43 protein-coding genes (1 of these 43 only partly in view) are annotated in these 50556 nt (G+C 60.7%); 14 read left to right on the top strand and 29 right to left on the bottom strand.

Annotated elements, in window-relative coordinates:
- From B2246_RS20430 to B2246_RS20465, 8 genes are all read right to left on the bottom strand, one after another.
- Window positions 1–771 carry the beginning of an efflux RND transporter permease subunit gene (locus B2246_RS20430; protein WP_286880657.1) on the bottom strand. 2421 nt of this gene lie to the left of the window's left edge, so only the first 771 of its 3192 coding nucleotides appear in the window; its start codon is at window positions 769–771; the stop codon falls past the left edge of the window.
- Window positions 768–2006 carry an efflux RND transporter periplasmic adaptor subunit gene (locus B2246_RS20435; RefSeq protein ID WP_286880658.1) on the bottom strand — a complete coding sequence of 413 codons (1239 nt, stop codon included), beginning with the start codon at window positions 2004–2006 and terminating at the stop codon, window positions 768–770. Before B2246_RS20435 ends, B2246_RS20430 begins: the two co-directional genes overlap by 4 nt.
- Before the next feature lie 79 nt (window positions 2007–2085).
- On the bottom strand, window positions 2086–2340 hold the full coding sequence (locus tag B2246_RS20440) for an RNA-binding protein (protein ID WP_035882188.1): 255 nt from the start codon (window positions 2338–2340) through the stop codon (window positions 2086–2088).
- Between the two features lie 129 nt (window positions 2341–2469).
- Entirely contained in the window at window positions 2470–2844 is a 375-nt protein-coding gene (locus B2246_RS20445) for a response regulator transcription factor (RefSeq protein ID WP_035882186.1), read from the bottom strand.
- Window positions 2845–2966: 122 nt separating this feature from the next.
- Window positions 2967–3590, bottom strand: a complete 624-nt coding sequence (locus B2246_RS20450) for a response regulator transcription factor (RefSeq protein ID WP_017513303.1) — start codon at window positions 3588–3590, stop codon at window positions 2967–2969.
- Window positions 3553–4506 carry a sensor histidine kinase gene (locus B2246_RS20455; RefSeq protein WP_286880660.1) on the bottom strand — a complete coding sequence of 318 codons (954 nt, stop codon included), beginning with the start codon at window positions 4504–4506 and terminating at the stop codon, window positions 3553–3555. Before B2246_RS20455 ends, B2246_RS20450 begins: the two co-directional genes overlap by 38 nt.
- Before the next feature lie 557 nt (window positions 4507–5063).
- Window positions 5064–5978, bottom strand: coding sequence for a DUF2950 domain-containing protein (locus tag B2246_RS20460; protein ID WP_035882229.1), 915 nt, complete (start codon window positions 5976–5978; stop codon window positions 5064–5066).
- 36 nt (window positions 5979–6014) lie between these two features.
- Window positions 6015–7475, bottom strand: a complete 1461-nt coding sequence (locus tag B2246_RS20465) for a DUF3300 domain-containing protein (RefSeq protein ID WP_286880661.1) — start codon at window positions 7473–7475, stop codon at window positions 6015–6017.
- A gap of 259 nt (window positions 7476–7734) precedes the next feature.
- Here B2246_RS20465 and B2246_RS20470 point away from each other — a divergent pair, with 259 nt between their 5' ends.
- The 3 genes from B2246_RS20470 (at window position 7735) to B2246_RS20480 (ending at window position 11316) form a co-directional block, all read left to right on the top strand.
- Window positions 7735–8631, top strand: a complete 897-nt coding sequence (locus B2246_RS20470; RefSeq protein WP_008650814.1) for a hypothetical protein — start codon at window positions 7735–7737, stop codon at window positions 8629–8631.
- 560 nt (window positions 8632–9191) lie between these two features.
- Window positions 9192–10406 (top strand): MCP four helix bundle domain-containing protein, encoded by a 1215-nt coding sequence (locus B2246_RS20475; protein ID WP_234818987.1) that lies wholly within the window; start codon window positions 9192–9194, stop codon window positions 10404–10406.
- 175 nt (window positions 10407–10581) lie between these two features.
- Complete coding sequence (locus tag B2246_RS20480; protein ID WP_035882182.1) at window positions 10582–11316, top strand: helix-turn-helix domain-containing protein; 735 nt, start codon at window positions 10582–10584, stop codon at window positions 11314–11316.
- Window positions 11317–11628: 312 nt separating this feature from the next.
- On the opposite strand, the gene flhC is transcribed toward B2246_RS20480, so the two are convergent.
- The 3 genes from flhC to B2246_RS20495 form a co-directional block, all read right to left on the bottom strand.
- Window positions 11629–12261 (bottom strand): flagellar transcriptional regulator FlhC, encoded by a 633-nt coding sequence (gene flhC, locus B2246_RS20485; RefSeq protein WP_008650810.1) that lies wholly within the window; start codon window positions 12259–12261, stop codon window positions 11629–11631.
- Window positions 12262–12276: 15 nt separating this feature from the next.
- Window positions 12277–12594, bottom strand: coding sequence for a flagellar transcriptional regulator FlhD (gene flhD, locus B2246_RS20490; protein ID WP_008650808.1), 318 nt, complete (start codon window positions 12592–12594; stop codon window positions 12277–12279).
- A 301-nt stretch (window positions 12595–12895) separates the two neighbouring features.
- Window positions 12896–14572, bottom strand: a complete 1677-nt coding sequence (locus B2246_RS20495) for a diguanylate cyclase domain-containing protein (protein WP_286880663.1) — start codon at window positions 14570–14572, stop codon at window positions 12896–12898.
- Window positions 14573–14896: 324 nt separating this feature from the next.
- Here B2246_RS20495 and B2246_RS20500 point away from each other — a divergent pair, with 324 nt between their 5' ends.
- The 5 genes from B2246_RS20500 to B2246_RS20520 all read left to right on the top strand — a co-directional run bounded on the left by B2246_RS20500 (window position 14897) and on the right by B2246_RS20520 (window position 22091).
- Window positions 14897–15277 carry a hypothetical protein gene (locus tag B2246_RS20500; RefSeq protein ID WP_186425379.1) on the top strand — a complete coding sequence of 127 codons (381 nt, stop codon included), beginning with the start codon at window positions 14897–14899 and terminating at the stop codon, window positions 15275–15277.
- A gap of 229 nt (window positions 15278–15506) precedes the next feature.
- Window positions 15507–17039, top strand: a complete 1533-nt coding sequence (locus tag B2246_RS20505) for an efflux transporter outer membrane subunit (protein WP_286880664.1) — start codon at window positions 15507–15509, stop codon at window positions 17037–17039.
- A gap of 12 nt (window positions 17040–17051) precedes the next feature.
- Window positions 17052–18119, top strand: a complete 1068-nt coding sequence (locus B2246_RS20510) for an HlyD family secretion protein (protein ID WP_008650804.1) — start codon at window positions 17052–17054, stop codon at window positions 18117–18119.
- A gap of 10 nt (window positions 18120–18129) precedes the next feature.
- Window positions 18130–20889 carry a ribosome-associated ATPase/putative transporter RbbA gene (gene rbbA, locus B2246_RS20515; RefSeq protein ID WP_035882178.1) on the top strand — a complete coding sequence of 920 codons (2760 nt, stop codon included), beginning with the start codon at window positions 18130–18132 and terminating at the stop codon, window positions 20887–20889.
- Between the two features lie 77 nt (window positions 20890–20966).
- Complete coding sequence (locus B2246_RS20520; RefSeq protein WP_286880685.1) at window positions 20967–22091, top strand: ABC transporter permease; 1125 nt, start codon at window positions 20967–20969, stop codon at window positions 22089–22091.
- 86 nt (window positions 22092–22177) lie between these two features.
- On the opposite strand, the gene B2246_RS20525 is transcribed toward B2246_RS20520, so the two are convergent.
- Window positions 22178–23413: an MFS transporter gene (locus B2246_RS20525; protein WP_286880666.1), complete on the bottom strand. Its 1236-nt coding sequence runs from the start codon at window positions 23411–23413 to the stop codon at window positions 22178–22180.
- A 290-nt stretch (window positions 23414–23703) separates the two neighbouring features.
- Here B2246_RS20525 and B2246_RS20530 point away from each other — a divergent pair, with 290 nt between their 5' ends.
- Entirely contained in the window at window positions 23704–24846 is a 1143-nt protein-coding gene (locus tag B2246_RS20530) for a 3-deoxy-7-phosphoheptulonate synthase (RefSeq protein ID WP_286880668.1), read from the top strand.
- A 59-nt stretch (window positions 24847–24905) separates the two neighbouring features.
- Here B2246_RS20530 and B2246_RS20535 read toward each other — a convergent pair whose 3' ends face one another.
- The 9 genes from B2246_RS20535 to B2246_RS20575 are packed head-to-tail and all read right to left on the bottom strand — an operon-like array spanning window position 24906 to window position 34142.
- A complete protein-coding gene (locus tag B2246_RS20535) occupies window positions 24906–25589 on the bottom strand; it encodes a 3-oxoacid CoA-transferase subunit B (RefSeq protein ID WP_035882175.1) in 684 nt (227 codons plus the stop codon).
- Window positions 25586–26272: a 3-oxoacid CoA-transferase subunit A gene (locus tag B2246_RS20540; RefSeq protein ID WP_035882174.1), complete on the bottom strand. Its 687-nt coding sequence runs from the start codon at window positions 26270–26272 to the stop codon at window positions 25586–25588. The genes B2246_RS20535 and B2246_RS20540 overlap by 4 nt, the downstream gene beginning before the upstream one ends.
- A 22-nt stretch (window positions 26273–26294) precedes the next feature.
- The gene (locus B2246_RS20545) at window positions 26295–27467 is read right to left on the bottom strand and encodes a thiolase (protein ID WP_035882173.1); all 1173 of its coding nucleotides are present in this window, start codon (window positions 27465–27467) and stop codon (window positions 26295–26297) included.
- On the bottom strand, window positions 27464–27865 hold the full coding sequence (locus tag B2246_RS20550) for a Zn-ribbon domain-containing OB-fold protein (protein WP_035882171.1): 402 nt from the start codon (window positions 27863–27865) through the stop codon (window positions 27464–27466). The genes B2246_RS20545 and B2246_RS20550 overlap by 4 nt, the downstream gene beginning before the upstream one ends.
- A gap of 5 nt (window positions 27866–27870) precedes the next feature.
- Window positions 27871–30003, bottom strand: a complete 2133-nt coding sequence (locus tag B2246_RS20555) for a 3-hydroxyacyl-CoA dehydrogenase NAD-binding domain-containing protein (protein ID WP_035882168.1) — start codon at window positions 30001–30003, stop codon at window positions 27871–27873.
- Entirely contained in the window at window positions 30000–30212 is a 213-nt protein-coding gene (locus B2246_RS20560; protein WP_035882167.1) for an acetyl-CoA carboxylase biotin carboxyl carrier protein subunit, read from the bottom strand. The genes B2246_RS20555 and B2246_RS20560 overlap by 4 nt, the downstream gene beginning before the upstream one ends.
- A 25-nt stretch (window positions 30213–30237) precedes the next feature.
- On the bottom strand, window positions 30238–31608 hold the full coding sequence (locus B2246_RS20565) for an acetyl-CoA carboxylase biotin carboxylase subunit (protein ID WP_035882166.1): 1371 nt from the start codon (window positions 31606–31608) through the stop codon (window positions 30238–30240).
- Window positions 31609–31619: 11 nt separating this feature from the next.
- On the bottom strand, window positions 31620–33167 hold the full coding sequence (locus B2246_RS20570) for an acyl-CoA carboxylase subunit beta (protein ID WP_286880669.1): 1548 nt from the start codon (window positions 33165–33167) through the stop codon (window positions 31620–31622).
- A 27-nt stretch (window positions 33168–33194) separates the two neighbouring features.
- Window positions 33195–34142: a Bug family tripartite tricarboxylate transporter substrate binding protein gene (locus B2246_RS20575; RefSeq protein ID WP_286880670.1), complete on the bottom strand. Its 948-nt coding sequence runs from the start codon at window positions 34140–34142 to the stop codon at window positions 33195–33197.
- 389 nt (window positions 34143–34531) lie between these two features.
- Between B2246_RS20575 and B2246_RS20580 the strand changes: the two genes are divergently transcribed.
- Window positions 34532–35203 (top strand): IclR family transcriptional regulator, encoded by a 672-nt coding sequence (locus tag B2246_RS20580; RefSeq protein WP_234706971.1) that lies wholly within the window; start codon window positions 34532–34534, stop codon window positions 35201–35203.
- Between the two features lie 278 nt (window positions 35204–35481).
- On the opposite strand, the gene B2246_RS20585 is transcribed toward B2246_RS20580, so the two are convergent.
- The 5 genes from B2246_RS20585 to B2246_RS20605 form a co-directional block, all read right to left on the bottom strand.
- On the bottom strand, window positions 35482–36297 hold the full coding sequence (locus tag B2246_RS20585) for a DUF2145 domain-containing protein (RefSeq protein ID WP_035882163.1): 816 nt from the start codon (window positions 36295–36297) through the stop codon (window positions 35482–35484).
- Window positions 36294–36794, bottom strand: coding sequence for a hypothetical protein (locus tag B2246_RS20590; protein ID WP_286880671.1), 501 nt, complete (start codon window positions 36792–36794; stop codon window positions 36294–36296). Before B2246_RS20590 ends, B2246_RS20585 begins: the two co-directional genes overlap by 4 nt.
- 277 nt (window positions 36795–37071) lie before the next feature.
- On the bottom strand, window positions 37072–37467 hold the full coding sequence (locus B2246_RS20595) for a hypothetical protein (RefSeq protein WP_286880672.1): 396 nt from the start codon (window positions 37465–37467) through the stop codon (window positions 37072–37074).
- A gap of 653 nt (window positions 37468–38120) precedes the next feature.
- Window positions 38121–38561, bottom strand: coding sequence for a universal stress protein (locus tag B2246_RS20600; protein ID WP_008650789.1), 441 nt, complete (start codon window positions 38559–38561; stop codon window positions 38121–38123).
- Between the two features lie 47 nt (window positions 38562–38608).
- Entirely contained in the window at window positions 38609–39040 is a 432-nt protein-coding gene (locus B2246_RS20605; protein WP_008650786.1) for a universal stress protein, read from the bottom strand.
- 852 nt (window positions 39041–39892) lie between these two features.
- Here B2246_RS20605 and B2246_RS20610 point away from each other — a divergent pair.
- From B2246_RS20610 to B2246_RS20625, 4 genes are all read left to right on the top strand, one after another.
- Window positions 39893–40333 carry a MaoC family dehydratase gene (locus tag B2246_RS20610; RefSeq protein ID WP_011516401.1) on the top strand — a complete coding sequence of 147 codons (441 nt, stop codon included), beginning with the start codon at window positions 39893–39895 and terminating at the stop codon, window positions 40331–40333.
- A gap of 47 nt (window positions 40334–40380) precedes the next feature.
- Window positions 40381–42048, top strand: a complete 1668-nt coding sequence (locus B2246_RS20615) for a PHA/PHB synthase family protein (RefSeq protein WP_286880673.1) — start codon at window positions 40381–40383, stop codon at window positions 42046–42048.
- Between the two features lie 1745 nt (window positions 42049–43793).
- Window positions 43794–44279, top strand: coding sequence for a hypothetical protein (locus B2246_RS20620; protein ID WP_008650780.1), 486 nt, complete (start codon window positions 43794–43796; stop codon window positions 44277–44279).
- 9 nt (window positions 44280–44288) lie between these two features.
- Entirely contained in the window at window positions 44289–44525 is a 237-nt protein-coding gene (locus tag B2246_RS20625) for a hypothetical protein (RefSeq protein WP_286880674.1), read from the top strand.
- A gap of 100 nt (window positions 44526–44625) precedes the next feature.
- Here B2246_RS20625 and B2246_RS20630 read toward each other — a convergent pair whose 3' ends face one another.
- From B2246_RS20630 to B2246_RS20640, 3 genes are all read right to left on the bottom strand, one after another.
- The gene (locus B2246_RS20630; RefSeq protein WP_286880675.1) at window positions 44626–48123 is read right to left on the bottom strand and encodes an ATP-binding protein; all 3498 of its coding nucleotides are present in this window, start codon (window positions 48121–48123) and stop codon (window positions 44626–44628) included.
- A 462-nt stretch (window positions 48124–48585) separates the two neighbouring features.
- Entirely contained in the window at window positions 48586–49242 is a 657-nt protein-coding gene (locus B2246_RS20635; protein WP_008650776.1) for a response regulator transcription factor, read from the bottom strand.
- A 1039-nt stretch (window positions 49243–50281) separates the two neighbouring features.
- Window positions 50282–50556: hypothetical protein (locus B2246_RS20640; RefSeq protein ID WP_286880676.1), on the bottom strand; the 275-nt coding region annotated here is incomplete at its 5' end.

Genomic DNA, 50556 nt, shown 5'->3' on the forward strand with positions numbered 1-50556 from the left:
GGCGGCGCGCAGGATGATGTTCTCGAACTCGGCCGGCTCGGTCATCCGCCCCTTCGTCGTCACCGGGAAGGTCAGTGTGACCGGCCCGTCGGTGGGTGACTGTCCTATTCGGCCAGCGGAGAACTGCTCGTTCTGGTTGGCCACCGCGTTCTTGATGTCCTCGACGGTGATGCCTAGCTGGGCCATCCGGTCCGGCTTCAGCCAGATGCGCATGGCGTAGTCGGGTGTGCCGAAGATCGACGCCTGGTTAGCACCTGGAATGCGCTTGAGCGCATCGAGAATGTAGATGTTGGTGAAGTTATCGACGAAGGTCTGCGGATAGCTGTTATCCGGCGAATAGACCGCGATCACCATCATGAAGGCAGACGAACGCTTCTGCACGCTCACGCCCTGTTTGGTCACCGCGTCCGGCAACGTCGGCAGCGCCAGGTTCACGCGGTTCTGCACGTCCACCTGTGCCAGTGACGGGTCCGTGCCGATCTCGAAGTACACGGTCAGCGTCATGTTGCCGGTGGACGAACTGGTGGACGACATGTACAGCATGTTGTCCGCGCCGTTGACCTGCTGCTCGATCGGGGCCGCGACGTTCTGTGCCACCACGTCCGAGCTGGCGCCCGGATAGGTCGTGGTGACGGTGATGGTCGGCGGTGTGATGTCCGGGAACTGCGCGATCGGCAGGTTGACCATGGCAACCAGACCGCCAACGACGATGATGATCGACAGGACCGATGCGAAGATCGGACGGTCGATGAAGAAGTGTGAAAGCTTCATGACGTCGCCCCCTTCTCAGGGGCGGCGGTTGGGGCCGAGGCTGGCGTGGGCGCGGCGCCCGGGGGGCCAGGCGGCCGTTCGGTGGACACGGGCTGCGGAGGCGCGGCCACGGGTTTGAGGGGCGCTCCGGGGGCGAGGCGCACCGTGCCGTCGACCACCACGGTATCGCCTTCGCGCAGGCCGGAACGGATGATCCAGTTGCCCTGCGCCCATTCTCCGACATCCACCACTCTGGATTCAGCCTTGTTGTCCTTGCCGACGGTCCAGACAAACTGTCCACGCTGCCCTTGCACCACAGCCGCCTGTGGCACCGTGATCGCGCGCGTGCGCTCCGCGCCAAGCACGCGGACGCGCACGAATTGCCCCGGACGCAACGCGCCTTCGGTATTCGGGAATTCCGCGCGCAGCAGATAGGTGCCGGTCTCGGAGCTGAAGGATGCATCGGCAAACGTGATGTGACCACGCTTGCCATAGGTCGCGCCATCGGCCAGCACGATCTCCACCTCCATCGAGCCACGCGGCGGCATCTTCAACTGTCCGGATGCCTGCTGGGACTGGTACTGCAGGACCTCGTTCTCTGACAAACTGAAGTTGACCCAGATCGGATCGAGCTTGGCGACGTAAGTCAGCAAGCTGTTGCTCGCGTCGATATACGAACCGACCTGCTTCTTGGCGTAGCTGGATAACCCGGAGACTGGCGCGGTGATCGTCGTGTAGTCCAGATTCAGACGGGCGTTTGTCACGTTGGCCTTGGCCTGCTCCACCGCGGCCGCGGCGCCCTGCTCCTGCCCAACGGAATCGTCGAGATCCTTCTGGCTCAACGCATTCTTGGCGGCCAGCGGGCGAACGCGGGCAAGGTTCTGGCGCGCGGTGGTCAGGCGTGCCTGTTGCTGCGCCAGTTCGGCCATGGCCGCGTCCAGCGCGGCCTTGAATGGCTTCTGGTCCATGCGGAACAGCACCTGCCCCGCCTTGACCATCGTGCCTTCGGTATAGAGCCGTTGCTCCAGGAAACCGTTGACCCGCGCCCGGATTTCAACCTGCGGCGAGCTCTCGGTCTGCCCGACGAACTCGAACACGACCGGCACGTCGTGGAGGTCGACCTTGACGACCCCAACTTCGGTCACCGGCGGCGCGGCGGGCCCCTTCGCCTCCTGCTTTCCGCATCCCGCGACTGCCAGTGCGGTGAGGAACATGAACGCATACTGCCTGCCCTTGGACTCCAGCCCACTCGCCATTGCTTGCTCCTCCGCTACGCGCCCGCCTGCTTGCTGGCGCGTCCTCGCCGTCTGCGTGGTTGATGTTTTGCCTGCGTGGTCAGTTGAAGCGTTCTCTCAACACCAGCGCGTTGATCCGGTGGCCATTCCAGAACACGTCATGGATGCGCGGGACGAAATGCTGCAACGCGATTTCGTCCACGGCATGGAATGTCAGTGTGACCGCCGGGCGCGTACCGTCTCCTTCCTGGAGTTCGTATTCGTCGTACGCCGGAAACCCGTAACGACCGAGGAACTCTTTCACCTGCTCCTCGGTGGTATCCGGGTTGAGGTTGGAAATCATCAGAAGTGCCATGTTCGATCCTTGTCACGGCGCCAATGCCACGCGCGGCGGACGCATGTCGGCCCCGTATTGTTGAGAGTGTGCCGCTTTGAGTCTAAATCGCAATTGGACCAAGGACCAAATTCCGTCACGTCAGATAACTCAAGGCGTCATCACACCCCGCACCAACTCGATGAGCTGGTGCGTATTGAAAGGTTTGCGCAGGTATCCGATCGCGCCGGCGGAGAGCGCCTTGTTGCGAGCCTCGGGCACGTCGTGGGCGGTAATGAAAATGATCGGCAAGGACAATCCGCCGAGACGGCGCTGCACTTCAAGACCGTCGAGGTAGGGCATGCTGACGTCGAGGATCACGCACGCAGGCCGATAGGCCGGCTGCGACAGGATCTGGTCCAGGAATGCCGTGCCGCTTGTGAAGGTATCGACAGCGATGCCGGCGGCGCGCAGCAAACGCGAGATGGCGCGCGCAACGGACTCGTCATCGTCGATAACCACCGCAAATTGTCCTGAAGACCCCATATCCGCGCCAGGTTAACGTCGACCGCGTAGGCCGCGGGGAAGAAGTTGCCTTCCCCAAGGCTACGAGACACCGGCGTCCGGCGATATTGGACGATGGTCCAAACGGGGGAGCCAGCGCGGGGTCAGGTGCGCGCGACGATCCCCATACCCATCTTGTCGGCGATGCGGACCAGGGCCGGAAGCGAATCCACTTCGAGCTTTTGCATCACGTGCGCGCGATGCACCTTGATGGTCTTTTCCACGGTCCCGAGTTCGCTGGCCACCTGCTTGTTGCGCAGGCCAGACACGATCCAGCCCAGGACTTCACGCTCTCTGGGCGTCAGCCGCTCGATCTTCTGCCGCAGCACGCGGAGTTCGGCCTTGCGCGCGAACTGTTCCCGCGCGCGTTCACACGCCCGTTCGACCGCGGCCAGAAGCAGCCCGTCCTGCACCGGCTTTTCGAGAAAATCTATCGCGCCCGCCTGCATGGCCTGTACCGCCTTGGACACGTCGGCATGTCCGGTGAGGATGACGACGGGAACCCGCTGGCTCAGCGTCTGCTGCAAGGCGATGCCGTCCATGTCTGGCATCTGCAGGTCGACCACGGCGCAGATCGGCGAATTCTCCAGTTCGACGTTATCCAGAAAGCGCTTCGCGGAATCGAAGCAACTGGTGTGATACCGATGGGCGCCAAGGACGCGTGCCAGGGCACGTCGCACACTGTCGTCGTCATCGACGATACATACCGTTGGCTGCATTGCGTTCATTGTTCTTTCCTCCGTGATGGAGCGGATGGATGCCGCGCGGTGGCAGTGGCAACACCGACCCGCGCAGGTCCTGCGCGGCGTCTTCCGTGCGCAGCGACAGTTCGAAAGTCATACCCGTGCTGCTGTTGCGGATCGCCGACAGGCGTCCGCCATTGCGCTCCACCAGGGCGCGGCTGAAAGACAGCCCCAACCCCATGCCCTTGTGCTTCGACGAATAGAACGGCTGGAAGATACGCTCGAGCTGCCCCGGTTCGACGCCGCAGCCGTTGTCGCGCACCGAAACGACGACCATTCCATTGCGTTCCTGCGCCAGGATCGACGCTGAGCGTTCACCGTGCGGGCGCACGGATTCCACCGCATCGAGGGCGTTGCTCAGCAGATTGAGCAGCACCAGCTGGATTTCCATCGGGTCGCCAACGGCGCGGGGAAGCGAATCGGCAACTTCTCGCGACACCAGAACGCTACGTGCCCGCGCATTGGCATCGACGAGGGCAATCGCCTGATCGACGACTTCGCCGACATTGAAGTGGATCGACGAAGGGGCCTCGCCCAGGATCAATGCCCTCACCCGCCTGACGATCTCGCTCGCGCGAGACGCATCGGCGACGATATCGTCGAGGATCTCGCGTACCTCCGCGGGGTCGCATGGCCCCGATGCCAGATACTCCCTGGCCGCCTGAGCATTGCTGGTGATAGCCGTCAGTGGCTGGTTCAATTCATGCGCGATGGAACCGGCTAGTTCGTTCATGCCGGGCGCGGGCGACAGATGGGCGATCTCCCTTGCATGATTGCTGGATTGCACGGATTCCGTTGGCCCGCCGGAATGCGACCTGCGACGCCCGAAGCCGGGAACGATCGCGGCGGCGAACGCCACGCCGCTGGAGACGCCTACCAACAGGAAGGACAGCCATCGCATTGCTGTTGTCCTTCAGCGGTGGAGTGAATGAGGCTTGCTGCGTTGCCGCAAATGACGGCCACTGCGGGCATTGGCCCGTGCGCGGACATGAGAGAGTTTCGCCACTGCAACCAGGGACGCCAGACCCGACAGCACGACAGGCAGGACAACAAATGACATGACATCCCTCCAAGATGCTGGGGATGTCCCGGGAACGGAATAACGGCGTGTCGCCGCGCGCGAACATAGCAAGCCCGCGCGGCTATCCAGCTCGATACGGCATCCCTGAGCGCTTACCCCAAGCGACTACGACTAAATCCGACTCAACGTCCGGCGCCAGTTCCAGAGGAACCGGCCAGGAATCCGTGCTGGTGGCCCCAGCAGATGTGGGCCACTTCGTTTTCATTGGTTTCTAACTTTGCGTCCTGTCAAAATTAACTCGGGCCTTTAGGGAAAGCAATCGCAACTTCGCGGCGCAAAAAAAAAAGAAGCTCGCATTACTGCGAGCTTTATCTCACTAGTCAGATATCTGGAAGTCCGAAGCGGAGTCTGCGGTACTTCCGCCTGTTAATTTCCCGCTAGGGTGCAGTGGCGGATACCTTGCTCCAGCCCGGCACCGGATCGAATGACTGGATGCCATCGGCGCGCGCGCTCGTGTTCTTGCCCAGATCGCGTTCGTAGACCTGCCCTTCGTGATTGACGATGAAGCTCTTGATGCCGGTCTCGCCGTACTTGACAGGCCACGCCAGTACCGCGAACCCGCCGAACAAGCGGCCATTCACGAGGTAGTTGTACTGTCCGCCCGGTGCCGCAGGCCCCTGCGACGTGAGCAACTTGAACCGGTAGCCGTTATAGCCCTCTGCACTGGCATTGCGGCCCACGGCGCGCAGGAAGGCTGACCCCAGCGGGCTCTCGGGCTCGCCGGCCGACGTCGGCCAATACAGGCCGTCACGCTTGCCAGGCGAACTGACCAGATGCGCGGCGTAGACCAGCATTCCGTCGCCCGAATGATCGGTGCTCGCATATTCGCGCTGCGCATCGTAGACCGCCAGCATGGTCTGGATCGTCGACAACTCGTTACGGCCGATCCGGCGCAAGCGGATTTCAGTCAGACCGGCTTGCGTATCGAACTGCCACTGTCCGTTGCGCTTGACCAGCGGAATGGGCATCGTCCAGCCATCATTGCCGACGGCGATGCGGGCCGTGTTGTCGTCCTGCTTCTGGATCGAGTGCGACTGGCTCCAGGCGGACAGGAACTTGTAGCGAATCTCGGCCCCCAGTGGCGGGATCAGCCGACGTGCCTGATTCCCGAAAATGGCGTCGATGGCGGTGTCGTTGCTCGTGGTGACCGCATCGCCAAACGCGTTCATCGCGGCCTCGGGAGTGGCGAACGACTTCTGCGCATGCGCAGCCGGCACCAGGCCGAGCATCAGCACGAGCGGCACCGCGGTGGCCGTGATGGCCATTCGCAAGATACGGGTCAAAGCGAGCATGAATGTCCCCTTCTGCATACGCCGGTGTGTCGCATATCAACGCCTTCCGCCGCCGCCACGGCCACCACCGCCACCGCCGCGTCCGCCGCCGCCGCTGAATCCACCACCGCCGCGTCCTCCCCCTCCGCTAAAGCCACCGCCGCCGCCACCACCACCACCACGCTGACCACCGCTGAAGCCTGCCTGGCTGGAACTGGCCCGGCCACGATCCAGGTCACGCTGGGCCGTGTTGCCACCGCCCACGCCCTGGAAGGCATTGTCGCGTCCGCCGCCACCGTAGCTGTTTCGATTGCCGCCGCCAGCGCTTCGGTCGGCAACGCCGGCACTCCGGTCGCCGACGCCCGCGCCACGGTTCCCGCCTCCGGCGCTCCGATCACCAACGCCTGCACGATCCGAGCCGCCCATGCGGTCGCCCGTGCTGGCGCGGTTACCGCCACGATCGCCGCCCCTGTCACCACCGCGATCGCCCGCACGATCCCCTGCGCGGTCGCCTTGCCGATTTCCGGCACGGTCACCTGCCCTGTCTCCTGCGCCTTCGCGGCCACGGAAGTCGTTGCGCCTGTCGGCGCCGCCAACGTTGTTGCCGAACTTTTCCCGCGTGGCGTTATCGCGATACGCCACGCCCTTGCGATGGCTGGAATCGTGCTGCCAGCGGTTGCCGTTCTGGACCTTGGTTCGGTCGAAGTTGCGGTCGATGTTCGCCGCCTTGTTGACGTTGATATTGACGTCGCCACCGCCCCAGTTGCAATTGGAGAAGATCGCGCCAGCGGCGGCCAGTCCAACGCCCCAGGCGAAGCCGGTCATCAGCGCGCCGCCCGGATAGTAATAAGGTGACGGCGGCCAGTAATACGGCGGGTAGGACGGATAGCTCCACCCGCCATAGACGACGGTGGGGTTGTACGACGGTACGTAGATCACCTCCGGATTGGCCGGCTCGATCCGCACGATGGTCTGGGTGGTGCCTCCCCCACCAGTCGCGCCGCCGCTGGCCTGCGCTGGCGGTTCGACGATGACCTTCTGCTGCTCGTTGGATTTCAGGTTGCCGGACTGCTGGGCCTTGGCGCGCAGCCGTTGTACCGCCGCCATCACGTCCTTCTCTTGCGCCAGGAACGCGTCGCCGAGCTTCTGGGTCCAGTCGAGCTTGTCGCTCATTGGCTCCAGCACCTGCGGAAACGCGACCAGCGATTTCACGCTGACGTCCCACGGCTGACTCTCGACCGCCTTGATGGCGGCATCCCCTTTGACGTTGGGGTTGGCCTTAACCCATCTTGCTGCCTGTACCACCTCGAGCGGATAGGTCGACGCCATCAGCGCCTGCGCCAGCACGGAGTCAGGATAAAGCGCGATCGGTGCGACCAGCGCTTCGAGCTCCTCGGGCTTGAATGACGCCGGGCCGGCGCTATTCTCCTGCGCCCAGGCGCTACCGATGCTTGCTAGGAAGCAAGCTATGATCCATGCTCCGATCCAGTTGAGTCGTCGCACGCTGCAACGCGTCATGGCAGCCTCCTGACACCACATCGGTTTCGCCCGCACCGATGCCAATATGGTGATCTTATAGATGCCCCGTTTGCTACCCGCAATGGAACCTTGGTCCAATACGCGAGCGAACGGACCAACGGTACGCTTCCGCCAGGAACAAGGTTTGCAGGACATCTCGGACGAACGCATGGACCGTGTCACGAAACGGAAACATCGACCGGGTACGTTCAGCGCCCTCGCGTGCAGTGGGGCGCTGCTTCTGGTAATGGCGACCGCCATGCCGGCCGCGCACGCCCAGGCGCAAATTTTCGGACCCGGTGTGCAACGGCAGGCCAACGCCGTGCTGTCGCTGATGAGCTATTCGGTCGTGCCGGATCTGGCATCGAGTTCGCTGTCGATCAAAAGTGCCCAGACGGACAACCCCGGCATCGTCATGTCGCAGCTTGGCGGCGGCTTCACGATGAGCAAGACGTTTCCGCTCTATCTCGAAGGCTCGATCGCGTACAGCCGCTACGATCCGACCTTTGTATCGACGGACGGTGCGGAATCGCGCCTGCTTCCCACGCGCTGGAACACTTTTGCCGGAACGGTCGGTATTGGCTGGGATTTTCCGCTAACTGACGACAAGGAACTGGTGATCCGCCCGATCCTCAACGCTTCGCTGGGCAATGTGTCGAGTGACCTCAAGCTTGCCACGGCGGTTGTCCAGCACGTGACGGACCGCGACATCAACTTTCTCAACGGTGGCACGTTGAATGCCTACGGCCTGGGTGGCGCGCTGATGCTGGACTGGGAACACTACCGGCCAGAGCACGACATTGATATCGAGCTCCGCTACACCAGTATCCATTTGCAGAGCTTCGGCGGTTCCGCGCCATCGGTGCAAGGATCCGTTACCTCGCAAACTGCGAATCTCTATGCGCGCTGGCGCGCCCCGACCGGTCTGATCGCACTCGATCGCCCGCTCAGATACGTGCTCGAACTCTCCCATTCTCATTACTTTGGCGCGCAGGCGGGAGTATTGGGATTCAATTACCTGACAACGCTGGGAGCGGGACTGGAACTGGATACCACCGCGCACGAGGTGTATGTGACACGTGTGCGGGCCGTCGTCCGATATGTGTTTGGCAATAATGTTTCTGGTGTTTCCCTCGGACTGGCGGCGAGCTTCTGAGGCGGATATCGCAAAACCGATCGGCTGAGAGTTGTTGCGATCGACTTCCTCCGTCTTGCACCAATATGGTTATTATCGATCCATTTTGGTGCAGAAAACAAATCCCATAACTGACATCGGACTTCGGTCTTGCGCTGAATGCCCGCGCTCGCACGCGCCGTGATGTATTCAGATATTTCTCGTTAGCGCCTTCAAAAACCGGCGGCGGCATACCATACCAAGTTTACGTCTGCCCTATGGCTGTGCGCTTTTCGGCCAGTTTCATGCCATTAATGTGCGCTATTTGATGCACGGCGCGCCCAAATGTTGATCATAGTCAATAATCTACAACCATCATCTATCCCATTTATATAGGATTGAGTGTGAAATAAATTCAAATGCATTTTGATCTGAACAAGTATCAGTGTCTCAAGAGGGTTGGCCGCAATCCGTAAGGCTTTAATGAAGTGGCCATCCTGGACCCCGTTGGCGTTTCTGGTCCTATTTCGCATCATGGCGTGTGGTTACATTTCCATACAAATGCAAGCGAAAGAAGGTTCGTTTTTCAGAAAATGAAGAATATGCTTATCAGCATCAAATCCAGGCTTATAGCGGGGTTCGCATTGTTTGCATTACTGCTGACCGGCGTTGGCGCATTTGGCTATTATGGACTGTCCACGCTTGGTGAGCGCATCGAGGCACTCTACGCGTCCAATACCACACCACTTATTCGCGTGGCTTCGGTCAGGGCGCATTCCTTGCGTATACGTATGAATCTCTGGCGTGCGCAGGTCGAAGCTTCACCGCAAGCCACTGCACAGGCCGAGAAGGACATTGCCGCGTCGCGCGCCGCCATCGAGGATGCCTGGGCGCGCTACTACCCGAACGGCATCACCTCCCCCCGCGAACGGGAGCTTGCCACGCAGATCAATGCTTCTCTGCAGGAACTGCTCCCGGAGAACGACAAGGTGCTGACCCTGCTTCGCGCGGAAAACTATGCTGCGGCCAAGGAATACCAGGACGCCAACGTCGCCGCGCAAGCTGACCGGCTGAACGAGTTGATCGACAAGGCCATATCCGACAACGCCGCGCAGGCGGAAGCGGCCGTGAAAGAAAGCTCGGGCATGACAAAGACGATCCTGTTGATGGCCGCTTTGCTGATCGCCGCCGGCATCCTGTTGTCGCTGGTAATCGCTACCTTGCTGACGCGTGGGGTGACAAAGCCGCTCGACAAGGCATTGCATATTGCCACCGATGTTTCCAAAGGAAAGCTTGGCCAGCCTGTCGTCGTCGATACCCAGGACGAGATTCGCCGCGTGATTGACGCCCTGAAGTTGATGGATGAAAAGCTCTCTGCCACCGTGGAGGAAGGAGCGCGCCAGGCTGGCGAGGTCGGCGCATCCATGCAGGAAGTCATCCGCGTGATCAACAAGATGTCGGACATTATTGGAGAGATCGTCGTCACATCCGATGAGCGAATCCGTGGGGTTGAACAAATACACGTCGCCAACAGCCAGATTGACGCAGCCACGCAGCAGAACGCCGCGTTGGCAGAAGACGCTGCGGCCGCCTCCCAGTCTCTTCAGGAACAGGCGCGGCGAATGAAGGAGGACATGATGTTCTTCCGTCTCGCGAACGATACCAGCGCCATCACCGTGCCTCGCGCCTCCGTGCCAAAAGCCGCTGCGCCCGTCGTCAAGAGGGTTGCGAAAACCAATGTGATGAACCCATCCAGCCAGTTTGCGCTGGCCGCTCTGGAAGGCAAGTCAGGTCACGGCGACTGGCAAACCTTCTGAGCTCACGCACGAGGGAGTTCCCTCTGCGGGTCCAAAGCAATAAAGCCGGGGGTGGCGTCAAGCACACGCCACCACCCAGGTGTCCGCCACCGCCTCTCGCCTTCCGGGTAGCCATCGCTGCCAACGGTCAGCAAGTTACGGAAACTGCGCCCCTCTCGCATCGCCTCACTTGAAAATGCCTCGCTGCTCTGCATGTACCTTCGCCAGCTTTTGCCTCCCGGGTGGATTGAATCGCCGCGACATCGATCGCCTGGACTCCGTCGTACATGGCCGAATCAGCCTGCATAAGGGCGAATCGCTTTATCGGCTGGGTGATCCCGTGAAAGCCATCTATGCAATCCGTGTCGGCACATTGAAGAGCCAGGTTTCCACCCAGGATGGACGCGTACAGATCGTTGGGTTTCATCTTCCCGGCGAACTGGTCGGCCTCGACAGCCTGGTGTCCCCGCAATATATGTCTCACGCGGTGGCCCTCGAGGACGCCCGGCTCTGCCGCATCAATCTGACAGCGTTGCGCGATCTTGCTGTCGCGCTGCCCGGGCTGTACAACAACATCCTGCGGCTCATGGCAAACGAAGTCCGTCACGACCATGGCATGTTGAGAACGCTTGGGGTGCTCAATGCCGAGGAAAGGCTGATCGCGTTCCTTCTCAGTCTTTCCGCGCGGCTGTCCGCCAGGGGATTTGCGGCAAGCGAGTTCCAACTGCGGATGACCCGGGAGGAAATCGGCAGCTATCTGGGCCTGAAGCTAGAGACGATCAGCCGCCTGTTCTCCAGGCTTTCGGAGACGGGACTGATCACCGTCCGACACCGCAGCGTGAAGCTCAACGATCTCAACGGGCTACGCCTGATATATGAAGGCTCGTCAGGCGCTCTGGCATCGTTCCAGAATGGTTGTCTTGCTGACTGAAGTGGTGTCAGGTATTAATTTCAGCGCGATTAATTTTGGCATTTCACACGCTCATAAATTTGCGTCTATGCAATATTTTAGCGTTCATTTCAATTATTTTATTGAAAATAATCATATAATTGAAAATGTAGTCAAGTTTACTCCCCATTGGACTTGGCTATATCCGCGTTTATGCCCTCCTCTGGAGGGCATTTTTTCCCATTGAGGAAGATTGCGTGCAGGCGGATTACTTGGATCTGAATATGAAGAATCGCAGCCCCCTCGTTGATAGAGAAAGCTGCCAATACCGATACTGCCGGGGGGAAGCAGAACTCAGGGCTTCAGATTGCCCATCCGACGGAAGGATGCGTCCTCCGAGCGATTCATCGCCGCGGGTTCGATGGATATCGTTTGCTGCAAGCCTTCTGGCACGACGATGGGCATAGCCAGCTTCTTCCCCTTGGCTGCGCGTGGGGGCGGCGCGCATAATCCACAGACGAAGTTGGTCTGCAGGTCATACTTGTGCCTGACGAACGAACCACCACAGCATTTGCAGGTGGAACTGACCAACGTGCCAGAGTCCAGGAACCTGAGCATGGTCCAGGCTCGCGTAAAGCTCAGGGTGAATTCCTCGCCTATCAGCGAGATGTGCTCCGCGTACAGGCGATAGGCAGACACAATGCAGCGGATGCGCGATTGCTTACCCCGAGCCATCAGAAACCTGTAGGCGGACAGGAACAGCGATGCATGCACATTCGGTCGCCATGTAAGGAACCACTCTGGCGAGGACGGCAATTGCCCTTTCGGCGGCGAGACACCTCGCAACTCCTTGTAGAGCCGGGTAAGACGGTCACGCGATATCGCGACTTCGGACTCCAAAACCTGCAACCGCGCGCCGAGTTCAACCAGTTCCACCGCCAACCGGAACTCCTCTACTTCTCTAAGGACACTCTTCCGAGTCGTCATGTTCTGCCTGCATCGTCAGTTGATCGAGTCCACGGGGTGCGCCGAGAGCAGAATAGCCATGTGCATTTGCTGGAGATCGTGTTGCGGCGACCCATTTGCCAGCGTTGATAGCAGTGAATGGTTATCGAATCTGAAGGCGCAAAGAAGTATGTTGGTTCGCGCCAGCTTGACCAACTGCGTGGGGCTCAACCCTCCAATGATCTCGGCCACTTCCTGACTGACACCTAGCCGGAACATGGCTTCTGCGTCATGCTCAAGAATCATGCGCTGCGCGAGCAAGAGATAAGAAAGATTGAAATCTGAAATGCTGATGACCCTGTCGTCGACTTCCATTTTTAAATTTATTACTACGTTGTTGATGTGCCAATACTAGCCCACCAAAAGACTCCGCTTCGGAATATTGACGGCGAAATTTGTGAATAGTCAAAATGCGATAAATACCTTCATCACAGGACATCGTCATTGTATTTATCGGGATATTTTTCGATATAAATAGATGTAAATTTTGATGAAAATCAAGATACATGTCCTTGTGGAGTTAAATTGACGATCAGACTTCCGTAAATAATGGCCGCCTCACGTGCTCCTCCTTGTCGGTGGGTATTACCGCACGGCAATGGAGCCAGCGTTCCTGTTACAGCGTGGCGTCCGGACTTCCGATTGACGAGGCAAAACAGAACGCATCTTTTCCATTGCGCTTGGCCTGGTACATAGCGACATCCGCCTTTCTCAGCAGTTCTGCGGGTGTCAATGCATCCGTCGGGTACACGCTGATGCCAATGCTGGACGTCACGAAAACCTGGTGTTCGCCGATCTGCCGCGCGGACCGGATCATCCGGAGAAGGCTCCGCGCCAGCGTTGGGAGATGGTCCTGGTCTCCGATGCCTTCCAAAACGATGGCAAACTCATCGCCACCAATCCGTGCAACCGTGTCGGAATCGCGCACCGCGTTCTGGAGATCCCGCCCAATCAGGATGAGCAACTCATCGCCGACGCCATGCCCCAGCGTATCGTTGACGGCCTTGAATCCGTCCAGATCGAGGAACATGAGTGCAACCGGCTGTGGCATGCGCCTGGCACGGGCAAGCGCCTGGCTGAGGCGCTCGTCGAGCAGAAGCCGGTTTGGCAGGCCTGTCAGCATGTCGTGGGTGGCAAGATAGCCAAGCCGCTCTACAGTCTGTTGCCGATGCGTAATGTCAGTGCAGATAGCAGCAAAATGCGTGTACTCGTGGTTTGCCCCGCAAATGCCCGCAATCGACAACGACTCCAGGTACACGCCACCATCCTTGCGCCGATTCCACAGCTCGCCTTTCCACTGGCCCGCCTCTCTCAGCGCTTTCCAGAGTCCGCGATAAAACTCCTTCGTCTGTCGTCCGGAATTGAACATGCGAGGGTTGTTGCCGACCAGTTCGGCCTGGCTGTATCCCGTGAGGCGGCAAAATGCGGGGTTCACCTTTTCTATCGTCCCTTCCGCATTCGTAATCATGACCCCATCCAGGGTCATCTCGATGGCCTGGTCCGCCAGCCAGAGGTGATAGCGCGACTCCTCCATGGCGTCGTCACGCTGGCGAACCAGGTGCGTGAAGATAGCGATCGAAATCGTCGCGCCAGTCGCCAGCAGCACAAATACGAAGGCGGTGGTGATGACCACGCTCAGCATGGTGGCACTTTCCTGCCGAAGCGCGGCCGCCATGGCGACGTTCAGATCGACCTCGCTCGCGATCAGCGTATCCAGCTGATTCAGCGCCTCGACGTTCTGCTCCAGCCAGTCGCGCGTGTCATCGTGTTCGCCGAAGGGAATCCGCTCCAGCGAAGACCGGACGATTCCGCTGAACAAGGTCAGCCGATGCCCGATCTCGGTGGCGAGCACGTCCTCGTGCTGATTGTCTGGCGCATCCGCGCAATACCGGGCCCAAGCGTTGTCGATGGCCCTCAGATTCACATGTATGGCCGCGATGGCCTGGCGTTCCTCTTCGCGGCCGCGCAAGGCAACAAGCCGCCAGAGCAAGCGGCGGATGTCGGTCGCACGTGTCCTGATTTCTGCTAGCTCTTTGATCGGCGCGGTGTTGTGCTCGTAGATTGCCTTCACGTATCCGTCAAACCTCAGCATGACGAACGCGCTTCCGCCGATCAGTGCTGTCAGGGCGACGACCCCGGCAGCTATGGCTTTGATACCTCGACGCCTTAGCGGTTGGGCATATGATTCCATTCCCAATGACGAATGTGGCCAGCAGGCCTTGGGTGTTTCCACAAAGCCAGCGACGAATTGCAACAAGAACGTTGAAGTGTCGGCAGGATACTGGGACTTCACTGCCTCCCCAATCTTCCATGTTGATTCGCATCAAGGCGAAGCCGGAATATGTATTGCAGGAGCTCGCGCAACATGGACGACGTCGGCGACACGCTGCCTTCGACGTCTCCGGCTAGCAACAACTTGCCGCGAATTGCCCACGGTCAATATCGCAGACCCATATCTGGATCCGCAGGCCGTTATTAGCAACCGAAGCACGGCAGCCCATCGGTTAGACACCAGACACCTCGAGTGTGGCCGTGCGTGGCGCGACGGCAGCGTAGGCTGCTATCGCGAGAGAGAGGCCTATCCGCACTTTCGCCTCCATGCAGGCGAACCTAATCCATGAAGATCAATATGAGTCGAAATCCACAGTCCGCCGCATTCGGCGTAGCAACTCAGGCAAGATCCGAACTGACACCTCCCTGCACCACCTCCGAGAACCCAGGATCAGGCGGCACGCCCGCTGATCCGCTCGGTGCCATGATGAGCGATATCGGCGTACTGGGCGATGCGTCGCTACATTACGGAGCCAGGCTGCTGGTTATTCGAGAGTTGCTCAGAGCCTTGTGCAGCCATCTGCCGACCGCGCTGCGGGCCGGAATCACCAACGAACTGCGAGCCGGTACGGAGCGAATCCTCGCGCACGCCGACGAACGGCCCCTGCCGGACGCCTTCTACCACGCACTTCTGGACGAGATGAACCACTACCTCGAGTGCCTGTGAGGGATTGAAAGCCGACTGCCATATGCCTGAATTCGGAATCCGGCGCAACCATAGTGAGGAATTTATTTAATTCGCCAAATAAAAGATTCATGTCGTGAATCAAAGTCCCCACGCAGAGCTGCGATATTCTGGGGGGAAACCCTGACGGGGCACTCCACGTGCCCCATGCCCCCGGATTATTTCACGGCGCGCCATGCGCGGTGATGCCTGCATGGAATGGCTACCACGCATGTCACTTGCCTTTGCCAGAGAGTTACTCATCAAGCGTCATATCTCACGTCGCGGGCCAGCCGCGGCACTGATAGTCGTCCCGATGCTGCTTGGCGGCTGCATCTCGATGGATCCGACCTACGAACGCCCTGCTGCACCAGTGCGGACCGCATGGTCGCCAGATGCCACGGCGCCGGCCGTCACGCCAGCCGCCACGATAGGCTGGCGCGAGTTCTACGCGGACCCCGAGCTTCAGGCACTGATCGGACAAGCGCTCGACAACAACCGGGACTTGCGCATTGGCGCAGCGCGTGTCGCGCAATCGTTTGCTGCCTACGGCATTCAGCGGGCGGAGCAATACCCGTGGATCGGCGCATCCGCCGATGGAACCCGGGCTCGGGTACCCGGTGATCTGAATCTGACTGGTCGACCTCTAATAAGCAGTCAATATCAAGTTGGCGTTGGACTCAGCACGTGGGAGATCGATTTCTGGGGACGTATTCGCAGTCTCAAGGACGCCGCCTTGCAGAACTATCTGGCGTCCGATGCTGCGCAACGGGCTGTCACACTGTCGATCATCACGCAGGTGGCGCAGACGTATCTGGCCATTCGCGAGCTCGACGAACGGATCGCTCTGGCAAAGCAGACAACGGACACCCGGGCCGAATCGCTGCGTATCTTCACGCGCCGGGAACAAGTCGGTTCCGCATCCAAGCTGGAACTGACCGAAGTCATTACCCTTTATCAGCAGGCCCGAGCACTGGTCACCCAACTCGAGCAGGACCGCGCTACACAGTCTCACGCGCTGGAGGTTCTGGTCGGCGCGCCGGCCGACGTCAAGCCGGCCATCGGCCTGGTCAACGACGCCGAGTTGATGCGCCAGATCGACGCTGGCCTGCCATCCGAGCAACTGGAGAACCGGCCCGACATCGTCTCGGCCGAACACCAGTTGATGGCCGAGAACGCAAACATCGGCGCTGCGCGGGCGGCATTCTTCCCGCGAGTGACGCTGACCGGTTTCGCCGGCACGGCCAGCGCGGACCTGGATGGTCTGTTCCGTGGAGGCAGTGGCGTATGGTCCTTCGCACCAAGTATTTCCATTCCGATCTTCCAGGGCGGACAGTTGCGTAGCAACCTCGACCTCGCGAAAGCGCGGCGCGTGGAGGCGGTAGCCCAATACGAAAAGACCATCCAGAATGCTTTCCGCGATGTGGCCGATGCCCTGAGCGCGCAGCGCTGGCTGGCCGAACAGGTCGATATTCTGCAACTCACACAGGCGGCCCAGGCCGAACGCCGACGACTGGCGAAGCTGCGCTACGACAATGGTGCCGCAACCTTCCTCGAAGTCCTCGATGCCGAGCGTGATCTGCTTGTCATCGAGCAACAGGCCGTCCAATCGCGCCGCGCCCTGCTTGCCAGCCGCGTCAGCCTGTATGCCGCACTGGGCGGTGGCACAGCCGTCGCCTCGCCGTCGGAGGTGGCCGCTCCGGAAGTTGCGCCCGCCAGAGCAGCGCCTGACGCCAAGCCCTCCACACCTTCTACTGCTCGTTAACCAAGTCGGCCCATGAAGCTTCCTACCAACAAGCTCGTTCCCGCCCTGGTCGTGCTCGCTGTCGTCGCCGGCGGCTGGTACGCGTGGGATCGCCTGCGTGACAACGGCCCCGGCGAAGGTTTCGCGCGCGGTAACGGCCGCATCGAGGCCACCGAGGTCGATGTGGCGACCAAGCTCGCTGGCCGCGTCAGCGACATCCTCGTCTTTGAAGGCGATTTCGTGACGGCCGGCCAGCCACTGGCCCAGATGCAGATCACCACGCTCGAGGCCCAGCACGATGAAGCCGTGGCCCAGCATCAACAGGCCATCAACGCAGCCGCGGCGGCTGTGGCGCAGGCCGCGGCGCGCAAGAGCGACAAGGCCACGTCGGAAGCGTTGGTCGGCCAGCGCGAGGCCGAGCTCGACGCGGCGCTCCGCCGGCGCGCACGCTCCGAAACCTTGTCCAAGGAAGGCGCCTCGTCGATCCAGGAACTGGACGATGACCGGGCGCGCGCGCGCAGCGCCCAGGCGGCCGTTACCGCAGCTCGCGCCCAGGTGGCCGCTGCCCAGTCTGCCATCGAGGCTGCCCAGGCACAGGTAGTTGGCGCGCAGTCGACGGTCGCCGCCACGCAGGCCACTATCGCCCGCATCCGAGCCGATATCGACGACAGCGAACTGAAGGCACCGCGCGACGGCCGGATCCAGTACCGCGTGGCGCAGCCGGGCGAGGTGCTCGGCGCTGGCGGCAAGGTACTGAACCTCGTTGACCTGTCGGATGTGTACATGACCTTCTTCCTGCCCGAAGCACAGGCCGGTCGGCTTGCCATCGGCCAGGACGCCCGAATCATTCTGGACGCCGCGCCGGAGTATGTGATTCCGGCCAAGATCTCCTTTGTCTCGAGCACTGCGCAGTTCACGCCAAAGACCGTCGAAACGGAAAGCGAGCGTCAGAAGCTGATGTTCCGGGTTCGCGCCAAGATCGACCCGGATCTGCTGCGCAAGCATCTGAAGGTGGTCAAGACGGGGCTGCCGGGCGTGGCATGGGTCAAGCTCGATGCCAAGGCAGAGTGGCCCGCGTCGCTGACCACCAAACTACCTTGAAGACCGCGTAATGAACGTCTCGACGGGTACGCACGAGCACGTTGCCGAAGTCGCGCACGTCACGCTGCGCTATGGCAAGACGGTTGCTCTCGACGACATTTCGCTGGAGTTTCCCGCGGGCCGCATGATCGGCGTGATCGGTCCCGATGGTGTTGGCAAGTCGAGCCTCCTGTCGCTGGTGGCCGGTGCGCGGGCCGTGCAGGAAGGCACGGTCACCGCGCTCGGCGGTGACATGTCGCGCAAGGACCATCGCGACGCCGTCTGCCCGCGCATCGCCTATATGCCGCAGGGGCTGGGCAAGAACCTCTACCCGACATTGTCGGTCGAGGAAAACCTGCAGTTCTTTGCCAGACTGTTCGGCCACGGTGCGGCCGAGCGGCGTCATCGCATCGACGACCTCACGCGCAGCACCGGTCTGCAGCCGTTCCTGGATCGCCCGGCCGGCAAACTCTCCGGCGGCATGAAGCAGAAACTTGGCCTTTGCTGCGCGCTGATCCACGACCCCGACCTGCTGATTCTGGACGAGCCGACCACCGGCGTGGATCCCCTCGCACGCGCACAGTTCTGGGATCTGATCGCCCGCATTCGCCAGGATCGTCCGGGCATGAGTGTGATCGTCGCCACCGCCTACATGGATGAAGCCCAGCGCTTCGACTGGCTGGTGGCAATGGACAGCGGCAAGATCCTCGATACCGGGACGCCGGCAGAACTGCTGGCCCGCACCGGCGCCGCCGATCTCGAAGGCGCGTTTATCGGGCTGCTGCCCGAGGAGAAGAAGCGTGGCTACGAGCCCGTGGTGATCGCGCCGTTGGCCGTGGACGAAAACACCCCGATCGCCATCGAAGCGAAAGACCTGACCATGCGCTTCGGCGATTTCGTCGCCGTGGACCACGTGCAGTTCAAGATCCGGCGGGGCGAGATCTTCGGATTCCTCGGCTCCAATGGCTGCGGCAAGTCCACGACGATGAAGATGCTGACCGGTCTGCTGCCCGCCAGCGACGGACGCGCGTGGCTGTTCGGCCAAGAGGTGGATCCGCGCGATATCGACACCCGCCGCCGCGTGGGCTACATGTCGCAGGCGTTCTCGCTTTACACCGAACTGACGGTGCGCCAGAACCTGGTGCTTCATGCCCAGCTCTTTCACGTGCCGAGGGAGGACATCGAAGTCCGCGTAGAGGAAATGGCCCAGCGCTTCGGGCTGCAGGACGTGATGGAGAGCCTGCCGGACGGCTTGCCGCTCGGTATGCGCCAGCGGCTTTCGCTGGCCGTGGCAATGGTGCATAAGCCCGAGTTGCTGATCCTCGACGAGCCGACCTCCGGCGTCGATCCCGTGGCGCGTGACAACTTCTGGCGGCTGTTGGTTGCGCTGTCCCGCGAGGATCACGTTACGATCTTCATCTCCACGCACTTCATGAACGAGGCGGCCCGCTGCGACCGCATCTCGCTGATGCACGCGGGCAAGGTGCTGGTCAGCGACCCGCCGGAGAAGATCGTCAGCGATTGCGGCGCGGGTACGCTGGAAGCCGCCTTTATCGACTACCTCGTGGCAGCCGGTGGCGGCACGCAGGCGGCCGCGGAAGACACGGAGGCCCCTGCGTCCCCGGTAGAGGCCCAGGCGGAGACAGAAGCAAGGAGCAAGCATCAGCCATTCTCGCTCGGTCGCATGTACAGCTACCTGTGGCGCGAGTCGCTGGAGCTTCAACGCGACCCGGTGCGCCTGACCCTGGCCATGCTGGGCTCCGTGATCCTGATGCTTGTAATGGGCTTCGGCATCAGCATGGACGTTGAGGATTTGACCTATGCGGTCCTCGACCGCGACCGGACCACATTGAGCGAGAACTACGCGCTCAATATCGCCGGCTCGCGCTACTTCGTCCAGAAGCCGCCACTTGAGAGCTATGCCGACATGGACGCGCGCCTGCGCAGCGGCAAGCTGGCCCTGGCTATCGAAATCCCGCCCGGCTTCGCGCGCGATGTGGCGCGTGGCAAGCAAGTCCAGATCGGCGCCTGGATCGACGGCGCCATGCCGACGCGGGCCGAAACCGTTCAAGGCTATGTCCAGGGTATGCACCAAGCCTGGCTGGCGGATCAGGCGCTACGGCGTTACGGTGTGCGGGCCACGTCGAATGTAGCGATCGAAACCCGCTTCCGCTATAACCCAGACGTCAAGAGCCTGCCGGCGATGGTGCCTGCCGTGATTCCGCTGCTACTGATGATGATGCCGGCGATGCTGACCGCCCTGTCGGTCGTGCGCGAGAAGGAACTCGGCTCCATCCTGAATCTGTACGTCACCCCCGTCACGCGAACCGAGTTCCTGCTGGGCAAGCAGATGCCATATGTCGCTCTTGGGATGCTGAATTTCTTCCTGATGTCGTTCCTGGCAGTCACTCTGTTTGGGGTGCCAGTGAAAGGCAACTTCCTGGCGCTGGTGCTGGCGGCCCTGATCTTCAACGTCGTGTCCACGGGCGTTGGCCTGTTCGCGTCCACGTTCACCCGTAGCCAGATCGCCGCCCTCTTCTTCACGATGATCGGCACGATGATCCCGACCATACAGTTCTCGGGTCTCCTGACGCCGGTATCCTCGATGGAGGGTGCGGGCAAGGTGATCGGCGGCATCTATCCCGCCACGCACATGCTCATCATCAGCCGTGGCGTGTTCAACAAGGCGCTTGGCTTCTCCGATCTTCACGCTTCGTACTGGCCGATGCTGATCGCCATCCCCGTCATTCTCGGGTTGACGGTGGCGCTGCTAGCCAAGCAGGACAAATGATGGACGCCGCGCCCAACGCCTCCACCCCAGCAGCCCCAGCGACCCCACCCGCTCGCACCGATGCGCGACGCGGCACGCTGCGCCATCTGGCGAATATCTACCGGCTCGGCGTCAAGGAGCTCTGGAGCCTGGCGCGTGACCCGATCATGCTGGTGCTGATCATCTACACGTTCACGGCCTCGGTGTACACAGCCGCCACGGCCCAGCCAGATACACTGCACATGGCGCCGATCGCCATCGTTGACGAGGACCATTCGCCGCTGTCGCAACAGATCGCTTCCGCCTTCTTCCCGCCGCAGTTCACCATGCCGCAGATGATCACGTCGTCGGAGGTCAACGCAGGTATGGATGCGGGCAACTACACGTTCGCGCTCAATATCCCGCCGAATTTCCAGCGGGATGTCCTGGGCGGACGCTTCGCCGAGATTCAGCTCAACGTCGACGCCACGCGCATGAGCCAGGCATTTACTGGCAGCGGTTACATCCAGCAGATCGTCTCGGGCGAAATCCAGACGTTCGTGGACCGGTACCGCTCCACCCCCCGGCTTCCCGTGGAACTGGCGCTGCGTGTGCGGTTCAACCCAACGCTGACACTGGCATGGTTCGGCGCGCTGAACCAGATCATCAACAACATCACCATGTTGTCGATCATCCTGACCGGCGCCGCGCTGATCCGCGAGCGTGAGCACGGCACGATCGAACACCTGCTGGTCATGCCCGTCACGCCGTCGGAAATCATGCTCAGCAAGGTCTGGTCTATGGGGCTGGTGGTGCTGGTCGCCGCCGCCATGTCACTGATGTTGATCGTGCGTGGCGCCCTGCATGTGCCGATCGCCGGGTCGGAGACGCTCTTCCTGTGCGGCGCCGCGCTGCTCCTGTTCGCCACCACCTCGATGGGCATCTTCATGGCCACGCTGGCACGCTCGATGCCGCAGTTCGGCATGCTGCTCGTGCTCGTGTTGATGCCGCTGCAGATGTTGTCCGGCGGAAATACGCCACGCGAAAGCATGCCGGAGGTTGTCCAGTACATCATGCTGGCGGCGCCCACCACTCACTTCGTGGAACTCAGCCAGGCGATCCTGTTCCGTGGCGCGGGCCTCGAGGTCGTGTGGGTGCAGTTCGTGGCGCTGTTCGTGATCGGGGCGGCGTTCTTCGTGATCTCGCTGCGGCGCTTCCGCAAGACGATCAGCCAGATGGCGTAACGGCGCGAGCCGTCCGATGGACGGCTTTCCATCTGCCACCGACCTCGGGCTCGACCCCGCCGAGGGACGGGTAACGCCGATAGCCCCTACTCCGCCGCGGGCACCAGCCGTGGCGCCCTCGGTGTGGAAGCAAAAGCGAACGCAACCTGGATCAGCCCGAGGGTCAAGCCAAGCGACGCACCGACCTTCCACGCCAGCGAGTAACTCTGCATCTGGTCGTAGAGCCAGCCGCCACCGAAGGCGCCAATGAAACTCCCGATCTGATGGCTGAAGAACGCCACGCCGGCGATCATTGCCTGCCAGCGCAGACCAAACGTCTGGGCAATCCACCCCTGCACCAGCGGCGACACCCCGAGCCACAGAAAGCCCATGATTGCGGAGAACATCATCGTGCTTTCTGGTGTCGGCAGTGCATGGAAGAACCAGATGAAGCCGATGGATCGGCAGATGTAGATGCCACCCAGCAATAGCAGCTTGTTGACCCTGCCGCCGGCCCATCCAAAGAACAGGCTTCCCAGAATATTGAATCCGCCGATCAGGCCGAGCGCCTTGGCGGACAACATCGGATCCATGCCGCAGACTTCCAGGTACGCAGGAAGGTGCGTGGTCAGGAAGACCAACTGCATGCCGCATACCGTATAGGCGAGCGCCATGACGACGAACGGAGGGTGTCGCAGCGCCGTCATCAGGGCCTGGCGGCCACTCTGTTCCGGCTGCGCCCGCGCCGCCGGCGCTTCCCGCACCTTGTCCGCGCGGCCTGCGAACCATGCGGCGGGCAACATCACGACCGCCAGCACTGCAAAGGCTGCCACGCCCATGCGCCAGCCCCACTCGCCCGTGATGCCCTGGCCCAGCGGCGCAGCGATCATCGCGCCGATCGATCCCGAAGCAGACACCAGGCCCAGAATCATGCTTCGCACGTTCTGACTGACCGCGCTCGAAGCCGCGGCCATGGCCAAGGCTGTACCCGTAGTGGCCATGGCCATGCCAATCAGCACACCAGCACCAATCACCACGGCCCACAATCCATTAGCCGTGGCCAGCAACACCAGGCCGACGAGATACAGCAACGATCCCCCCATCATCAGCGGACGAAAACCGGTCCGGACCGCCAGCGCGCCGGCGAATGGCTGCAGCAAGCCCCAAGTGAGGTTTTGGACCGCTACCGCGATGGTGAAGTCGCCCACCGTTATCCCGATGTCCCGCGTCAGCGGCGGCACGAAGATTCCGAGACTCTGACGCAGTCCCATGGCAAGGGACAGCATGACTGACGCGCCGATGAGAATCGGCAAGACGGGGCGCAGCGAGGATCGAGAGGACATATCGTGGTCTTGTTCTGTGTCCTGCCTTGATGAAGACAGGTTCGCCCATTCTCCATTAATTGCGCCGTCAAGGAAATGCTCCCGAACACCAGTGCTGGCCTGCCCTGCAGAAACCGGACGGGTCAAATGTCTGCCCCGTTCCTTTCACGCCTTTCATGCCTTCCGCTCATTTAAAATCTCTCCCGATCTAGCCTGCGGTATCACAATGACAGGTTTGCCGGGTTCCGCTACAAAGCCTGGTTGGCGTCAGCCGCCGCACAATATTTCCCAGTTTCCCCCAGGAGTCAGCCATGAGTGATCCACAAAAGTCCCCGCCCACCGTTGCCGAAGGCTGGCAGGCGCCGCCGGACCGCACCAGTGTGACGGACGATGCGCGCGTGGAGGACATCATCCCGCTGCCCCCACCCGAGCACTTGATCCGTTTCTTCCCCATCCGTGGCACCCCCGTTGAGCCGCTGGTCACCCAGACGCGCCAACGCATCTCCCGCATTCTGCATGGCAGCGATGACCGACTGCTCGTGATCATGGGCCCCTGCTCGATCCACGACCCGCAGGCCGCGCTCGACTACGCGCGGCGTCTGGCGGCCGAGCGCGAGCGCTACGTGGACTCGCTGGAAATCGTGATGCGTGTGTATTTCGAGAAGCCCCGCACCACGGTCGGCTGGAAGGGCCTGATCAACGACCCCTACCTGGACGAGAGCTATCGCATCGACGAAGGCCTGCGCATCGCGCGCAGCCTGCTGGTAGATATCAACCGTCTCGGGTTGCCGGCGGCCGGCGAGTTCCTGGACGTCATTTCACCCCAGTACATCGGCGATCTGATCTGCTGGGGCGCGATTGGCGCCCGCACGACCGAAAGCCAAGTACACCGGGAACTGGCTTCGGGCGTGTCCGCGCCCATTGGCTTCAAGAACGGCACCGACGGAAACATCAAGATCGCGATCGACGCGATCCAGGCCGCATCGCGCCCGCACCACTTCCTTGGCGTGCACAAGAACGGCCAGGTCGCAACGGTCCATACCAAGGGCAATCCGGACTGCCACGTCATTCTTCGCGGCGGCAAGGCGCCCAACTACGATGCGGAAGCTGTCGCCGCAGCCTGCAAGGAACTGGAAGCGGCGCGGCTGCGCAATTCGTTGATGGTGGATTGCAGCCATGCCAACAGCAACAAGCAGCACCAACGCCAGATCGACGTCGCGCGCGATGTGGCGCAACAGATCAGCGGCGGGAGCCAGTCGATCTTCGGCCTGATGGTCGAGAGCCATCTGGTACCCGGGGCGCAGAAGTTCACCCCAGGAGAACACAACCCGTCGGTTCTGACTTATGGTCAAAGCATCACGGACGCCTGCATCGGGTGGGAGGACTCCGTGACGGTGCTGGAACTGCTGAGCGAGGCGGTCAATGTGCGGCGTGGGGTGAAATCGAAGGCATAGGCACGCTGCCCGGCGCCGCCGAAGAGGCAGAACTTCTGCGGCGCCGGTTTCTGACTTCGCTAGAGAACTCGAGACTGCGAACTGCGTTCACTTAACGCCAACTGCAGAGGCGCGGCAGTCATGTCTTGTAATGCCTCGAACGAAAGTCCTTCGCACATCCAGCGCACAACCAAGCCGTCTGCGGTCACGTCGACGACCGCACAGTCCGTATAGATGCGATCCACGACGCCCGCCCCCGTCAGCGGATAAGAGCATTCGGCAACGATTTTTGGCTCTCCAGCCTTGCTGACATGCTCCATCACCACAAACACCTGACGCGCCCCTACCACGAGGTCCATGGCGCCGCCTACGGCAGGAATAGCTTCCGGGGCACCGGTGTCCCAGTTAGCCAGATCACCCCTGCTGGACACCTGGAACGCCCCTAGCACCGTGAGATCGATATGCCCGCCTCGCATCATGGCGAACGAAGTCACATGGTCCGTGATGGAAGCACCGCCCAGCAGCGTGACAGGCTCCTTGCTCGCATTGATCAGGCTGAGGTCCACGCTGCCATCCGCAGGAGCGGGCCCCATTCCCAGAATGCCGTTCTCGCTGTGCAGGATCACATCACAGTCTGGCGGCAGGCACCTGGAGATAAGCGTCGGGATGCCAATGCCAAGATTGACGTAGCTGCCGTCAGGAATGTCGCGTGCCACCTTTGCAGCCATTTCGGCGCGGCTGAGACGCTTGATGTTTGCCTTCATGCCTGTCCTCCGACCTGAACCACGCGCTGCACGAAGATGCCAGGCGTCATGACGTGCTCGGGCACCAGCGTGCCCAGTGGCACGATCGTATCCACCTGGGCCACCGCCACCCTGGCTGCCATGCACATGACGGGACCAAAGTTGCGCTCCGCATTGCGATACATGAGGTTGCCCCAGGGATCCGCCGTCAGTGCTTTCACAAAAGCAAAGTCACCGTGCAATGGCTGCTCCAGCACATACCCCACACCCTCGATGACCCGGGTCTCCTTCCCCTTCGCAAGACTGGTACCGTATGAGGTGGGCGTGAAGAAGGGCCCCAGACCCGAGCCCGCCGCGCGCATGCGCTCGGCCATCGTGCCCTGTGGTACGCATTCAAGCTCGATCTTGCCTGCGCGATACCACTCGGCAAATGCCGCGGCATTTGGCTCCACTGGATTGGACGAGCGCGCGAACGAACACACCATGCGACGCACACGGCCGGCCTCGACCAACTGGCTCAGGCCGATCTTGCCATTGCCCGCATTGTTGTTGACGATGGTGAGGTCGCGCGCGCCCTGATCAAGCAGCGCGCAGACAAGTTCGGTGGGTACACCCGAGATGCCAAAGCCGCCGATCAGGATCGTCGCGCCGTCACGTACGTCGCGTACGGCGTCATGCACTGAAGGGACCGATTTGTTCAACATGCCGAATCCTTTTCCTGTGTGTTCACAGCGATTCCTCCACACCAAAGATCGCCGTCGACTGGCTCGACAATGTGCCGCCATTGCCGTGCGCCAGGGCAACGCGCGCACCCTTGACCTGACGCGCTCCACAATCGCCGCGCAATTGGCGCACCGCCTCGATCACGAGGAAGACACCGTACATGCCGGGGTGAACACATGAGAGCCCGCCGCCGTTGGTATTGACCGGCAGGCGGCCGCCCGGAGCAATGCCCCCGTTCTCGACGAAAGCGCCGGCCTCCCCCTTCTTGCAGAAGCCGAGATCCTCCAGGAAGAGCAGCGTGTTGATCGTGAACGCATCGTAGAGACCCACGACGTCGATATCCGCGGGCGTGAGGCCCGCCATATCAAAGGCGCGTCGACCCGATTCGGATGCGGCGGTGACAGTGAGGTTCTCCATCGACGAGATCTGCCGGTTCCATACCGCCGTGGCGTTGCCAAGCACGTACACGGGCTTGGCAACCAGATCCCTGGCCCGATCCGCGCGCATGAGTACAAAAGCGCCAGCGCCGTCAGTGACGAGGCAGCAGTCGCGCACGGTAAGCGGTGTGGATACCATCCGCGCCGAAAGCACATCATCGATGCTGAGCGGATCGCGCATGACGGCCTCGGGATTGAGCTGCGCCCAACGACGAGCGGCCACGGCGACCTCCGCGAGCTGCTCGCGCGTCGTGCCAAACTCATGCATGTGCCGCGAGGCGGCCAGCGCATATGACGTCAGTGGCTGGATAGGCGCGTAAGGGTGTTCATATGGCTGCGGGTCGATCATGCGGAACGCATCGACCATGCCTTTGCGTGAAAACGTCCCGGTCTTCTGCGTGCTGCCGTAGCAGACGAGCACCGCGTTGCACTGGCCACTCTCCAGTGCCATGATCGCCGGCATCAGGTGAGCAATGAAGCTCGACCCACCCAGCATCGTGCTGTCGATGAACTGCGGCCGCAAGCCCAGATACTCGGCAACTGGCAGCGCCCACATACTGGCTGCCGAACTACAGGTCGCGAGACCATCGATATCCCGCAGCGTCAGCCCTGCGTCGGCCACCGCCGCAAGCGCGGCCTGGCCCAGGATCTCCATGGCGCTGAAACCATGAGCCTCTCCAATCCCGGCATGGCCAACACCAACGATGGCGGCCTTGCCGCGTAGTTCCCTGATGCTCATTGCGCACCTCCCACACTTTGGGGAACGAAGACCACGAGCGGCTTGCCATTCTGCTCAACAATGCGAGCGAGAACACGCATCCCGATGCGCACCTGGTCTTGCGCGTATTCCTGCACACGTCCCATCATGCGCACGCCTTCGTCCAGATCCACAAGCACGATCGCATAGTCGGTGCCTGTGCCTGGCTTGCCCATGATCAGGCTGGATGCGTAGATGGTGCCCTGGCCGCTCGTGGCGACCCAGTGCAGATCGGAGCCACCACAATGCGGGCAGGCGACCCGAGGATAAAACACGTGCCGGCCACATTCACCGCATTGCTGGATACGAAGCTGGCCTTGCGCCAAGTGATGGAGATAGGCGGCGTCTGGGCCGCCTGGGGAAAGTGCTAGGTCGTTCATGTGTGTTACTCAGTGGCCTCGCCTGTGATAGCCACATAGCTCGAGATGGACTTGCCTTGCGCCACCAGTTGCGCGAGCAGCGGCGCAGGTTCCCAGAGCTGGCCATGGATGCGGTGGAATTCCTCGATACGCGCAAGCACCTTGGGCAGCCCCACGGTGTCCGCGTAGAACAGCGGACCACCACGCGCGGCTGGAAATCCGTAGCCATTCACGTAGATGACGTCGACATCGCTGCCCCTGCGCGCCACGCCCTCCTGCAGGATGCGCGCGGCCTCGTTGACCAGGGCGTACATGGTCCGTTCCACGATCTCCTCGTCGGTAATCGCTCGCCGTGCGATGCCGGAGTCGCGAGCGCAGGCATCGATGATCGCCTCGACGGCCGGATCCGATACCGGCACGCGGCCGCCTGGCTCATAGCGGTAGAAGCCTGCGCCGGTCTTCTGTCCCAGGCGGCCTGATTCGCAGAGCCGATCTGCGATGTGGCAGTAGCGCAGGTGCTTGGGACGCGTGGGAGCCTGACGCTTGCGTGCGGCCCAGCTGATATCCAGACCCGCCATGTCACCCATGCGCAACGGCCCCATGGCCATGCCGAATCGTTCGACGGCCTGATCCACCTGCGCGGGGCTTGCGCCTTCCTCCAGCAGAAAATGCGCCTCGCGCGTGTACGGGCTCACCATGCGATTGCCAACGAAGCCGTCGCACACCCCTACGACTGCGGGCACCTTGCCAATGCGCTTCGCTACGTCGAGCACCGTGGCAATCACGTCAGATGCCGTAGCCCGAGCGCGCACGATTTCCAGCAACTTCATGACGTTTGCTGGGCTGAAGAAGTGCAGACCCACGACGTCCTTCGGACGGCGCGTTACGGCGGCGATATCGTTGATGTCAAGCCGGGAGGTGTTGGTTGCGAGAATCGCGCCCGGCCTGGCGATGGCATCCATCTGTCGGAAAAGATCATGCTTGACGGCGATGTCTTCGAAGGCCGCCTCGATGATCAGATCCGTCCCCCCGAGATCCTGCATGCTGGTGGAACCATGAATGCGTGCCAGCCGCGACTGCATCTGCGCCTCATCCAGCTTGCCCTTCGAAACCGTGGCCGCATAGTTGCGACGGATTGTCTCGACTCCCCTGGTGAGCGCCACCTCGGAGACTTCGACCAGCGTTACCGCATAGCCCGCGTTGGCAAACGCCATGGCAATGCCGCCCCCCATCGTGCCCGCGCCGATCACCCCTACACGCTGCACCGGACGCAAGGCAGCGCCTTGCGCATCTGGTGGCGGCTTGGCGGCTTCGCGCTCACCGAAGAACAAATGGCGCATTGCCTTGGACTGCGTGCCGTTCACAAGCTCGACGAAGCGCTGACGCTCGAATGCCAATCCTTCCTGCAGCGATCCGCCGAGCGACTGTTCCACACAGGCGATGCACTGAAGCGGCGCGTCCAGCCCGCGTGCCGTCTTTCGTGCCATCTCTCGCGCGGTGCGGAATAGCACGGCTGCATCAGCGGGCGGCGTGACCCTGCGGGCGCCGGTCGGGCGAAGTGCCGTCGCGCGATCGAGCTGCGCCGCAAACGCGATGGCCTGCGCCAGCCAGTCTCCTTCGAATATGGCGTCCAGCAGGCCCGCCTCGAGGGCCCTGGCCGCGCTTACTGTCTTGCCCGAGACAATCCAATCCAGCGCTGTTTCCACACCCACTAGCCTGGGCAGGCGCTGCGTTCCGCCACCGCCGGGCAGCAAACCAAGCTTCACCTCGGGCAAGGCGACAGCCGCCTTGGATTCGGCCACGCGCCAGTGGCAGCCCAATGCAAGCTCCAGACCGCCGCCCAGCGCGGAGCCGTGGATGGCGGCTACCACGGGCTTGCCCAGGTTCTCGATACGCTGAATCAATTGCGGCGTGGTCGGCTCGGCTACCCCCTGGGGCGTGTTGAACTCGCGGATGTCAGCGCCGCCGGAGAACATACGGCCCTCGCCCGCCAGCACAATGGCATCGACAGCCGGGTCCGCCATTGCCGAATCAAGCGCTGCCGCCAGGGACTGCCGCAATGCAAACGACAAGCCGTTGACCGGTGGGTTGGCCCATCGGATCAGCGCTACCTTTCCATGGCGCTCGAAGTGGCCGAGCGATTCAGTGCTTCCGCTCATCGCATCTCCACCACGGGCTGGCCTTCGGCGATATCCGCGCCGACCTCGACCAGATAGCGGGCTACGGTGCCACTCGCCTCCGCCTCCACGGGAATTTCCATCTTCATGGATTCGACGATCAGCAGTGGATCACCCGCCTGCACGCTGCCATCGGGATTGGTGCAATGGGCAACGACGCGGCCCGCCAGAGGGGAACAGATAGTGAGCATGAGGAACTCCTGATTTATCTTGATTTCAGAGGGGGCGCGATGCGATCGAGGCACCTAGCTGGGTATGCAGCTGGCCGGCTACGAACGCCGGATCGCGCAGCACGCGCAGCACATATGGGATGTTGGTTTTCACACCTTCGATGCGAAAGCGATCCAGCGCTCCGGTCAACCGGGCAACCGCGACGTTGCGATCCACGCCATGTGCAATGACTTTCGCAAGCATTGGGTCGTAGTGGCTCGACACGCGGGTGCCAGCGGCATAGCCCGTCTCCACCCGGATACCGTCTCCCGACGGGGGCTGGAACACTGTGAGCTCACCGGGGGATGGGAAGAAGCGCACCGGGTCTTCGGCGTAAATACGCGCTTCGACGGCGTGACCGCGACACTCGACAGCGACGGGCAGCACTGCGGAAAGCGGCTCACCCGCAGCCAGCCGGATTTGCGCTGCCACGATGTCCAGGCCCGTTACCTCCTCCGTTACCGCGTGCTCCACCTGCAGCCGTGTATTGACTTCGAGGAACGTGAACCCGGTAGCGGGTGTGTAGAGCATCTCGACGGTGCCAATGACGTCATAGCCAATGTCCGACAGGATCGTCTCCAGCCGTCTGGCCATGGCCTGCACGGCTTCACGAGGAATATATGGCGCTGGCGCCTCCTCGACCACCTTCTGGTTCCGCCGCTGTACGGAGCAGTCTCGCTCGTAGAGGCAGCGTACTTGCCCGTGCCGATCGGCAAGAAACTGGAATTCCACATGCCGGGGCGCATCGATCAACGTCTCGAAGTACAGTTCCGAGGCGCCAAACGCCTTGGCTGCCGTGGACTGCGCCTGCCGCCAGGCTGCGGCGATCTCGTCCGTACCCCGCACTGGCAACATGCCAATGCCACCGCCACCGTTCGCTGGCTTGAGCATGAGAGGAAAACCCATGTCGCGGGCGATTCGGGTAACTTCGTCAAGGTCGTCTGGCAGCAGTTCACTGCTGCGCATCATGGGCATCCCATGTACTCGCATCAGATCTCGCGCCGCCGTCTTGTGGCCCAGGGTCTTGATCCAGTGCGGGCTTGGGCCAATGAAGCAAAGTCCCTCAGCCTCCACGCGCTCCGCGAAGGCAGCGTTTTCAGACAGGAAGCCATAGCCTGGATGCACCGCATCGGCTCCGGTGTCCCGAGCCGCGCGCAGCAGCGCCTCTTGATTCAAATAACTCGCGGTCGCTGGCGCGTCGCCAATGCAAATCTTGGCGGCGGCTTCCCGCAGATAGGGCATCTGCGCATCAGCGGTGGAATGCACGGCCACGGCCTCCAGTCCCAATGCTTTTGCCGCACGAATCACGCGGGCCGCCACCGCACCGCGGTTGGCAATCAGGATTCGACGGATGGAGCGGGATGCTCGTTCTGGCATGGTCACCTCCCTCATGGACGGAACGCAAAGCGCACCGGGCCGGCCTGCCTCAGCGGTGCGGCGAGGTTGGCGAATTCCACCAGCAAGGCGCGTGTGTCCTTCGGGTCAATGATGTCTTCCACCACGAACGCTTCGGCACTGCGGAACGGAGAGGTCAGGTTGCGTACACGGGCCTCGATCCGTGCACGGGCGGCGTCAGGGTCGCTGGCCGCTTCGATCTCGGCCTTGTAAGCCACTTCCAGTCCGCCCTCGATTGGCAGTGACCCCCATTGCGCGGACGGCCACGCATAGCGGAAATTGAAGCGATCGGCATTCTGATGTCCGCCCCCCGCCACGCCGAAGGCTTTACGCAGGATCACCGTGCACCAGGGCACCGTGCTCTGCGCCACGGCTGTGAGCGCGCGGACACCGGCGCGCATCACGCCTTCCTTTTCTGCCTCCAGGCCGATGCGGAAGCCCGGCACATCGACAAGATTCAGCACAGGCAGGTGAAACTGCTCGGCCAGATCGACCATGCGCATGTATTTCTCTGTTGTCTGACGGTCCCAGGCGCCACCGTAGTGATACGGGTCGCTGGCGACCACAACGACCGGCCAGCCATCGATGCGAGCCATACCCGCCGCGATCGCCTTCCCCCAATGACACCCTATCTCCATGAACGAGCCGCTGTCCACCAGCGTCTCTACAATGGTGCGGATCTTGTAGACCGAACGTGTGTTCTCCGGAATAGCGTTCCGCAGCACCGCCTGATCCGACGAGGCTTCGCGCCCATCGTCCGCTCGCGGTGATAGTTCGTGCACGGACGAAGGCAGATACGAGAGGAATCGACGCGCACGAGCAAAAGCTTCCTCCTCGGAAGCGACCTCGTCGTCGACAACGCCGTTGCGCGCATGGATTTGGGCGCCACCCAGTTCGTTCTTCTCGAGCACTTGGCCGGTGCGCGCCACTACTGGAGGCCCCGCCACGAAGAGCTGCGCTGTGTCGCGCACCATGACGGAGTAGTGGCTGGCCGAAACACGCGCCGCGCCCAACCCCGCCACCGAACCCAGTGCCAGACCAACTACTGGCACGGTCGCGAGATTGCGCGCGATATATGGCCAGGACTTGAGCTTGGGCAGGAGCGTATGCCCCTTGATCTCGATGTTCTTGACGGACCCACCTCCGCCAGTGCCATCCACCAGGCGTACCAGCGGGAGCCGCAGGTCGTGTGCCAATTGCTCGCCTACGATCATCTTGTCGCCGACGGCACCATCGTTGGCACCACCGCGCACAGTGAAGTCATCGCCCATCACTACCGCAGGTCTACCGCCGATCCGCGCGCGACCCATGACGAAGTTGGAGGGCGTCACATCGACCAACTTGCCGTTGTCGTCGTACTGCCCCGTTCCAGCCAGTCCCCCTACTTCCACGAATGATTCGCCGTCTACCAGGAGCGCGATGCGCTCGCGCACCGGGATCTTTCCATTGTCCCTATGTCGCTGCACCTTGTCCGCACCGCCCATGCGCTCGGCCAGCATCTTTCGCTGTGCAAGTTCAGCCAGTTCCTTTTCCCAAGCCACCTTGATGTACTCCCTTGTGCGTGCCGGTCAGTCCAGCTTGATGTCCGCCTTGCGGATAATTTCCGCGTATTGCGCGGTTTCCTTTTCGATTTGCTGGGCGAAGCGCTTGGGGCCAAACATGCGAATGTTGCCTTGCTGCTCGAGCCGTGCTTTCACCGCCGGGTCCTGCACGGTGCTCGCAATGGCTTCAGAAAGCGCGTTCACAATGTGTGCAGGTGTCTGGGCAGGTACCAGAGCGCCAACCCAGAATGAAATATCGAAACCCGGGTAGCCGGCCTCGGCAATGGCTGGCACATCGGGCAGTTCGTGCCAGCGCTGGGCCGATGTCACTGCCAGCGCGCGCAACTGTCCGGCCTTGATCTTGGGTACCGCGGAAGGGTTATCGAATTCGGCGTCCACTTCACCGCCCAGCAGCGCTACCTGCGCAGGAGCCGACCCACGATATGCCACGTGGGTCATGCTGACACCGGCCAGATTGTTAAGAAGTTCGAAGCTCAGTTGTGTGAGATTGCCCATCCCCGCCGATCCGTAGGAATAGACCCCCGGTTTGGCCTTGGCCAGATCCAGCATGCCCTGCAAATTTGCGGCAGTGCCGATCGGACCTTTTTGCGGATTGACCGTCAGGATGAAGGGCACGGAGACCATGAGCGACACCGGAGCAAAGTCCTTCTTCGGGTCATAGGTCATCTTCTTGTAGAGCAGCGGGTTCACCGTGATGGTGCTCGAGTTGCTGATCAGCACCGTGTACCCGTCTGGCTGCGAGCGCGCAACTTCAGCGGCCGCGAGCATGCCATTGGCACCTGTCTTGTTATCCACGACTACGGTTTGGCCCAGTTTCGTGGACAAGCGCTGGCCAATGATGCGAGCCACCGTGTCGATGGAATTGCCCGCGCTGAAGCCCACCACAAATCGGATGGGCTTGGTGGGGTATCCCTGTGTTTCCGCCCGAACGCTCCCTCCAGCCACGCAGGCCACGAGCCCGACCGCGGTCACCAGAAACCGTCGTTTCGTACGCATCACTGTCTCCTCTTGGTTTTTCGCTTGTTTTTACGCAGTTCTATTCCACAGAACACGTGTTCTTTTTTTAAGTTTTAGGCAAAAGAAGTCCCAAGTCAACAGTTAATAATTGGTGTAAACCCCGATATTTGCGGACGAAATTGACGATACTCTACTGAGAATCGTGATCAATATTGATTCCAACCATTCTGTCAAATGGAATTTCAATCTCACGTAGAGAAGATTCGCATAGACCCCATGAGCGAGATAGATTGCGCGCGTAGGCAACCAACCAGCGACAGATGCAACTAGACCAATCGAGTCAGATTTCCATGCAATCCTCTGCGTCCTCGGAAAGGAGTGATGGGGTGGCCGCGGTTGATCGAGCGCTGCATGTCGCCACCACCCTGGCCAATGCTCCCCGGGGACTGACACTGTCCGAACTCGCGAACATCACCAGGATGTACAAGAGCACCCTCTTGCGTCTGCTCTCTTCACTGGAACGTGCCGGGCTGGTGACACATCGCGCCGACAAGCGATACGCACTCGGTTCGCTGGCGTTCATGTTTGGCCGGTCCTACGAACAGGCCCACGGGTTGAAGGGCGCGATTCAGCCCATCCTGCAATGGCTCGTTGACCAAGGCACGGAGAGCCCCTCCTTCCACGTGAGACATGATCGTGAACGTCGCCTTTGCCTGATACGCGTTGACTCCAATCATTCCACCCTCGATCGAGTCCGCACTGGCGATATGCTGCCGTTGCACAGGGGGGCGGCAGGCAAGGTAATTACCACACTGGACTCAGCCATCCAGGCGCAGGTCCCGGCACCATCCGACCTGATCTTCACCTCGTTTGGAGAGCGCGACCCGTTGTGCGCGGCGATCGCGGCGCCAGTGTTTGGCCCCTCCATGCTCTTGCTGGGCGCGATCTCGGTTTCGGGCCCGCTCGAGCGGTTCTCCGAACTTGCCGTGGAACGTATGAAAGGCCTGGTATTGGCCGCAGCGCAGAGCGCCACGCGGAGTCTCGGTGGCAACTGGTAGTCCCCCCATCGACCTTCCGAGTGCGATGCACTCCGCACCGCCTTGTCGTAGTCAACCTATGCGTGGCACTTAGGGCGATGAGGTGCTCGCATCGCCCCTGGCAGCCGAGTTACGTGAGCGTGCAATCGCCCGGCGGCGGTGCGGCGTATGCGATCGTGGCGAGGACAGATGCACTCGCGCCGTCCCCTGATCGGGAAGCTGATGGATGCACTTGAGAATCTGGCTCAAGTGCCATCGTGGCAAACAGAAGGCGACGTATTTCCGCGCGGATGGCCCGTCTAGCGCCTTTCCGGTATCTCGAAGATGTCCCAACCCTTTCGCTGGGTCTTGAGGAAGGCTTCGATCGATTCCACGGTCACGGTACGGATCCTGCCCGCAAACCGCAGGGAATCAGGGTGATCATCGAATGCCACGTTGGCCTTGAACATCCGTCCACCGAGTCGGGTCAGCGTGCCAATCTCCATTTCGGACGGCTTGTAGCCCGCCATCTCCAGCCACGCTTGTGCTTGCCCACGGTCACGGATCGTGGCATCGCGCGCGCTTGCGGCGGCAACGGTTTCGATGACCCAGCCGTTTGAATTCTGATAGCGCGTCGAGAACGGATATGCCACGAGGCTGTAAAGCTCGTCATGGACGGCGCGGAGAGCCTGTCCATCCGACAGACGCGAAAGTAGCGCCTTCGCCGTGTCTTCGGGCGGCACCATGACCAGAGTGTCGAACAGGAACAGATCGTCCAGATAGAAGTTCCCGACACCTTCATACCAAAGGTCCGACTGGTTCGTTCCACAGGTATTCAGCAGATGGGCGATTCGCCACGGTGACCCGGGCGTGCTTCGATAGACGATGCCCACATGGCTGTATTTGAGTCCGTACTTGCTGAGGTCCTGCCCGACCCGCCCCAACAGCGCAACCTGCACGCCCCGGCGGTCCAGTTCACCGGTCACCCGCTGAGCGGTTGCCATTGCCGTTTGCAGTACCGCCGGCGTGAGCGGGCTGTCATTGCACGGCTGGCCGGCGATGGCCTCCGGCGAGTTGGCCAGGCACATGGCGGCAATCGCGCTGGCGGCCATGGCCGCGATACCTCTCGCTTTCATCTTGCTGCCCCTTGCTGAACAACGGGGCTCGTGCCAGGCACGCGCGAATGATGCAATAGCGCCTCACCTGCCGCATTGGGCAGGAAGGCCAGGACCTTCCCCGATGCGACCAGCACGGTGCCAGTCGACTGCGCGACCACGTTTACCGTGGTGCCAACGGAGAGTCCAACCGCCTCCACCGCGCCACGCGTCACCTTCAAAGACGCCTTGCCAGCCTGCCTGGAGCCCTCCAGCAGCACATCGAATGCGTCCTTTCCTGCCTCGGTGATGCCCGTGACAACGAGGACACTCCCCACCCCCGCGATCGAGACCAGCGCCGCGGCCGGATCGCTGCCTTCGGCACTCGCGGCGGCACTGGCAGCCGGGCTGGCAATGATCGACAGCGTGCCAACGGAAATCTGCTCGGAGGGTGATTGATGATTGACCGATTGAGCCAGGGAAATTGCGGGAAGACTGGCTGCGGCCAGAAGACCAATGAACGATCGGAGTGGCGTCATCAGGGAAACACGAGGCAAAGAAGCGAGGAGGCGGAATTGCGGTCAAGGGCGCTCCAGGTGGAGTCCCGGCACAGGGCCGCTGTAGTAGCCGCCATGCTTCGCCAGACTGTAGGGGGCCGAGATGACTTCGGGGTTCAGAGGCAGCACAAGCTGGCCAGAGAAATTTCTGGAAAGCCTTTACGGATGGGTCGCAAGGCAGGTGCGCCACCGCATCGCGTCAACAGGAGTCGTCCGTCACAGACCAATGGGACAGGAAGGAGGGACACGCCCTCAGCGCTTACGCATCGCCCTGCCCATACACAGTCGTCATGTGACTATCCAGCGATGCCAGCAGCACCGCATCCTTCATGTTCCCCAATGACGACGCGGCCATATAGCCACGCATCTCGCTGGCGCAGGCAATGGCAGCTTCCACTTCGCGCATCGCCAGGATTTCCGCCGTCATGCTTGCCGCCATGGCGTACAGCGCTTCGGGATCCGGTGCATTCGTGTCGCGCTGCCGCTGCCGGGCGAAGATGTCGCCGAACGATTCAAGCAACTCGGCGCATTTGAAACTGCCTCCCATCGTCGTGCTGTAGTACCAAAGCTGCTCATCGTCGTCGACCTCCAGCTCGCCGCCGTCCCGGATGTGTTGCAACATGCTTTCGAGCGGAGCAAAGAGCTTGTCGAGCACCCACGGCTGCAAGCGTCCGGGGAGATGGGCCTCTGCCTGACGTGGACGATACGGCTTGCGGGGGCGGCTACTTTTTCCCATTTTCGTGCGGGGACGCCAGACGAATGACGACAAGCAGGATGACGCCGAGGATTGCGAGTGCTCGCCCCGTCAGCATGACAAACTGCTGGAATTCGACCGCTGTCATGCGCGCCTCCCAGTGATCTCCGGGAGCGCAGACCCCGGTGCGGGAGGCGATACCAACGTCAACGGCAAGGCATTCGGTTGCGCGCCGGCATTTGCTTCCAACAGCAGTGCTAACGCGGCCTTGCGCAGCAGACTGTCTGTCGGAAGAATCTCGGTTAGCGTCTTGAGTTGGCGAATAGCATCGGTCGCTTCGCTGCCAAGGCGCGAAGGTGGGGCTTGATGCATAGATACTTGGGACTGCACGACTGTTCCTGAAGAAAGCCCGTATACCAACAGCAAGTGCAATTGGATGGGAACAGATGTTTCCCAAGCTCTGGCGGGAACAGTCACAATTGGCCGGCAAAGCGAACTTCTGCCTGACCTATCCGGGGCATGCAGTGCTGCCCAATGTCGATGCTGCCTGCAGCTACGGTAATGACATCAGCGCATCATTGCCAATGAGCGGCCAGTCAGCACGCCCCGAACGTTCAATCCTCGAAATCACTGCGCACCACCAGCACAGGGATCCTGGATTGCGTCAGTACGCCCTCCGAAACGCTACCAAGCACCATTCGCTTGATGCCGCGTCGGCCATGCGTTCCCATTACGATCAGATCGGCGTCCCAGTCATTGGCTTCGCTGGTGATCGTGTCGGCAATCTGCCCTGCTGCCGATCCGGCCTCTTCAAGCAGTTCGGTGGAATAGTGCAAGCCGTTGGCTTCCATCTTCGAGCGAGCATGTTCCAGTATCCGCTTGCCGATTGCCGCGGTTGCCGCCTCGGCGGGCGTCAAGGTGCTGCCAAGCGCCTGTGTGACAACAAATAATGCCTTGACCTCCGCGCTCATGGCTTTTGCGACGGTCACGGCCTGCGCAAGGGCAAGCTCGGCGGCATCACTATCATCAACAGCCAACAGGATTTTCTTGTACACGATGACCTCCTCCTCTTCTGTTTGTGGAATCGTCTGGCGAATTGCGCTTATCGGAACACGAGAACGGGGATCGTGCTATGGGAGAGCACGTCCTGCGTGACGCTGCCAAGCAGCAGCTTTCCCAACCCCTTTCGACCGTGAGACGCCATGAAAATGACATCGCACTGCAATTCATTGGCTTTCTCGATAATCCCAAGATGTGGTGCCGAGGCGGAGGACGTTTTTCCGATACACGGTACTCCCGCCAATGCGGCTGCGGCTTCAATCCGGGAGAGTTCCTCCCGGGCCGCACTTTCAAGCCTGCTCGCGACACTTTCGGTATCGACCGCCGCGCTCATCGAAATGGACAAGCGAGGCTCTTCCTTGCAAATGTATGGCGTCAGACGGGCCCTGGTGCTACGGGCAAATTCAATGGCCGCCGATACAGCCTTGCGCGATTGGTCGGAACCGTCAACGGGCAGCAGGATGTGTTTGAACATAGAGGTCTTGGGTTGAGGGCGAATCGGTTTGCAAACGGCTGACCGATTGCCGAACTGGCGGCATTCCCCTGCCTTCAGGCACGGGATACCGGCACGGCATACGGGGAGCGTTTCTCGATTCGTAAACTGAATCGATTTAGTTACAGTATCCCCGTACCGCCCCGGTCTCCTTGACTGGAGTCAACGTCCCGATGCCGGCCCTCTCCGACACGTGCTCCCACGGGAAGCGGCCGGCAAAAATCCAGAGCATTGATAGCCATCAGAGCGAACTGCCGCGATTTAGTGGCTTGCAGAGACGCCGGGACGACATCTGGGTAATGCTACAAATCCCCTGGTCAATTTGGATTCCCAAGGATTCGGCATTCAGACCAGAAACGTCTGAAATCGGGTGGGCAACCCGGTAGCCGCGGGTAACGCGCCATCCATTTGCATCGCTACGCTTGGCTCGCGTGGCACGAAATGTCAACGCCCTGGCTGTTCATGCAAAGTCGATCGCCAGTTGCCCACCTATGCTGGGGCTCTTGAATCCATGTTCGGTTCATGCTTGAGCGCCCCCGTCAGCAACCCCGTCCACGACACACGCCCGGACATTCCGCTTGTGAATGCCCCCGGATCGCCGATCGATATGCAGCCCCTGCATCGCAGGGCATGAAGAATCGATCGTCCGTTAGTCCCCGGTACAGCCTGCACGCGCACTCCATGCACTGAAGATGGGGCACGCACCCGTTGGGGCGCGGGACCAGGCTACACATCGACCACCCACTGAACGATACGCAGCGCCGCGCGCGTCGGCGAGCGGATATCGCCTGGAACTGGCGCCCGAGCAGCTTTCAACATTATCAAGGAGACCTCGTGAACACCCTGAATGGCTATGACTACGAAGACCTGCAGCTTGGCATGACCGCAAGCTACGCCAAGACCATCACTGAAACTGATATCGAGTTGTTCGCGACGGCTTCCGGCGACAACAACGCCATCCATCTCGACGAAGATTTTGCGAAGACCACGCCGTTTGGCGGACGCATCGCCCACGGGATGCTGACGGCAAGCGTGATCTCGGCGGCGTTAGCCAGTCGCCTTCCCGGCCCGGGATCGATCTACCTGAGCCAGAACCTGCGCTTCAGGGCCCCGGTGAAGCCTGGTGAAACCGTGCACGTGACAGTCACGGTCACGGATCTCCAACCGGAGAAACGGCGTGTCGCGCTCAGCACGGTCTGCATGGTTCAGGACAAGGTCGTGGTCGACGGTGACGCCCTGATCATGCCAACGTCAGCAAAACGACGTGAGCAATGAGCCGCGCAACCGTCCGATATAACACGCCATTCGTCATGAGAACGCCAATGCCTGTGCCGACACCGCTTGCCAATCCGCTGCTGAACGGCTTTCCCTCGCCGCTGACGTCGCTCGCGGAGCTATTCGCCTACCCACGCTACCTGCCCAGCGGCATCGACATGCCCCGCCTGATGCAGTCCGGCTTCCGGCACCTTGAAGGTCAGTTTTCGATACTGGCCTCGGCATTCGGTCAGGCCGGAGCAGACCAAAAGCCGGACCGCCGGTTCGCGGTGAAGGACTGGGACGAGAACCCGTGGTACCGGATGCTCAAGGAAGGTTATCTCCTCAATGCCAAGACGCTTGCCGAACTGGCCGAGTCGATCCATCTGAACGACGACGACAAGAGCAAACTGTCCTTCTTCCTGGGGCAACTCGTCGATGCCATGAGCCCGTCCAACTTCCTGGCCACCAACCCGGAAGCCATCCGGCTGGCATTGGAGACCAACGGTGAGAGCCTCCTGAACGGCTTCGCGAACTATGTCGAGGACATGCGCCAGCGGCGCATCGCCATCACCGACGAGTCGGCGTTCGAGGTGGGCCGTGACGTCGCCACATCCGAAGGCGCCGTGGTGTTCGAATGCGATGTGATGCAGCTGATCCAGTACAAGCCGCTGACGTCGAAGGTGATGTCGCGCCCGCTGGTGATCGTGCCGCCCTGCATCAACAAGTACTACATCCTCGATCTCCAGCCGGAGAACTCCTTCGTCCGTTTCGCCTGCGAACAGGGTTACACGGTCTTTGTCACTTCGTGGCGCAATCCGCAAGAAGACATGCGCGGTACCACCTGGGACGACTATGTGGAAGGTGTCATCAAGGCGCTGGAGGTCAGCCGTGCCATCGGTGGCGCAAGCCAGGTGAACGCGCTGGGCTGGTGCGTCGGCGGCACGCTGCTGACCTCGGCCCTGGCAGTCCAGGAAGCACGCGGCGAAGACATGGTGGCCAGCATGACACTGCTGACGACCATGCTGGACTTCACCGACCCAGGCGACCTAGGTTTCTTCCTCGACGAAGCCACCGTGGTGGCGCGCGAGCAGACCATTGGCAATGGTGGCATTTACTCTGGCAAGGAACTGGCCTTCGTCTTCCAGACCCTGCGACCCAACGACCTGATCTGGCCGTACGTCGTCACCAACTACCTGAAGGGAAAATCGCCGGCAGCCTTCGACCTGCTCTATTGGAACGCCGATGCGACCAACCTGCCCGGTCCCATGTACGCGTGGTACCTGCGCAATATGTACCTGGAGAACCGGCTTTGCAGACGCGACGAGTTGTCGATGTGCGGGCATTCGATCGACCTGGGCAAGATCAAGGTGCCGAGCTACGTCCTGGCCACCAAGGAGGATCACATCGTCCCCTGGCAGTCGGCCTATCGCAGTACGCAACTGCTCGGTGGCGATAGCGAGTTTGTGCTGGGCGAAAGTGGCCACATCGCCGGTGTCATCAATCCGGCCTCCAAGCAGAAGCGCGGCTACTGGAGCGCCGGCGCACAGGGAGATCATGCAGAGGACTGGCTCGCTTCCGCACAGTCCACGCCGGGAAGCTGGTGGACGCACTGGAGCGCCTGGCTCAAGCGTCACGGCGGCAAGCAAAAGGCGGCGCCGGCGAAGCTCGGCGACAGCCGGTTCCAGCCGATCGAACCCGCGCCGGGCCGGTACGTGAAGGTCAGGGCCGAGTAAGTCTCAACCGCCATAGCGCGCAACACTCGCGGCGCAGCCTGACGACCCGGACTCCGCTCACGGTACGCGCCGTAGCCGCGACACGCTCGCGGCTACGGGCACGATAACCGCGAGCCCAGCTATTGCCGTGACCTCCATGCGGTGATCGGGGCGAAGGAATATAGCCACTAGCACGCCGACGATGATCAGGATGCCTGCCCATGTGAGCCACGGGTAAAGCCACATGTGCAGAGGCATCTTCTGAGTCTCCGCATCGACCTTGGCACCCACCTGCAGTTGGGTAGCGGCAATGGCCAGTTACACCAGCGGAGCATGTGTTCCTATTCCATCTTTATCAAACTATTCCCATACGTTTTCGATCATTGCTTTATCGCAATGGATTGTGCAGGGGCATCAATCCCTTTGACGTAGACGGGACTAAGGCACCGGCGCGGCCGCGTCCTTCGACAACCCAAGCGGCGCGGCAGTGAGCGCCAGCCGCAACGTCTACGTGGCGGAATGGTGGACTGGTGGAATGGTGGAATGGTGGAACCAAAGTACCCGCAAGATCATGCTGGTACATTAAAGGAAGCTCCCAGTCCTTACCGGGCATCGATCAACGTATGCTTACGGATTGCCTTGCCCAGTGCAGTCCTGATTTACACGACGGGCGCTGACTCTCCACCGCTTACTGCTCGTGGTTCCGATGATGCGATCGATGCTTTCAAATATGCTGCGTTTCCGATCAATGATCGATGACCGCTTCGTTGTGGGGCACTTATGAGCGGGCTCCATGCCGCCTGGCGCAACCAGACTGATGACGCGCACACCCCACGAGCCCGTGCCATCGGGTTAAGCGACCCATGCCGATGCCAACGTGCAGTGTTGCTGGGAGACCGTCCGACTGTCGTCGTCATTCATCAAGGGTCGTCTCGCCTCAACGCCGATTTGGATGTCGTTGGCCACTCCTGATGCAGTGACAGCGCCATAGACCGATGGCTGCGACGGCGGCAGTCGTGCTCATTGGATGAGCACGGTCAATTGACTGTTGGCGTCTGAACCACGTACGTTCGCCACGTGTGTGGACGTCGCTGGCTGGATTCGGAGGGCACGTGGGAGGGAACACTCACAATTTGCCGGCGCAAGACGATGAGACCGGCGCGAACAAAAAAAACGGGCCGACGGGTGACGGCCCGGAAAGGGGGTCCACGAGTTTGAACCTTCCACACGTGCGTACGCAGCTTAGCGCATGGGGCTGGCAGAGCGGTATAGGCGCGCGCCTAAATGGCGCTTGTGTAACGATTCCCTGCGCTGCGGCATTGGGGAACGCGGCGGTTACCAGCGTCATTAACAATGTAGTGCTCTTGCGGAAACGAGTGCTTCGGCGTTTGCATGCACTTTCGTCATTGCGTAGACATAGACCGGCTCAGAATAGGAAGTTGGCGGGATTGGGAAAGCGCGTAATGTCGACACCGATCTCAGCCACGGGGACTCGCGGGAGTGCCCTTGCCTGAGGCGATGGTCATGAGCATGGTCCGGCCCGCTGCCGCCGCTAACAGGACACTGCCGAGCACGAGGTTGGCGTCCTTGCGCACGTTCTGGGTACGCAGGCGATTCTGAATGATCTCGCGGACGAGTCAGCGTGACTCCAATGTCACGCGTTCGCAACGCGGCTCAAGCAGTTTAGGCCGCGTCCTACTAGACCTTCGCGTCCGCTAATTTGACAATGCCCTGCATCCTATGCCGACGCGACAAAGGGAACGCGCATGTTCCAGACCAAGGCCATTGAAATCGAGTTGGGCACGGTTCCCGCCGCAGAATCGTGCGCGCAGGTTGACCATAAGGACTACAGCGAGCGTTCGAGACGCGAATGTGCTGTGTACATCCGACTGTTGCGACGAGTTTTCAACGAACCCAACCCTGGTCTGCTGACATTCGTGCGTCGCAGCTTTCCGCATGGGCTCGGGCGGTACAACAGCGTGGTGGCCGTCATGACAACTGAAGGTGCCATGCTGTTCGACCAGCAATTGGTACCGCACGAGTGGGACCACATCGCCCGTGCCGAACTGACGTGGCTCCGGCTGCGACAGAAGTGGTGCGAGACAGTGCATGCCCGTCCATCTGCAAAGGCATTGGTACCGGACATCTTTCTCCACCACGCGATCCCCAACTTCCCCAACCATCCTGCGGCAATATGGTGGGCAATGGGCTACATGCCCATTCCTGCGAACTATGCAACCGCCGTTCAATGAGCCTCGACTATGAAAAGCTTGCAATCCATGCCGACTATCGTGGTCCATTTGGACGGTGGCCGTGTGCGGCATTTCGAAAGCGATGACCCCGTGATCGTAATCGTGGTCGACCACGATGCTGAGGGCACCAATGCACACGAAGTGAAAACGCTGCCAAAAGGCGGCGCGGCGACAGTCCGTCAGCAGTTGGTCGTTGACGTGGCGCGCGAGACGGCTGAGGCGTGGCGCTGGCTGGCCCGAGGCTGAGACGCAATGCCAGGTGCTCTCCCATCTGGAGCCCCTCCGGCTGGGCGGTCTCCCGCAACCTACTGAGAGACCGGTACATTCAACCAGATCAACGACTAGTTCATTGCCGCCCAGAAGACGGCAGACCAGGTTGACACGGATCCCTAGCCGAGTTCAGCAAGTCGAGCAGAAAATCATACATATCCAGCAGTGACGCACCAACCTGCTGCACTTCCGAGCGCGGCGCCGCTTCGTACAGAACATCCAGTCGACGAACAAGCTGGACCAGGTAAGGTTGATTCAGCATCGTCAGGGCTGAAGCGGCCCGATGACACCAGAGGTGCAGGCCTGTGGGTGAAAGCTCCGCCAGATGCTTGCGAAGTGCCTCACGATCTTCCTTGAGAGCCTGCTGAAAGATCTGCCGTGCTTCCTGTCTTGCCAGTATGTCGCCTAGGTGCGAACTCAACTCAGCGGCGTTGATTCGCTCAGGACGAAAGCCGTCTGATCCGGGTGCTTCATGACCGGAGATCACTACGGGATCCTGCGCTCCAGCTGCGGGGGCTAGACCTAGAGGCTTTCCTTGCAACGCTGCCTCGATCGCATGATGTAACGATGCCGGAGTCGCCGGCTTTAGCAGGAACCCGTTCATACCAACGTTGATGCAATGGAGATGCTCCTCTTGATCGATCGTGGCGGTCACGCCAACTACGGGAATTCCGCGTACAGGAAGTCGCTCGCTCGCGCGAATCGATCGCGTCAGTTCGAATCCATCCATGACCGGCATATGGCAATCGGTCAGCACCAGATCGTAGGTGTCTGCATGGACTGCGGTCAGCGCTTCCTGTCCATTGGCGCATGTTGTGCAGCGATAGCCAAGCAGACTCAACTGCCGCTGTATAACCTCCCGATTAATGGGATGATCCTCGACAAGCAAGACCCTGGGCCCGCCAACTGCGGGCGTGGAATACTGGCTGGCCGACGGGACATGCCCGAGCACCGCTTCCAGTGCCCCGAGAAATGCTGTCCAGCGTAATGGATTGGTGCCAAGCAATACACCACGTTCATCCTGACGATAACCCAGCGGGAGAAATTCGTCGGTCAAATAGATCGTGATCCTGTTGTCTGGTTTTTCTGGTCCACAGTAATCGGTGAGCAGCACCCCATCCCTGGGAAGTACGTCACCTGCATCGATGTGCAGCATCCCGGCGGCGGCACCGAGCGCTATCAGTGCCTCTCGCATTTCAGCATCTCTGACCAAAACCGATAGCGGTCGACCTTTTAGGTGCGGGATGTCAAAGTCCTTGGAGACGACCTCGCAGGGTATCCGCAGCACCACAGTTGTACCGACGCCTTTCTCGCTCTCAAGCGTAACCTCGCCGTCCATCAGGTCAACCAGTCTTCGGACGATTGACAGGCCGAGTCCAGTGCCACCAATCCTTCGCGTGGCACTCTCCTTGCTCTGAACGAATGGTTCGTACAGTCGGCTGAGGTCCTCCTTGGCAATGCCAATACCGCTGTCCTCCACTTCCACGACCACATTCGGTGGCCCACCGCTTGCAGGCTCCACGGTTACGCGCAACGTAACGCGACCCCGCTCAGTGAACTTGACGGCATTGCCCAGCAGATTGAACAGGATCTGGCGCAGGCGGATACTGTCAGCCTGAACGATGGCAGGTAACTCTGCACCCACTGTTTGTCTCAAGCTCAAGTTCTTCTGGGCGGCTTGGGGTAGAAGCAGGCTCAGCACGCCATCGAACAGATTCCGAAGGTCCACCGGCGTACGCAGGATGATCATCCGGTCGGCTTCCAGTTTGGCGTAGTCCAGAATATCGTCGAGGATCTGCGCGAGTGCGTGCCCGGATTCGCCTGCCAGTGCCAGCATACGCTGCTGCTCTAGCGTCAGCGACATATTCTGCAACAGGTCAAGCAATCCAAGAATGCCGTTCATCGGCGTGCGGATCTCATGGCTCATCATCGCCAGGAAGCGGTCCTTGGCGATGGATGCTGCCTCCGCCGCGTTCTTCGCTTTTGCCAGCACTTCGGATTGTTCGCGGTCTTCCGTACGGTCAGCATAGTAGCCATGCCACAGGACGCTGCCATCGGCCTCTAGCTGCGGCATCGCCTGGACCCGAATCCAGCGTGTCTGGCCACGGACGAGAAAACGCAAATCCTGTGTCATGAGTTGAACCTTCGCCTTGGCATTGGCTGCCGCGGCCAATGCCTTGCGGAGGTCCTCCGGATTGACGATATCCAGCATCAGGTCGCTATCACCGACCAGCGAATCGGCGGAGCGATCCAGCAACTGCTGAGTGTTGCCGCTTACCCATGTGTACGCGCAAACGCCATCGCGTTCGCGCATCTGGAACACCGTGGCAGGCAAATGACGAGTCACGTCGACCAGCATGGCTTCGGCGGCTCGGGCTTTAGACTCCGCGTTGCGAATATCCGTGACGTCGACGGCCGCTGAGATGATGCCGGCGATGTCCTCACCAGCACCGATGATAGGTTTCGTCCAACACAGAAAATGGCGCCGCATCCCATCACAATCTTGGAAATCCACGGCAAACTGCTGCAATTGCCTAGTTTCCAGCGCTCGCTGCGAGCCAGCTTCCAGCGCTTCGGACACGCGTGCCGATTCCAACCTCTGTAAGTCGCTGGGCAACGCACCGATCATCTGCTCCCGTGTCATCCCGGCGATAGCCTGATAGACAGCATTGACTTCGACGTAGTACCCCTTCCCATCCTTGACAGCAATGGGGATGGGTAAGGCGTCCATCAGCGTACGCTGGAAAGCCAGCTGCGCTTGAAGCCGCTGCTGGGCAAGTCGCCTCGCGCTTGCCTCGCGCCGCAGTTGATACTGCCAGCGCAACAGGACACCGACAAAGACGACCACGGCAACCAGGTATGGAGCAATGCGCTTGAGTATCTGCTGCCATGATGGCTCCAGTGGGTAGCCGGCCGCAAAGTAACGGTTCACGATCGCCAGCCGTTCGTCTTCCGGCATATGATCTATGGCGCGGTTAATAAGCGGCACCAGTCTCGAACCGAGCGCAGGGGAGACGGCAAAGCCCATCTCCACCCCTCGCCTGCTGGAGCCGATGATGCGCAAAGCACCTGCGAAATGACGTTCTAACTCCACTTCAACGGTGACCAGATCGGCCACGTAAGCGTCGGCTTTCCCATCAGCAACGGCTTTCATCCCTGCATGCACCGAACTTACGGTCGACAAGCGCAGACCTGGCACTGCCTCCTGGAGCAAGCCCGCAATACCGCTTCCCTCGTTGATTGTCACACGCTTACCTCGGAGGTCTCCGGCGCCATCAATACCCGCGGCCGATAGACGCCCCGCGATGACCAGCGGAAATGTCGCGTAGGGTTGAGTGGCAAGCAATCCTGTCTGCATTGCATTTTCGCCTACTGCAACAGCAATGAGATCCGCCTCACCTTCCCGAACAGTCTCCAAGGCATGAGAAAAGGATGCGGTAGCCTCGTTCTGGAACCGCACGCCAAGCGTGCGATTCAGATAGGACAGATAGCCGGCCACCATGTCGTTGAGCCGCTTGTTCGCCTTTAGATAGCCGCACGGCGACGATCCGCTATGGAATGCTACCTTCAGCACAGGCAGAGACTGCAGGTACTCTCGCTCATCGGAAGTCAGAACGAGTTCCCCTGGGTGTGGTGTCGTAGTGGAGGTGGTCGGCGCCGAGACTGTCTCCGCTACTGGACGCCGCATGTCTGACGGCATTACCGACGCGGTCGTGACTGACGCGGATTCGGTCGGCGTGCCATGCAAAGCCAGTACTGGCAGGAGCAATTGCGCCCACGCCCGCAGGCGAAGCTGTCTGAGCCACCGCCGCGCTCGTCTAGGCACAGATATTGGGGTGCAGATCAAAGCCTCTCGCAGCAATGAGGATGTTTCGGGAAACTGTTGCCCTACTCGTACAGCGGTCTTGCAGACCTCAAGCGTGAATCTGCTGGGGATTTTCATAGTTGCGCAGGCGTGATAATCCATTGGCGTCTCGCCACGCCTGTACACGTCTCGTCGTTCCGTAAAGATGTCACGATGGCGCTAGTTAGCGCATCACTCTAGCCAGCCACGCCGCGCCAGATAATGAGAAAGGGCAAGGTCATTGCGCAAGCCGAGTTTGGCCATGGCCGAACATTTCTGAACACTCACTGTCTTCGGGCTACGACGTAGGTGCTTGCCAATCTCTCTCACACTCATTCCCTGGGCAATGAGCCGCATCACTTCACGCTCGCGCACGCTTAGGAGTTCGAATGCTCCGCCATCCTGCGTGGCAGTTAGGGGGGAAAAATTGACGCCTTGGGCCGCGGTACGCTTAAGGACATTTTGGCAGGCGCGCAACAACGTCTCGGTCCCTTCTGTCTTGGGGACGAAGGCATTGGCGCCGGCCAAGAGAATGTCATTGATGACAGGAGCCGACGTCACCATCGAATAAACAAGGATGCCGATATCGCTTCGTAGACGCCGCAAGCGGTCAACGAGATGCAAACCATCTCCGGGATGTCCGAAGACGTAGTCTGTAATGACCAACTGCACATCTGGGTTGAGAATGGCGGCGCAAGTTTCGTCTGCCGTCGACACCATCGCATCAACGGTAAACCCGTGTGAATTAAGGAAATGGCTCAATGCAATGAGTACGATGGGATGATCGTCTGCGATGACGATTCTACAATTTTTTGAGGGCGCGAAATCCGATCCTACTGCACGGATCATGGCGTCCCTGGATGATCTGTCGAAGCCTCGAAGGCGCTATTGGGGAGTGAACCCAAACGGCCCTGGCTGATGTCTGATTCAGCGCGTGTGAGCTGCATGATAGTGCCACGTGGATTCGATTGCGACGATGAAACATCGAGAATTGATTCGACAACGCAAACGATGTTCGGGCATGAAAAAGGATGAATCAATAGGCCTTGGATTATTTTATAATCTATCTTTTATTTCTGAAAATCATCCCTTCAGGGTGAAGCAGCGCGACCCGTGCGTCATTATGTCGGGACCATCGACATAAGAACCTATACATTGCATACGGAAGTGTGCAGAATCCGGCGCAGCCAACTTACGCGTGGGCGGTTAGCCTAATCACACAAAGAAAGTTCGTCAATCCGGATAAACGAGGGTAGAACTGAAGCAGCGAAGCGCAGTGCGCTGGCGCCATCTGGCCCCTTTGGTTTATGGAGGGTCTGCACAAGTCCACGTTCGCAGGTCCTCAGTCGTTAATGCGCGGAGCCACCGCAAATGGCGAACAAGATGAAAAGGCCAGCCCTGGACTGAACCACTCAACCAAACGCACTCGTCAGCACGACCCCATAATGAGACCTATTAGGCACTTTTCGCACTGAATCACCAGCAGCGCGCTATTGTGAATGTTCCAAGCCAATTAATTATTTGTCGATAGGCCATCGCCTAATCAATCGATGCAGGCGATGGCCTATCCAACAGCACGAACAAATCCGAAGAGAGCCTGAAGACATTCCGGCTGCATCCTTCAAAGCTCGCCTTTATCCATTTCAACGGTCCTGATCTCGGTCATCGGCATATGCTCCAGGATAGTCCTCCCCGATGACGCAGCCGCCACGGGATCTCAACGCTCCCCCAAGTCCCTGAAAATTTATACTGGTGGCCTAAGAACTCCGCCTCCGAGTCACGAATTACCTGAACCAGCCAGCCTCCTCAGTTTCCTTAGCGCCTCACAACTTCAATATTGAAAAAATCCTATGAAATTGTCAGTGACGCATTGGGCATCGAGTAGTATCTAAAAGCTCTCGCTTTCATTGATTTCGCGAACAACCATCCCTGCCCATGCTGCACGCCGGGATGAATCCGTCAGCAGTTGCTGTAGTGGCGGTAAATGAAGCTGGAATCGGATGCCAAGACGCAAGAAGAGTAATGCAGTGACGTGCTCAGCGACCGGAATTTGAAAAGGCCCCAACCGCACGGGGAAGGCTCGTCTCTTGCGTCGCGAGTGTTTCAGCCGCCGTTTAGTCTCTGTTACGCTGGCGGAAGTCTGACCTTGCCCCTGTTCCACGA

Origin of the sequence: Cupriavidus sp. UBA2010 (assembly GCF_002335265.1) — a bacterium.
GTDB lineage: Bacteria > Pseudomonadota > Gammaproteobacteria > Burkholderiales > Burkholderiaceae > Cupriavidus > Cupriavidus metallidurans.

Bases quoted from the DNA above. Each gene is read 5' to 3' on its own strand.
- B2246_RS20435 (WP_286880658.1), bottom strand. From the start codon at position 2,006: ATGGCGAGTGGGCTGGAGTCCAAGGGCAGGCAGTATGCGTTCATGTTC.
- B2246_RS20440 (WP_035882188.1), bottom strand. From the start codon at position 2,340: ATGGCACTTCTGATGATTTCCAACCTCAACCCGGATACCACCGAGGAG.
- B2246_RS20445 (WP_035882186.1), bottom strand. From the start codon at position 2,844: ATGGGGTCTTCAGGACAATTTGCGGTGGTTATCGACGATGACGAGTCC.
- B2246_RS20450 (WP_017513303.1), bottom strand. From the start codon at position 3,590: ATGAACGCAATGCAGCCAACGGTATGTATCGTCGATGACGACGACAGT.
- B2246_RS20455 (WP_286880660.1), bottom strand. From the start codon at position 4,506: ATGCGATGGCTGTCCTTCCTGTTGGTAGGCGTCTCCAGCGGCGTGGCG.
- B2246_RS20460 (WP_035882229.1), bottom strand. From the start codon at position 5,978: ATGCTCGCTTTGACCCGTATCTTGCGAATGGCCATCACGGCCACCGCG.
- B2246_RS20465 (WP_286880661.1), bottom strand. From the start codon at position 7,475: ATGACGCGTTGCAGCGTGCGACGACTCAACTGGATCGGAGCATGGATC.
- B2246_RS20470 (WP_008650814.1), top strand. From the start codon at position 7,735: ATGCCGGCCGCGCACGCCCAGGCGCAAATTTTCGGACCCGGTGTGCAA.
- B2246_RS20475 (WP_234818987.1), top strand. From the start codon at position 9,192: ATGCTTATCAGCATCAAATCCAGGCTTATAGCGGGGTTCGCATTGTTT.
- B2246_RS20480 (WP_035882182.1), top strand. From the start codon at position 10,582: ATGCCTCGCTGCTCTGCATGTACCTTCGCCAGCTTTTGCCTCCCGGGT.
- flhC (WP_008650810.1), bottom strand. From the start codon at position 12,261: ATGACGACTCGGAAGAGTGTCCTTAGAGAAGTAGAGGAGTTCCGGTTG.
- flhD (WP_008650808.1), bottom strand. From the start codon at position 12,594: ATGGAAGTCGACGACAGGGTCATCAGCATTTCAGATTTCAATCTTTCT.
- B2246_RS20500 (WP_186425379.1), top strand. From the start codon at position 14,897: ATGAAGATCAATATGAGTCGAAATCCACAGTCCGCCGCATTCGGCGTA.
- B2246_RS20505 (WP_286880664.1), top strand. From the start codon at position 15,507: ATGTCACTTGCCTTTGCCAGAGAGTTACTCATCAAGCGTCATATCTCA.
- B2246_RS20510 (WP_008650804.1), top strand. From the start codon at position 17,052: ATGAAGCTTCCTACCAACAAGCTCGTTCCCGCCCTGGTCGTGCTCGCT.
- rbbA (WP_035882178.1), top strand. From the start codon at position 18,130: ATGAACGTCTCGACGGGTACGCACGAGCACGTTGCCGAAGTCGCGCAC.
- B2246_RS20525 (WP_286880666.1), bottom strand. From the start codon at position 23,413: ATGTCCTCTCGATCCTCGCTGCGCCCCGTCTTGCCGATTCTCATCGGC.
- B2246_RS20530 (WP_286880668.1), top strand. From the start codon at position 23,704: ATGAGTGATCCACAAAAGTCCCCGCCCACCGTTGCCGAAGGCTGGCAG.
- B2246_RS20535 (WP_035882175.1), bottom strand. From the start codon at position 25,589: ATGAAGGCAAACATCAAGCGTCTCAGCCGCGCCGAAATGGCTGCAAAG.
- B2246_RS20540 (WP_035882174.1), bottom strand. From the start codon at position 26,272: ATGTTGAACAAATCGGTCCCTTCAGTGCATGACGCCGTACGCGACGTA.
- B2246_RS20545 (WP_035882173.1), bottom strand. From the start codon at position 27,467: ATGAGCATCAGGGAACTACGCGGCAAGGCCGCCATCGTTGGTGTTGGC.
- B2246_RS20550 (WP_035882171.1), bottom strand. From the start codon at position 27,865: ATGAACGACCTAGCACTTTCCCCAGGCGGCCCAGACGCCGCCTATCTC.
- B2246_RS20555 (WP_035882168.1), bottom strand. From the start codon at position 30,003: ATGAGCGGAAGCACTGAATCGCTCGGCCACTTCGAGCGCCATGGAAAG.
- B2246_RS20560 (WP_035882167.1), bottom strand. From the start codon at position 30,212: ATGCTCACTATCTGTTCCCCTCTGGCGGGCCGCGTCGTTGCCCATTGC.
- B2246_RS20565 (WP_035882166.1), bottom strand. From the start codon at position 31,608: ATGCCAGAACGAGCATCCCGCTCCATCCGTCGAATCCTGATTGCCAAC.
- B2246_RS20585 (WP_035882163.1), bottom strand. From the start codon at position 36,297: ATGAAAGCGAGAGGTATCGCGGCCATGGCCGCCAGCGCGATTGCCGCC.
- B2246_RS20590 (WP_286880671.1), bottom strand. From the start codon at position 36,794: ATGACGCCACTCCGATCGTTCATTGGTCTTCTGGCCGCAGCCAGTCTT.
- B2246_RS20605 (WP_008650786.1), bottom strand. From the start codon at position 39,040: ATGTTCAAACACATCCTGCTGCCCGTTGACGGTTCCGACCAATCGCGC.
- B2246_RS20615 (WP_286880673.1), top strand. From the start codon at position 40,381: ATGCCTGTGCCGACACCGCTTGCCAATCCGCTGCTGAACGGCTTTCCC.
- B2246_RS20620 (WP_008650780.1), top strand. From the start codon at position 43,794: ATGTTCCAGACCAAGGCCATTGAAATCGAGTTGGGCACGGTTCCCGCC.
- B2246_RS20625 (WP_286880674.1), top strand. From the start codon at position 44,289: ATGAAAAGCTTGCAATCCATGCCGACTATCGTGGTCCATTTGGACGGT.
- B2246_RS20635 (WP_008650776.1), bottom strand. From the start codon at position 49,242: ATGATCCGTGCAGTAGGATCGGATTTCGCGCCCTCAAAAAATTGTAGA.